A 57,097-nucleotide genomic window follows, 5' to 3' on the forward strand; every position below is an offset into this window, starting at 1 on the left:
CTCGGCCTTAAGGATCCCCGAGCCGGTCTTGTCCAGCCTGGCGGCCTTCGAATAGGCGGCCGCCGCCTCCTGGGAGCGTCCCGCATCGACGAGGATATCGCCGCGCAGCTCGTAGAAGAAGGCGTTGTTCGGCTGGGCCTTGAGCAGCGCATCGACCTTGGCGAGCGCCGAGGCCGGGGACCCGGCGAGGTGGGTGGCGATCGCGTCGCCGTAATAGGCCGCCAGACTGCGCGGATCGCGGGCGAACATCCGGCGGACCGCCCCGGCACCGTCATTGTAGGCGACGATCTTGGCCCGGGCGAGATTGTGGCGCACGGCCAGTTCCGGCTTGTCGGCCCGGTCGTAGAAACGGCTTTCCTGGGCCAGCCGCTGCAGGGCTGCAATGCGGTCGCGCGGCACCGGATGCGAGGAGGTGTAGTTCCCGCCGCTGCTGCGGGCGAAGAGATTGCCGCGATCGAGGATCTCGAAGGTCTCGACAAGACCCCGGGCGGACTGGCCGGTCGCTTCCAGATAGGTGAGGGCGGACCGGTCGGCGGTGGACTCTTCGCCGCGCTGGTAGCTGAGCAGGTTGCGCTGGGCGATGCCGCCGCCGCCCATCATCACTCCTGCCCCGGCGCTGACCGCGCTGCCGCCGCCAGCGGCGGCGCCCGCCGCTGCGATTCCGGCCCCGAGCAGGCTCGCGACCACGGCGATGGCCTGGGAGCGCTCCAGCTGTTCGCGCAGTCGCTGCTGGTGACCGCCGGCCAGATGGCCGATCTCGTGGGCGAGGATGCCGATCAGCTGGTTGGGCGTCTGCGTCGCGGTGATCGCGCCGGTGTTGATGTAGATGCGGCGACCGGAGACGAAGGCGTTGAAGGCGTCGGAATTGACCAGCACGATCTCGATGCCTGAACGCGACAGGCCCGCCGCCTTCAGCAGCGGACGCGCATAGTCGGCGACCAGCGCCTCGATCTCGGCGTCCCGCACGATCGGCAGGCTGGCCTTGTCCTTCCCGGCGGCCTGAACGCTAACCGGTGCCAGTGCCACGGATGCCGCCAGGATCATCGATGTGATGCGGGCGGAGATCGCGCCGAGCGACATGTTCATGCTAGTCCCCTCCGATGCTGGCCGATGACCGATCGCCAATTCCCGATCCGATCCCGGCACTGTCTGGCAATCCTCACCCCAATCCGGCGAAATCGAGGCGAAACATGCGGTCCGACCTGTCCGAAACCCTCACGATGATGGCATCAAAGCGGTCCGACATCGACCCGTTTCGCGCCATGGACGTTCTGGCCGAAGCCAACCGGATGATCGCACGGGGCGACCGGGTGCTGTCGCTGGCCGTTGGCCAGCCGGCCGCGCCGGCGCCGCAGATCGCGCGCGATGCCGCCCGCTGCATGCTCGACCATGGCCGCATCGCCTATACCGATGCGCTCGGGCGCCAGGATCTTCGCGAGCGCATCGCCCGCCACTACGCCGACGCCTACGGCCAGACGGTGGATGCCGCGCAGATCATGATCACCACCGGCTCGTCGGCGGGCTTCAACCTGACCTTTCTCGCCGCCTTCGATCCGGGTGACAGGATCGCGCTCGCCGCGCCCGGCTACCCGGCCTATCGCAACATCCTGCGCGCGCTCGGGCTGGTGCCGGTGGAGATTGAGGTCGACCGGACCACCGGCTACATCCTGACCGCCGAGCATCTGCGCGCCGCCCATGAGGAGCACCGGCTCGCCGGGGTCCTGATCGCCAGCCCGGCCAACCCCACCGGCACCGTCACGCCCCGCGACGAGCTGCGCCGGCTGGTCGAATATGCCGATGCCGAAAACATCCGCTTCGTCTCCGACGAGATCTATCACGGCCTTGCCTACGGCCGGGCCGAGGCGACGGCGCTGGAGTTCTCCGACCGGCCGATCATCGTCAACTCCTTCTCCAAATATTACTGCATGACCGGCTGGCGGATCGGCTGGCTGATTCTGCCGAAGGCGCTGCTGCGGGCCGCCGAGCGGATCGGCCAGAGCCTCTACATCTCCGCACCGGAGCTCTCGCAGGTCGCGGCCACGGCGGTGTTCGACGCGACGGCCGAACTCGACGTCGTGCGCGATGGCTATGTGAAGAATCGCGACCTCATCGCGAGCCGGCTGCCGGAGCTGGGCTTCCGCGATATCGCCCCCATCGATGGCGCGTTCTACGCCTATGCCGCGATCCCCGAGGGCGAATCAGGCGCCACGCAGTTCGCCGCGGACATCCTCCAGCGCTGCCATGTGGCGATCACCCCCGGCACCGACTTCGACACCCGCCGCGGCGAGAACTTCGTGCGGCTGTCCTACGCCTGCGATCACGCAACGCTCGCCGAGGCGCTGGACCGGATCGCCGACCGCCGCATCGGCTGACCGGCAGCGCCGGTCCCGGCCCCAACAACAGACCCGGAACGCAAAACGGGCGGCCCGATGGGCCGCCCGTTTTCATGTCTGCCGTGTCCCGCGGCGCGACGCGGGTGATGCGCTTCGCCTTAGAAGAAGCTCCGGCGCGCCCACCAGCCGGTGCGGCGCGGCTTCTCGGGCTTGGCCTCGGCATCGTTCGAGGTGCTCGACGTGACCACCGGGTCGGACGATTCCGGCGCGGCGGGCGTATCGTCGTTGGCTGCGGCCGCGGCGGTCTCTTCGGTTGCGGCAGGCTGTGCCTCGACCGGTGCCGGCTCGCTGGTGGCCACCGGCTCGGCGGCCAGAGCCGGCATTGCAGGCTCTGCCACGACCGCCGAGTCGGCGTTGTCGGCCGCTTCGCTCTGCGCGGCAACCGGCTCGGCGGGCGACGCCACCGGCGCATCCTCGGCCACGGGGGCCGGCGTTGCGGCGACCTGATCCGACATCACCGTCGTTGCGGTGGCGTGGATCGGCTGCGCGTCCGAAGCCTGATCGGCTGCGACGTCACCGGACGGCTGGCCGGATTCGCCCTCGCCATTCTGGTCCTCGCGATTGCGGCGACCACCCCGACGACCGCGGCGGCGGCGCTTGCGGCCCCGGTCGCTGTCGTCGTCGGTCCGGCTGGTGCTGCGATGTGCGCCGCCATCCGTCTCGTCGTCACCTTCGGCATCGCCGTCGCGATCATCGCCATTGTCCTGATCCGAACGGTCGTCGCGCGACTGGCCGTCGGCGACAGTCTCGTCCTCGTCACCCGACCGCTTGCGCCGACGCCGGCGGCGACGGCGACCGCCGCCTTCGGAATTGTCCGACCCGTTCCGGTCTTCCTCCGCACGGCCCTTGTCTTCGACCGCAGGCTTCTCTTCGGCGATCCGGTCGAGCTCGTCGGCCGAGCGGCGTGCCGCTTCCTCGTCCGCCGCGTCGTCGAGCGCATCGCTGACGGCGAGGGCATCCGGCTGGCCGGCATCGATCGTGATTTCCGGCTTCGTCGCTTCGGCACCATGCGCGATGGTGATCGCCTGGTGGCCGGCGCTGTCGTCGGCTTCCAGGATGATGCGCAGGCCGTGATGGTGCTCGAGTTCCTCGATCCGCTGGCGCTTCTCGTTGAGCACGTAGAGCGCCGTCGAGGTCGGAACCTTGACGATGAGATCGTGGTCGGCGTGCTTCTGCAGATGCTCCTCGATCGTGCGCAGCACGTGCAGCGCCGACGACGAGGACGAGCGGATATGACCGGTGCCTTCGCAGACCGGGCAGGTCTGCATGGTCGATTCCAGCACGCTGGCGCGAATCCGCTGGCGGCTCATTTCCAGCAGGCCGAAATGCGAGATGCTGCCGACCTGGATGCGGGCCCGGTCGCTCTTCAGGCACTCCTTGATCTTCTTCTCGACCGCGCGGTTGTTGCGCTTCTCGTCCATGTCGATGAAGTCGATGACGATCAGGCCGGCGAGGTCGCGCAGACGCAGCTGGCGCGCCACCTCTTCGGCGGCTTCCATGTTGGTCTGGTAGGCCGTGTCTTCGATCGAGTGTTCCTTGGTGGAACGCCCCGAATTGACGTCGATGGCGACCAGCGCCTCGGTCTGGTTGATGATGATGTAGCCGCCCGACTTCAGCGTGACGTGGGGCTGCACCATCTTGTCGAGCTGCGATTCGATGCCCTGCCGCACGAAGATCGGGGTCGGGTCACGATAGGGCTGCACGACCTTCGCCTGGCTCGGCATGAGCATCCGCATGAAGTCCTTGGCTTCGCGGTAGCCCGTCTCGCCGGCGACGAGAATCTGGTCGATGTCCTTGTTGTAGAGGTCGCGGATCGATCGCTTGATCAGGCTGCCTTCCTCGTAGACGAGGGCAGGGGCGATCGACGACAGCGTGACGGTGCGCACCGTCTCCCACAGCCGCATCAGATATTCGTAGTCGCGCTTGACCTCCGGCTTGGTGCGGTTGGCACCGGCCGTGCGCAGGATGATGCCCATGCCGCGCGGCACGTCCAGCTCGCGCACGACATCCTTCAGCCGCTTGCGGTCGGCCGCATTGGTGATCTTGCGCGAGATGCCGCCGCCACGCGCCGTGTTCGGCATCAGCACCGAATAGCGACCGGCCAGCGACAGATAGGTGGTCAGGGCCGCGCCCTTGTTGCCGCGCTCTTCCTTGACGACCTGCACCAGCAGGATCTGCCGACGCTTGATGACTTCCTGGATCTTGTACTGGCGGCGCTGGCGTGCCTGGCGGACCGGCACTTCCTCCATGGCGTCCTCGGAGCCGATCTGGTCGATCTCGTCGTCGCCGTCCTCGTCGCCATTGCTCTCGTCGTCGCCGGACGCGCGGGTGCGCCCGCGCCGACCGCGGCCGCCGCGCCGGCCCCGCGAAGACCGCTCGGACCCGTTCTCCTCGTCGTCACCGTCGCCGCCGGACGTCGTGATGCCATCGGCATCGGCGTCTGCGTCGTGATCGTCGTCGGACTCGGTGGCGCGGATTTCGGTCTCGTCGCCATGGGCCTCGCCCTGATCGGCGTCGCTCGACGCCGCGTCGGAGCCGGCCTCGTCACCGTTCTCGTCGATCTCGGCCTTTTCCGAGACGGTCTCGTCGCTGTTCGCGGCAGACTTGCTGCGCGATCCGCGACGCGAACGGGTCGGCTTTGGCTCGTCGGCCTCTTCCTCTTCCATCGCGCACTGGAGGTCTTCCTCGATCAGCGCCTGACGGTCGGCCTTGGGGATCTGGTAATAGTCGGGATGGATCTCGCTGAAGGCGAGGAAGCCGTGGCGGTTGCCACCATATTCGACGAAGGCGGCCTGGAGCGAGGGTTCGACCCGCGTCACCTTCGCCAGATAGATATTTCCCTTGAGCTGCTTCTTGTGTTCGGATTCGAAATCGAATTCCTCGACCCGGCTACCCCGGACGACGACGACGCGCGTCTCCTCCTGGTGGGACGCGTCGATCAGCATTTTGTTTGCCATGAAAGGACTCCCGGGCGCTCGCACCAGGTCGCGGCAAGGCGTCATGCGCCTGCCTGTCGACGGGAGGGCGCGAGCCCGTATCGGTGGAATCTGGCATTGCAGCGCGGCCGTGACTCGACGGCGCCAGACCCCTTGTTAAGGGATGCGGCGGGTATCGGAGAACGGGAGCTGGTGACAAGATTCGACCTGTAACAACTACATGGCCGCTGGGGCGGCCGACGAAACGGGCGAATTGGCGGCTTGCGAGCCGGGCACATTCGCGACGTTGGAAATCCGCCGGGAAGGAAATTCCTGCGGCGAAATGAAAATTCTGCTCGAGGCTCGGTGACTGGTCGCAGGATCGCAAACCTGCCGCGACGTTTTCGCCGCAGCCGTGCCGACGTCCGCGGGGCACTCGTGCCTCCGAATCGGCAGCTGCATGTGATTCCGCATCACTAAGCCTCGGTTCGATTTTATGACGGGAATGCCTAATAAACAAGTGCGGCGCGGCGATTGTGGTCGCAAGGTAAGAGATCGCGCGAGGCGTGGGTGCAAAGCGGCATACCGCCTGTCGCCGGAGCGCTGCCGGCCGCCGCAGCGGTTCGGCCGCGCGACTTTGAGCCGTCGCCCCAGTCTCATCAACATTGTCGCGTCAGCAGGGATGGCCTATCGCGCAGAGGACGCGACACGCTGTGACCGGGAAGGGGTGCAATGACAGGACGATGCCGGAACGTGGTGGCCGAGCTTGCCCGGACAGCCCTGGCGGCTGTGGTGGTGCTCCTGCTGTGGGGTGCCCAGTCTTCCGCGCTCGCCGAGGACCGGATCATCACCGCGGTGACCCAGGCCGCCGACGCGGACGCCTTCACCGTCGCGTTCGACGTTATCGGCAAGCCCGAGGCGCGGGTCCTGCATCTGCGCAATCCCGAGCGGATCGCCGTCGATTTCGAGGACACCCTCTCGGCTGCCGCGCTGGATGCGCCGCCTGACAATGCGCTCGTCTCGACGAGCCGGCACGGCCTTGTCGCGGCCGACCGGTATCGCTTCATCTTTACGCTCAAGGGTGCGGCCAGCGCCGAGCTCGACCGCGCCGCGACGGCGAACGGCGAGACGCTCTCCCTGACCATCCGCCCGGCGACGTCCGGCAAGGTTGCTGCGGCGTCATCGTCGACGCCGGCGCCGCGGCAGGATGCCCCTGACGCCGGACCCGATGTGCCGGCGGCCGTGCCGCAGGGGCGTGTCCTCAAGGTCGTGCTCGACGCCGGACATGGCGGCGTCGACAAGGGCGCCGTGTCGAAGTCGGGCACGCTGGAGAAGGAGATCAACCTCGCCATGGCGCTGGCTCTCCGCGATGCGTTGCAGGCCCGCGGCGATGTCGAGGTGACGCTGACCCGCGACGACGATACATTCATTCCGCTGGAGGAGCGCGCGGCGATCGGCCGCCGCGAACGCGCCGACCTGTTCATCTCCATCCATGCCGACTCGATCCGCTACGCCGATCTGCGGGGCGCGACCGTCTATACGCTCTCGGAGACCGCCTCGGACGAGCTCTCGCGCGAGATCGCCGCGTCGGAAAATGCGGCGGACCGCTTCGCCGGCGAGGAATGGCAGCGCGACGAGCCGACCGTCTTCGACATCCTTCTCGACCTGACCCGGCGCGAGACCGTCAGCTTCTCCGAGCATTTCGCCTCGTCGCTGGTCCGGGACCTGCGGCGCGAGGACATTCGCCTGATCAACCGGCCGAAACGCTCGGCCGGATTCAAGGTCCTGACCGCGCCGGACGTCCCCTCGGTGCTGGTGGAGCTCGGCTTCCTGTCGAATCGCGAGGACGAGAAGCTCCTGACGGACGCGGCCTGGCGCAAGGACACCGCCGCGGCGATCGCCCGGGCGGTGATGGATTTCTTCGGGGAAAAGGTCGCCGAACCGCGCAAGCCCGGCTAATCGGGCACGCGCATCCGGGCGGATGTGGTAAATCGACAACGCTTGCCTGCATTGCGGGGCCGTCATGCACCCATGTCCATGGCCTCGCCGCATTTGCGCAGCAGGAAAACGTTAAAAGGACGTTCGCTGCGGCCCATGCGCGGCGGATGTTGCAAATTCCCGGCCAAGGCTCCTGCGAGCCGATGCGGGGAGCATGAACCGGACCGGCGCGGCGGCGCAGGGCGGACGGAGTTTCGATGATCAGACTGCTCGGCTATTTCTTTGCCATCGGTGCCGTCTTCTTCCTCGTGGTGGCCGGCGGCTTCGCCTGGTACATCGAGAAGATGGGCAGTGACCTGCCGGACTATCAGGTCCTGGCGGCCTACGAGCCGCCCGTCACGACGCGGGTGCACGCCGCCGACGGCTCGCTGATGGCCGAATACGCGCGCCAGCGGCGCCTGTTCCTGCCGATCCAGGCGGTGCCGGATCTCGTCAAGAACGCCTTCCTCTCCGCCGAGGACAAGAACTTCTACCAGCATCCGGGCGTCGACATCGAAGGCGTGGCGCGCGCCGTCATGGTGCTGGCCAAGGGCGGCCGCATGCAGGGCGCCTCGACCATCACCCAGCAGGTCGCCAAGAACTTCCTTCTGACCAACGAGCGCACCTTCGACCGCAAGATCAAGGAAGCGATCCTGTCGCTGCGCATCGAGCAGGCCTATTCCAAGGACAAGATCCTCGAGCTCTATCTGAACGAGATCTATCTGGGCCTCGGCTCCTACGGCGTCGCCGCCGCGGCGCTGGCTTATTTCGACAAGTCGGTAAACGAACTGACCATCGAGGAAGCCGCCTATCTGGGCGCGCTGCCGAAGGCGCCGGAGAATTACAATCCGTTCCGCGACCCGGACCGGGCGATCGAGCGCCGCAACTGGGTCATCGACCAGATGGCCGCCAACGGCTTCATCACCGCCGAGGCCGCCAGCGAGGCGCAGGAAAAGCCGCTCGACGTCAATCCGCGGCCGACCGGCACCTATCTGGCGTCGTCCGAGTATTTCACCGAGGACGTGCGCCGCGAGATCATCCAGCGCTACGGCGTCGACGCGCTCTACGAGGGCGGTCTGTCGGTCCGCACGACCCTCGATCCGACGCTGCAGGCGGAGGCGCGCAAGGCGCTCCAGCACGGGCTGATCAAATATGACGAGGAGCGCGGCTGGCGCGGGCCGGTGACCCGGGTCGAGATCGGCAGCGACTGGGGCCAGTCGCTGGCCAAGATCGAGCCGCTCGCCGACGTCCCCGAATGGCGTCTGGCCGTCGTCCTGACCGCCGAAGCGGGTCGCGTGGAGATCGGCCTGCAGCCGCCGCGCGACATGTCCGGCGCCCGGGGCGCTGAGCGCGAGTTGGCGAGCATCGCCAGGGACGACATGAAATGGGCGCTGCGCCTGAACACCGAGGATCGGAAGGGCAATGTCAGCTCCGCCGCCGAGGTGCTGTCGCGCGGCGACGTCGTCTATGTGGAGAAGAAGGAAGAGGGCGCCGGCTACCGGCTGCGCCAGCCGCCGAAGGTGCAGGGCGCACTGGTGGCGATGGAGCCCAAGACCGGGCGTGTCGTCGCCATGGTCGGTGGCTTCTCCTTCGCCCAGTCCGAGTTCAACCGGGCCAGCCAGGCCTATCGCCAGCCCGGTTCGTCCTTCAAACCCTTCGTCTACGCCGCGGCGCTGGACAATGGCTACACGCCGTCCTCGGTCATCATGGACGCGCCGATCTCGCTGCCGGACGGCAATGGCGGCGTCTGGGAACCGTCCAATTACGGCGGCGGCTCGGCCGGTCCCTCGACCCTGCGCCTCGGCATCGAGAAGAGCCGCAATCTCATGACGATCCGGCTCGCCAAGGACATGGGCATGGACCTTGTCGCGGAATATGCCGAGCGTTTCGGCATCTACGACAATCTCGGCAAATATCTGCCGATGGCCCTCGGCGCCGGCGAGACCACGGTCCTGCGCATGGTGTCGGCCTATTCGGTCATCGCCAATGGCGGCCGCTCGCTGGAGCCGTCGCTGATCGACCGGGTCCAGGATCGCTACGGCAAGACGATCTACAAGCACGACCAGCGCATCTGCCAGACCTGCGACGCGCCGGCCTATGACGGCCAGAGCGAGCCGGAACTGGTCGACGAGCGCGATCAGGTGCTCGACCCGATGACCGCCTACCAGATCACGTCGATGATGGAGGGCGTCGTCCAGCGCGGCACCGCCACCCGTGTGGCCGCGCTCGGCGTTCCCATCGCCGGCAAGACCGGCACCACCAACGAGGAGAAGGACGTCTGGTTCGTCGGCTTTACCCCGGACCTCGTGACCGGCGTGTTCCTCGGCTACGACAACCCGACCCCGATGGGCCGCGGCGCCACCGGTGGCGGCATGGCGGCACCGGTCTTCATCGACTTCATGGAGGATGCGCTGGAAGGCGTGCCGCCGGTCGAGTTCAAGGTGCCCGAGGGCATGGACCTGATCGCCGTGAACCGGAAGACCGGCATGCGCTCCGGCGGTTCGGGCGGCGACGTCATCATGGAGGCGTTCAAGCCCGGCACCGGGCCGTCCGACACCTTCAACATCATCGGCGCCGACGAGATGGCCGGCGGCTTCGGCTCCGGGCAGGTCTCGCAGGAGGCCGAGCAGGCCATCGTCCAGGGCGGTGGTGGCGGCGGGCTGTTCTAGCCAAGCCGGCCACGGACCGTTATAGAGCCACCCCGACCGGCAATCCGGCTCCGACGTCGCCCCGCGCGACGGCGAGGCCTGCGTCGCCGGTGCGAGACCATACCCTCAGGATTTAGGAGATTGCGGCTTGCGCGCCGAGATCGAGAACCTTGTCGACGAAATCAAGCAGGCCATAAGCCTGCTGAGGAGGCATCTTTGACTGGGAGAAATCTCTCAAACGCCTCGACCTGCTGAACAACAAGGCGGAAGATCCGACCATCTGGGATGATCCGGCCGAAGCGCAGAAGCTCATGCGCGAACGCCAGTTCCTGGACACCGCCATCGGCGCGGTGAACCGCCTGAACCAGTCGCTGCAGGACAATATCGAACTCATCGCCATGGGCGAGGAGGAGAAGGACGCCGAGATCGTCAAGGAAGCCGAGGCTGCGATCCGCGAGATCAAGGCCGAGGCCGACAAGCGGCAGATCGAGACGCTCCTCTCCGGCGAGGCCGATTCCAACGACACCTATGTCGAGGTTCATTCGGGCGCCGGCGGCACCGAGAGCCAGGACTGGGCGGCGATGCTGCAGCGCATGTACATGCGCTGGGCCGAGCGGGCCAAGTTCAAGGTCGAGGTCCTGGAAGAGCATTCCGGCGAAGAGGCGGGTATCAAGTCCGCCACGCTGCTCATCAAGGGCCACAACGCCTATGGCTGGATGAAGACCGAATCCGGCGTCCACCGGCTGGTGCGGATCTCGCCCTATGACAGCCAGGCGCGGCGGCACACGTCCTTCGCCTCGGTCTGGGTCTATCCGGTGGTCGACGATTCGATCGACATCGACGTCAACGAATCCGATGTCCGCATCGACACCTACCGGGCGTCCGGCGCCGGTGGCCAGCACGTGAACACGACGGACTCGGCCGTGCGCATCACGCATCTGGAAACCGGTATCGTGGTCCAGTGTCAGGCCGAGCGTTCGCAGCACAAGAACCGGGCGACCGCCTGGAACATGCTGCGCGCCCGGCTCTACGAAGCCGAGCTCGAACGTCGCGAGAATGCGGCGAATGCCGAGGCGGCCTCGAAGACGGATATCGGCTGGGGCCACCAGATCCGGTCCTACGTCCTGCAGCCGTACCAGATGGTCAAGGATCTGCGGACCGGCATCGAGAGCACCTCGCCGCAGGAAGTCCTGGACGGCGGGCTGGACCCCTTCATGGAGGGTGCGCTGGCGCACCGGGTTCATGGCGGCGACGCCGCGGTCGACGACATCGACTGACGACGCCATCGTCGCATGAGCATTCAGCGGGCTGCCGGAAACGGTGGCCCGTTTTGCGTTGCGCCCGGTGCAGACCGTTCCCCGTGTCAGGACGGCAGGCGGATCCTGTCGCGGATGCGCAGGAAGCGCATCGGATCGACGGCCTTGCCGTCCCGTCGCACTTCGTAGTGGAGATGCGGCCCGGTGCTGCGGCCGGTACTGCCGACGGCGCCGATGCGCGTGCCGCGGCCGACCTCGTCGCCGACCGACACGTCGATCCGGGACATGTGGCCATAGCGGGTGGTGATGCCGTTGCCGTGGTCGATCTCGACAAGATTGCCGTAGCCGCCGGCCCGACCGGCGCGCACGACCTTGCCCGGCGCGACCGCCGAGACCGCCGAGCCGCTCGGGCGGGCATAGTCGATCCCCGCATGCAGGGCGCGCTTGCCGAGGAACGGGTCGGAACGAATGCCGAAGGTGCTCGAGCGGGTGCTCGCCGGCATGGGCTCGGTCAAAGGCAGGCGCTCGGCAACGTCATGCAGCTTCTTCAGCGCATCGAGCGCGGCATCGAGCTCGGCGTAGGATTCCTCGAAATCGAAATCGGCGGGTGCCGGCTCGTACGGGCCGCCGACGGCCGAACCGACGGTGTCCGGCGGCAGGTCGATACCGATCGCGGTCAGGGCCGATGCGATGCGCACGGTGCGGGTGCGCGCCTTGGCGGCGAGGCTCTGCAGGTCGCCGATCTGGCGAAGCTCGGCCATGTCGATGGAGCGTCCGATCTGCCGGATCGCAGCTTCCGAAATGTCGAAGCGGCGCGGCCCGACCTTCGCGGTCGCTGCGGCCGTCATCGGCGCAGCGCGCCAGTCGTCGCCGGGAATCGCGCTGGTGCGGATCGTGTCGAGCATCGGCTCGTCCTCGTCCAGCGAATCGCCATGGGCTTCGAGCGCCGGCTCGGTCTCCGAGGGCGTGTCTTCGACCGACGAGGTGCGCGGGTTCTGCGTGGGCAGCGGGACGGCCGTCGTGATGATCCCGGTGGCCTTGGCGCGTTCGAGGAGCGGCTGCAGCTTGTCGTAGCGGGCGGTCAGTTCCTCCTGCTGGTCGAGCAGCACTTCCACCTTGGTCTCGACCATCTTCTCGGACAGGAACTGCCGGCTCGTGGCGGTGTCGAGCTGCGCCCGCAGCGCCGCGATCCGCTGTTCGTAGTCGCGCGTCACCTTCCACTGGCGCTCGGCATAGCGCACGGTGAGGTCGTCCTGCAGGAGATAGTAGGAGGGAATCGCGACGCAGGTGGCCGCGACGAGGGCGGCGAGGGCCGAGCCGAGCATCAGGGCCTTGCGGCCGATGGTGAAGTAGCGAACCTGTTCGCCGCGCGCGATGATCACCGTATGCGGTTCGCGTCGATCGCCGAATGTTCGCCTGTGCTTCACCGCAGTCATTACCCATCCCCGGATACCGGGACGCGATGTCCCGTCGACCGCCTGATTACACTCGGGTAAGGTTAACATTCCTTTGATCGGCAGCGGATCGACCGCCTTCCGGCGGTGGCGACGGGCGTCCGGGCCCGCTTTGGCCGGGGTAATCGGCCGTCGACCTCAGCTCGAGAGCGGCGAGAGCGACCGGTAGAAGGTGGGCGTCAGGCCGGCCTCGGCGCGGGCGCGATCGTTGAAGGGCGCCTTCACGTCGCCGCGGAAGCTCGCCCGCACCAGCTCCTGGAACCGCTGCGCCGGGTTGCGGCCTTCGCGGGCGCACAGGAAGCGAAACCATTTGGCGCCGATCGCCACGTGCTTCTTCTCGTCCCGGTAAATGATCTCCAGGATCGCGGCGGTGTCTGCGTCGCCGACCTCCAGCAGCTTCTCCAAGAGGGACGGCGTGACGTCGAGCCCGCGGGCTTCGAGGATCAGCGGAACCACCGCCAGCCGTGCGCCCAGATCGTGGGCGGTCGCCTCCACCGCCTGCCAGAGCCCGTCATGGGCGGGCAGGGCGCCATAATGGCTGCCGAGTGATTCCAGTCGCCGCGACAGCAGCCGGAAATGCTTGGCCTCTTCCAGCGCCACGGTCATCCAGCCATCGAAGAAGGAGCGCGGCACGCGTTCGCTGGCAAAGCGCGCGACGATGTCGAGCGCCAGGTCGATGGCGTTGAGTTCGATATGGGCAAGCGCATGGATCAGTGCGATCCGGCCGGTTTCGGTGTGCACCGAGCGGCGCTTGACCGTGCGCGGCGAGACGAGCACCGGCTCGGCGGGGCGGCCCGGCCTGTCGGGTAGCGCCGGATCGTGCGGGGCGTGCAGACCGAGCCGGCGACCGAACCACAGCCGGCAGGCGAGGTTGGTGCGCTCGACCTTTTCGTCGAGATCGGCCGCCCTCAGCGCCTCGATCGCGGCCTGGCGCAGCGTCGCAGGGGAGCCGGCCTCGCGCGGTTCGCTGCTCATGTCGCGGCAGACAGCTGGCGCGCGGCCTCCAGAACCTCCTCGGCATGCCCCGGCACCTTCACCTTGGGCCAGAGCCGCGCCACCGTGCCGTCGGCCGCCACCAGCGCCGTCGTCCGCTCGACGCCCATGTATTTGCGGCCGTACATGCTCTTCTCGACCCAGATGCCGAAGGCCGACAGCAGCGTCTTCTCCTCGTCCGACAGAAGCCGGACCGTGAGCTCGTGCTTGTCGCGGAACTTGCCGTGCTTCTTCACCGGATCGGGCGAGACACCGAAAACCGGAACGCCGATCGCGTCGAAATCGCTCTTCAGCCGCGTGAACTCGATAGCTTCAAGCGTGCAACCGGAGGTATCGTCCTTGGGATAGAAATAGAGGACGAAGGGCTTGCCGAGGAGATCGTCGGACGCGACCACGGCGCCGTGATCGTCAGGCAGGCTGAATGTCGGACAGGGTTCACCGGCTGAAATCGGCATGGCGTGCCATCCTTTCGGGGAAATCGTGCGTCAGGAGAGGGTGACTGGACGAATCAGCCGGCGGCTGACGATCTGGTGGCGAAGATGCCGGATGAGATGCGCGGGCGAAAGCATGCTCCGCGCGACGTATTGTTCAACGCGCGGCGTCCGGTTCGAAACGGCGTCGGCAGGGGAGCGCCGAGACGCCATGTCTGCGCAGATTCCATTCCGTCCTGCGCACGAGGCTGGTCGCAGTCCGGAGGCGTTTCGCCGAAGATGAAGATTGTCGTCCGTATCCTGGCCGGCACGGCCAGCATCGCGATCTGCGCGGCCCTGCTGATCGGCGGGCTTGCCGCCGCCATCCTGTGGACCGATTCCGGCCAGGACCTGCTGCGGCGCAAGACCGAGGAACTCGCCTCGAACGCCCTTGGTCCCGGCTATGTCGTCGCGCTGGGCCAGCAGACGATCGGCATCGGCCCGAGCGGCCGGATCGGGCTCGGCTTTTCCGATGTCGCCCTGCGCGATCGCGAGTCCGGCGAAACGGTCGGCACGGTGGCGCTGGTGCGCGCCGGCATCGGCGTCTCCAGCCTGCTGTCCGGCAATCTCGCGCTGGAAACCCTCGCCGTGGAGCGGGTGCGACTGGACCCGGGCAGCCTGGATGGGGAAGGCGATGGCGAGCCCTTCGAACCGGACGAGATCTTCCAGACGGCCGATCGCATCTTCACGGCCCTCGATGACGCCGGCCTGCGCCTGCTGGAGGTGGCCGACGTCGCCAGCCTGAACGCCGATCCCGACACGCGGCTCGACCGCCTGACGGTCAGTCGCGTCGGCCAGGGGGAGACCGCCATCGACCTGACGGCGCACCTTGCAGGTCGCGACGTCGCGGTGACCGGGCGCGCCACCCTGGCCCCGAACGGCGACAGGCTGGCCGGGCTGTCGCTCGAGACCGCTCCACTGCCGCTGGCCTTCGGCGAACCGCCGCAGGACGCGGCGGACCGATCCGTCGCCTTCGAGGGCTCGGCTTCGCTGGCCGCCGAACTCGCCACCACCGAGGCCGGCCGGAACCTGCGCGTGCGGCTGGACGCCGGCGAAGGCCGCCTGATCGGCCGCATGCCCGTCGCGCTGCAGAGCGGCGTCCTGGAACTGACACTCGACGAGGGGCGCAGCTATGCGCGCGTCTCCGCCGCCCGTATCGAGACCGCGTCGGTCGAGGCTGAGTTTCGGGGCGGGCTGAACCTCGTCGCCGACGCCGCCGGCCATCACGGCTTCAGCCTTGCCAGTTCGCGTCTGATCTCGACCGCCGGGGGCGATGGCGCGGCGCGATCCGCCGAGCTGACGCTGGGCGGCTGGTTCGATCCGGCCGATGCGGCGGCCGACATCGAGCGTCTGGTCCTGGACACCGGCGATGGCGGGCTGGCCGGGGCCGCCGCACTGGGCGGGATGGAGCCCGAGGACCGCATCCGCGCCGATCTGACCTTCGACAATGTCGATGCGGCCACAGTGAAGGCCTTCTGGCCGATCATCATCTCGCCCGAGGCGCGATCCTGGGTGATCGACCATGCCGGCGATACGGGCCGGGTGGAAAACGGCAATTTCACGCTCGACGTGTCCGTCGACCGGCTGCCGAAGATCCTCGACCCCGAGATCAGCCCGAGCGCCGAGGAGATGCATCTCGCCCTCGCGATCGACGGCGCCGCCTTTGCCACGATCGGCGATCTGCCCGATCTCTCCGCCGTTACGGGCGATCTGGATTTTCGGGCCGGCAGGACGGTGATCTCGGTCGCTTCGGCGACGGTCGCGGCGGTTCCCGAGGTGACGATTCTGCCATCGTCGCTCGAGTTCGAACGCGAGGAGTCCGGCGTGATCGCGTCGCTCTCGCTGAACATCGGGGGGCCGGCCCCGGCGCTTCTGGAGATCGCCGACCGAGACCCGATCAATGCGCTCGACAAGATCGGCTGGAAGAGCGACGAGGTCTCGGGCGCGGCGACGGCCGGGGTCAATGCCCGCTTCCTGCTCGGGCGCCCGGGCGAGAAATCCGTTCTGCAGAACTGGACGGTGATCGCCGACCTCGACGATGTCGGGCTGAAACGCCGGCTGGAAGGGCGCCAGCTCGGCGCGATCACCGGCATGGCCAGCCTGTCCCCCGGCACGGTCTTCGGCGAGGTGGACGCGACGATCGACGGCGTCCCGGCCCGGATCGCCTTTGCCGAACCGCTGGAGCCGAACCCGGTCGGCGAGCGGTCCCTGACCATCACGACCGAACTGGAAAAGAGCCAGCTGCAGGCTATCCTGCCGACCTTGGACGACGTCGTGGACGGCGCCCTGTCGGCGACCCTGGTGCGGTCCGGCGACACTTACCGCGCCGCGATCGATCTGTCGGCCGCGCGCCTGCGGCTTCCGGCGGCCGGCTGGAGCAAGGGGCCCGGCGTGCCGGCCTCTTTGTCCTTCGACATGACGACGGACGACAACACGCTCAGCCTGACCAATGCCAAGCTCGAAGGCGAAGGCTTCCACGCCGAAGGCCGAGCCGAAGCCGATGGCGGTGGCCTGAAGTCGGTGACGATCGACAAGGCGGCCTTCAGTCGCTCGGACGACTTTTCCGGCAGCGTTCGGCGCGAGGATGGCGGCTTCAAGGTGGCGCTGACCGGACGCAGCCTCGATGCGCGGGCCGGCCTTGCGCGGCTGCGCGCCGGCGGCATGGCATCGGCGACCGATACCGGAACCCGCCAGGCGCCGCTCGACCTGTCGATCGCGGTGGATCGCCTGATCGGCTTCGGCGGCGAGGAACTGCGCAATGCCACCATCGCCTTTCGCCAGCAGGCGTCCGGCGCGCCGGTGGCCGACATCGCCGCCGTGGCCGCGGATGGCTCGCCGCTACGTCTGGCGATCCAGAAGCGCGGCGAAGGCCGCAGCGTCGAACTGAGCACCGACGACGCCGGCGCGCTGCTGCGCTTCACCGGGCTCTATTCCAACATGTATGGCGGCAGGGCGCGGCTCGCCATGGCGGGCAATCAGCCCGCCCAGTATGGCGGCAAGCTGGCGCTGCAGGACTTCACGCTGGTGAACGAATCGCGGCTGGCCCGGCTCGTCGGCACGACCCGCGACCGGGAGGCCAGTCTCGCCGGCGCCGTGGGTCAGGAACTGCAGACCTCTGATGCCTATTTCGACGCGGCCTCGGCTCAGCTCGCCTGGAACGGGTCGCGGCTGGTGGCCCGCGACGGCATCATTCGCGGGCCGATCTTCGGATCGAGCTTCGAGGGGGTGATCGTCGACGACGCCCAGCGCATCGCCATCGACGGGTCCTTCATGCCCGCCTATGGGGTGAACCGCCTGTTCGGCGCGATCCCCTTCTTTGGCGGCATTCTGGGTAATGGCCAAGAGGGCGGCCTGATCGGGATCACCTACCGTCTGGCCGGGCCGCTCGACGACCCGACCCTGTCGGTGAACCCGATCTCCGCCATCGCGCCGGGCATCTTCCGGCGCATCTTCGAGTACTGACGCCCCCGCAGCGCGGGCGCGTCCGGCCGCTCAGTCGGCGGGCCGGACCAGCACGTGCTTCTTGCGCCCGACAGACAGCTTGACGACGCCCTGGACGAGGGCGTCCGTGCCGACCGTCAGCCGCTCGTCGGTGACCTGCGCGTCGTTGACCCGCACGGCGCCGCCCTTGATGTGGCGGCGCGCTTCGCCGTTCGAGCCGGCGAGGCCCGCGGAGACCAGCAGCGACAGGAGGCCGACGCCTTCGGCCAGCGACGCCGCCGGAACCTCGATGGTCGGCAGGCTGTCGGCCAGCGCACCTTCCTCGAAGGTCTTGCGCGCCGTCTCGGCGGAGGCTTCGGCCGCGGCGCGGCCGTGCAGCATGGCCGTGACCTCGTTCGCCAGCACCTTCTTGGCGTCGTTGATCTCCGAGCCGCCCAGCGCTTCGAGCCGCGCGATCTCGTCCATCGGCAAGGTGGTGTAGAGCTTCAGGAAGCGACCGACATCGGCGTCCTCGGTGTTGCGCCAGTACTGCCAGAAATCATAGGCGCTGAGCATGTCGTCATTGAGCCAGATCGCGCCCGAGGCGGTCTTGCCCATCTTGGCGCCCGACGAGGTGGTCAGCAGCGGCGAGGTGAGGGCGTAGAGATCCGCACCCTCCATGCGCCGGCCGAGATCGATGCCGTTGACGATGTTGCCCCACTGGTCCGAGCCGCCCATCTGCAGCTTGCAGCCGGTGCGCTTGTAGAGCTCGACGAAGTCGTAGGCCTGCAGGATCATGTAGTTGAATTCGAGGAAGGACAGCGACTGCTCGCGGTCCAGCCGCAGCTTGACCGAATCGAAGGAGAGCATGCGGTTGACCGAGAAGTGCCGGCCGACATCGCGCAGAAAGGCGACGTAGTTCAGCTCCAGCAGCCATTCGGCGTTGTCGACCATGACCGCATCGGTCGGCCCGTCGCCGAAACGGATGTATGGCTGGAACGACCGCTTGATGCCGGCGAGATTGGACGCGATCGTGTCCTCGGTCTGCAGCTTGCGCGCCTCGTCCTTGAAAGACGGATCGCCGATCATGCCGGTGCCGCCGCCCATCAGCGCGATCGGCCGGTGACCGGTCTGCTGCATCCAGTGCAGCATCATGATCTGCATCAGCGAGCCGACATGCAGGCTGGCGGCCGTCGGGTCGAAGCCGATATAGCCGGTGACCGTTTCGGTGCGGAACAGCTCGTCGAGGCCGTTGTCGTCGGATGTCTGGTGGATGAAGCCGCGCTCGGCGAGTGTCGCCAGGAACTCGGACTTGAAGCGGGTCATGGAATGGTGATCCTGTTCTTTCGCCGGAGCGGCAGGCGCTCCGCAAGATGTGGGGTGCGGTTTATCAGCCCTGCGCCAGAATTCCAGTTGTGGAGCCGAAATTGCGCCAACCGAAGCTGCGCCGCGCCATCGGCCTGATGAGCGGCACGTCGCTCGACGGAATCGACGTGGCGCTGGTCGACACGGATGGCGATACCGTCGTCGAACGCGGACCGGCCCGGGTCTACGCCTATGACGCGGTATTCCGGGACCAGCTCGCGGCGGCGCTGGAGACCGCCAAGACGATCCGGCAGCGCGACGCACGTCCCGGGGATCTGGCGGCGCTGGAAGTCGCGCTCACCCAACGCCACGGTGAAGCGGTCACGCGCTTCCTAAAGGAATGCGGCATCGACAGGGCCTCGGTCGATGTCGTCGGCTTTCACGGCCAGACGGTGCTGCACCGCCCGGCCGAGGCGCTGACGGTCCAGATCGGCCGGGGCGATTTCCTCGCCCGGCAACTGGGCCTGCCGGTGGTTCATGACATGCGTGCGGCCGACATGGTGGCCGGCGGGCAGGGCGCGCCGCTCGTGCCCGCCTATCACGCGGCGCTGGCCGGCAGCCTGCCCGCGGACCGTGGGACCTATCCGGTCGTATTCGTGAATATCGGCGGCATCTCGAACGTCACCTGGCTCGATGGTGAAACCGATCCGGTCGCCTTCGACTCGGGGCCGGGCAATGCGCTTCTCGACCAGTGGCTGCAGCGCGAGGCGGGCATTCCCTACGACCAGAATGGCGCCATCGCCAGCGAGGGCGGTCTGATCGAAGGCATGGCCGAACGCTATCTGGCGTCGGACTTCTTTGCCCGACCCGCACCGAAATCGCTGGACCGTTTCGATTTTCCGGTTCCGCCGCCGGGCAGCGGCACGCTCGAGGATGTCGCCCGCACGCTGTGCTTCGTCAGCGCCGCGGCCATCCTGATGTCGGCCGAGCATTTTCCGGCCAAACCGAAGCTCTGGATCATCTGCGGCGGCGGGCGCCACCATCCGGCGATCATGGCCGATCTGAAAGCCGGCGCCGGGCCGGATGCGGTGGTCGTCTCGGCCGAGGAGGCCGGTTTCGACGGCGATGCCATGGAGGCGGAAGCCTGGGGCTATCTCGCCGTCCGGTCGCTGGATCGCCGTCCGCTGACCTGGCCGACGACCACCGGCTGCCGCGAGGCGGTGACCGGCGGTGTCCTGTCGCTGCCGGATGATGCCCGACAGGCGGAAGCCGGCACCGATCGCTGAGAGGCGTCTCGGTGCCGGGTTCTGAGGCCTAGCGCAGGCGCTTCGGCCGCGGGTCGCTGAGTTCGCCGGCCAGACGCCGGTCGAGATATTCGGAGCATTCGCCGAGCAGCTCGTCGGTGTGCTCGCTGTAGAAGTGGTTGGCCCCTTCCATGGTCTTCTGGGTGATGACGATGCCCTTCTGGGTCTTCAGCTTGTCGACGAGGGTCTGGACGTCCTTCGGCGGTGCCACCCGGTCCTTGTCGCCATGGATGATCAGGCCCGAGGACGGGCAGGGGGCAAGGAAGGAGAAGTCGTAGGAATTGGGCTGCGGCGAGATCGAGAAGAAGCCTTCGATCTCGGGACGGCGCATCAGGAGCTGCATGCCGATCCAGGCGCCGAAGGAATAGCCGGCGACCCAGCACTGCTTGGAATCGGGATGCAGGCTCTGCACCCAGTCGAGCGCCGAGGCGGCGTCCGACAATTCGCCCGAACCATGGTCGAACTCGCCCTGGCTGCGGCCGATGCCGCGGAAATTGAAGCGCAGGGTGGTGAAGCCGCGCTCCACGAACATGTAGAAGAGCTTGTAGACGATCTGGTTGTTCATCGTGCCGCCGAAGCGCGGATGCGGGTGCAGGACGATGGCGATCGGGGCGTTCTTCTCCTTGGCGGCCTGGTAACGGCCCTCCAGGCGGCCGGCAGGGCCATTGAAGATCACTTCGGGCATAATAATGTTCCTTGGCGAGCGGGATGGCTCGGCTGGCCTGACTTGACGAAGCCGAAGTGGCCTCGTAGGGTCCAGTTTAGAATGATTCAAAACTACGGGCGTCTATCAGGCGTCTTGTAGTCCGGGCGTCGTCGAAAATTCAAGATTTTTGCGCATCGCGCCCCGGACCGAACCGTTGCGAGAGGCAATGAGCAGAGACGAGCGTCTCTATCTGGATCACAATGCGAGTGCGCCGCTTCTGGCCGAAGCGCGCGCCGCGCTGATCGACTCGCTCGATGCCGCCAACGCTTCGTCTGTTCACAGCGAAGGACGTGCCGCCAGGAAGCTGGTGGAGAGCGCCCGTGACGAACTGGCGCGGCTGGTCGGCTGCGACGCCGAACAGATCGCCTTCACAAGTGGCGCCAGTGAGGCGGCCACTACCTGCCTGTCGCCGCGCTGGCTCGTGGACGGGCAGGAGACGCAGGTTTTACATCTCGCCGTCATCGACACCGATCACCCTTGCGTGCGTGACGGCGGTGCCTTCGCCCCCGCCGACGTGACGCGCCTGCCGGTCGATGCTGACGGCATCGTCGATTGCGCCGCCCTGGCCGCATGGGCCGAGACCCTCGAAGACGGCATCACCGGCCTTCTGGCGCTGACGCTGGCCAATTCCGAGACCGGTGTCCTGCAGCCCTTGGACGACATCCGGACGGCAATTGCCGATCGTCCGGTCCGGCTTATCCTCGATGTGGTCCAGATGATCGGCCGAATCGGTTTCGATTTTGCGGCGAGCGGCGCCGATGCGGCTTTCGTCTCCGGGCACAAATTCGGTGCGGCCAAGGGCGTCGGCGCCATGATGTTTCGCGATCCCGCGACGCGGCCTTTCGCGCTCGTGCGCGGCGGCGGCCAGGAAAAGGGGCGCCGCGCCGGAACGGAAGCCGTGCCGGCCATCGCAAGCCTCGGCGCGGCGGCCCGTATCGCGCGGCAACGGCTCGAGCATGCGCCCGACGATCTGATGGCGCTGCGCCGGTATCTGGAAACCGCGCTTCTGGCGCAAGTGCCGCAGGCGACCCTTCTCGGCGGCCATGCGCCGCGCCTGCCCAACACGGTGGCGATCGCAGCATCGGGTCTGCGCGCCGAAACCGCTCAGATCGGTCTCGATCTCGCCGGGCTCGCCGTGTCGGCCGGATCGGCCTGTTCGTCGGGCAAGGTCGGTCGCAGCCATGTGGTCGATGCGATGGTCCGTGGAGGCCTTCAGATTTCTGCCGATGACGGTGCCATCCGCATCAGCTTCGGCTATGACACCGCGACGCACGATCTCGATCGTTTCGTTCGCGAATATGCCGCCCTGGCTGGGCGCGCCGCACCGGCGGCGAGGGCCCACCGCGCGGCGTGACGATAAGAGTTCGCAGGACATCGGCTACGCCCTAAAAATCGGGGCGCTTCGTTGCTATCTACACCGCGCGGCCGGGCGCTTCGGCGGCGCGCCGACCACCGGACCTTGAATCCGGCGAGTATGGAGAATTGGAATGCCAGCAGTTCAGGAAACCATCGATCAGGTCCGCAAGATCGATGTCGATCAGTACAAATACGGCTTCGAGACGCTCATCGAGATGGATGTGGCGCCCAAGGGCCTCAACGAAGACATCATCCGGCTGATCTCCGCCAAGAAGGGAGAGCCCCAGTGGATGCTGGACTGGCGTCTGGAGGCGTTCGAGCGCTGGAAGACGATGGAGAGCCCGTCCTGGGCGCGTCTCGACTATCCCGAGATCGACTTCCAGGACATCCATTATTACGCAGCGCCGAAATCCATGTCCGGCCCGGCCTCGCTGGACGAGGTCGATCCCGAGATCCTGCGCACCTACGAGAAGCTCGGCATTCCGCTTCGCGAGCAGGAGATGCTGGCCGGCGTCGTCAAGCCGGCGGCCGAGCCGACCTATGACGAGGACGGCAACGAGATCGCGCCGCGCGAAAGCCGCGTCGCCGTCGACGCCGTGTTCGATTCGGTCTCCGTCGCCACCACCTTCAAGAAGGAACTCGAGAAGGCCGGCGTCATCTTTATGCCGATCTCCGAGGCGATCCGCGAGCATCCCGAGCTGGTGAAGAAATATCTCGGCTCGGTCGTGCCGGTGTCGGACAATTTCTTCGCCACGATGAACTCCGCGGTCTTCACCGATGGCTCCTTCGTCTACGTGCCGAAGGGCGTTCGCTGCCCGATGGAGCTGTCGACCTATTTCCGGATCAACGAGAAGAACACCGGCCAGTTCGAGCGCACGCTGATCATCGCCGATGAGGGCTCCTACGTCTCCTATCTGGAAGGCTGCACGGCGCCCCAGCGCGACGAGAACCAGCTGCATGCGGCCGTGGTCGAGCTGATCGCCCTGGACGATGCCGAGATCAAGTACTCCACCGTCCAGAACTGGTATCCGGGCGACAAGGACGGCAAGGGCGGCATCTACAACTTTGTCACCAAGCGGGGCGACTGCCGCGGCAAGAACTCGCGCATCTCCTGGACCCAGGTCGAGACCGGCTCGGCGATCACCTGGAAATACCCGTCCTGCATCCTGCGCGGCGACAATTCCCGGGGCGAGTTCTATTCCATCGCCGTGTCCAACGGTCGCCAGCAGATCGACAGCGGCACCAAGATGCTGCATCTCGGCAAGAACACGTCGAGTCGCATCATCTCCAAGGGCATCTCGGCGGGCAATTCGAACAACACCTATCGCGGCCAGGTCTCGGCCAACCGCAAGGCGACCAATGCCCGCAACTTCACCCAGTGCGACTCGCTGCTGATCGGCAACGACTGCGGCGCCCATACCGTGCCCTATATCGAGGTGAAGAACGCCACCGCGCAGTTCGAGCACGAGGCGACCACCTCGAAGATCTCGGACGACCAGCTGTTCTACTGCATGCAGCGCGGCATCCCCGAGGAAGAGGCCGTGGCGCTGATCGTCAACGGCTTCGTCAAGGACGTGATCCAGCAGCTCCCGATGGAGTTCGCCGTCGAGGCCCAGAAGCTGATCGGCATCAGCCTCGAAGGCTCGGTGGGATGATCAAACGGATCTGGCATGGATACACGACGCCGGAAAACGCCGACACGTACGAGGCGATCCTTCGCTCGGAGGTGATCAAGGGCATCGAAGGCAAGGCCATTCCCGGGTTCCGCCGCATAGAGGTGCTGCGACGCCCGCTTGCCGACGAGGTCGAGTTCATCACCATCATGGAATTCGATTCCATCGACAACGTGAAGGCTTTTGTCGGCGATGACCACGAGCGCAGCTACGTCCCCGACGAGGCGCGGCAAGTCCTGAAGCGGTTCGACGAACGCTCGCAACACTATGAATTGCGCGACACGCGCAGCTACTGATCGCAGGAACTGACATGCTTGAAATCAAGAACCTTCATGCCCGCGTGGCGGACGACGAAACCGAGATCCTGCGCGGCGTCAATCTGACCGTCCAGGACGGTGAGGTCGCGGCGATCATGGGGCCGAACGGCTCCGGCAAGTCGACCCTGTCCTACATCCTCGCCGGTCGCGACGACTACGAGGTCACCGAGGGCGATATCCTCTACAACGGCGAGTCGATCCTCGAGATGGACCCGGCCGAGCGCGCCGCATCGGGCGTCTTCCTGGCCTTCCAGTATCCGCTGGAGATCCCGGGCGTCGCCACGATGACCTTCCTGAAGACCGCGCTCAACTCGCAGCGGAAGGCGCGCGGCGAGGGCGAGCTGACCACGCCCGACTTCATGCGCCGGGTAAAGGCCGCGGCAGCCGATCTGAAGATCGACGCCGCCATGCTGAAGCGGCCGCTGAATGTCGGCTTCTCGGGCGGTGAGAAGAAGCGCGCCGAGATCCTGCAGATGGCGCTGCTCGAGCCCAAGCTCTGCGTCATGGACGAGACCGATTCCGGCCTCGACATCGACGCGCTGAAGATCGTCGCCGACGGCGTCAACGCGCTGCGTTCACCGGAGCGCTCGTTCCTGGTCATCACCCATTACCAGCGCCTGCTCGACTACATCGTGCCGGACACGGTGCACGTCCTCTACAAGGGCCGCATCATCAAGACCGGCGACAAGAATCTGGCCCTGCAGCTCGAGAACGAGGGTTACGGCCAGCTGATCGACGAGGCAGCCTGATCATGACGGTGCATCTGCTCAAGACCCGAAGCCCGGCCGAGGCGGCGCTGATCGACAGCGCCGAGCGGGCCGGCAGCGTCGCGACGGCGGCCTCCGCCATCGACGCCCTGCGCCGTGAAGGCCTGCCCAACCGGCGCACCGAAGCCTGGCACTACACCGATCTCCGCGCCCTGATGGGGCGCCTGCCGGCGGCCGAGGCGACGGCGAGCGAAGATTCGGCGCTGCTGGCGCCGCTCCTGCACAACAGCCATGTGGTCGAGATGAGCGATCCGGCTGCGACCAGTGCGCCCGAGGGCGTGCAGATCGCGGCGGTGAGCGAAGCGGCGGACTGGAACAAGTCGCCGAACCATCTCGATCGGCCGATTGATACGGTCCGCCTGGTCAATGCCGCCTTTGGCGCACCGGCCGTCGTGGTCAACGTCGCCGCCGGTACGGCGCTGGCGTCCGCGATCGAGCTGCGCGCCGGCACCGGTGAGCGTGGCCACGGCTTTGCCCGCTGCACGGTCGGCGAGGGCGCCCGCGCGACCTTCGTCGAGCGTATCGAGGGCAACGCCACCGGCGCGCCCTCGACCGGCGTGTCGCACCTGACCATCGCCGACGGGGCCGAAGTGCTCTGGATCATCGATCAGGCGAAGGGCATGTCGGCCGCCCATCTCGGGCAGCTGAACGTGACCGTCGGCGCTAATGCCGTGTTCAAGCTGTTCGTCCTGAACAGCGGCGGCGCGCTGGTACGCAACGAGGTTCACGTCGAATCCGTTGGCGAGAACAGCGAGATTCGAATCCGCGGCGTGAACCTTCTGACCGAGGGCCAGCATGTCGACGTGACGACGACCCTGCGCCACCAGGTGCCCCACACCACCGCGACGGAGACCTTCCGGAACGTGGTCACGGGTGGCCACGGCGTCTTCCAGGGCATGATCAAGGTTGCCAAGGACGCGCAGAAGACCGACGCGAAGATGGCCTGCAACACGCTGCTCCTGTCGGACCAGGGTGACTTCTCGGCCAAGCCCGAGCTGGAGATCTTCGCCGACGACGTGCAGTGCGGACACGGCGCGACGGCGGGCGAGATCAACGCCGATCACCTGTTCTACCTGATGTCGCGCGGCATTCCGGAGAAGCCGGCACGGGCGCTGCTCGTGAAGGCCTTCGTCGCCGAGGTCGTGGAAGAACTGGAAGACGAAGCAGCCGGAGACGCGCTGATGGAGCGCATCGACGCCTGGCTCGCACACGAGCGATAATGCGGTCCTGACGGGCGCGCCGACATTTCGGCCGCGCCCGTCTCGCCCCTCGGCCATGCCGAGGCGACCCGCGCGCAAACCGGAGTTCCCGTGCCATGAAGGCTGACGTGATGGCTGCGGCCAGTCCCGCCTACGACATCGACGCCATCCGGCGCGACTTCCCGATCCTGTCGAAGGAAGTCTACGGCAAGCCGCTGGTCTATCTCGACAATGGCGCCTCGGCCCAGAAGCCGCGGGCCATGCTCGACGCGATCCAGAAGGCCTATAGCGAGGACTACGCCAACGTCCATCGCGGCCTGCACTTCCTGTCCAACAAGGCGACGGAAGAATTCGAGGCGGCCCGCGGCAAGGTCTCGGACTTCCTCAACGCACCGAGCGCCGAGGAGATCGTCTTCACCCGGTCCGCCACCGAGGCGATCAACCTCGTCGCCTATGGCTACGGCATGAACGAGATCGGCGAGGGCGACGAGATCGTCCTGACGATCATGGAGCACCACTCCAACATCGTGCCCTGGCACTTCATCCGCGAGAAGAAGGGCGCCAAGCTGGTCTTCGTGCCGGTCGAGGAAGACGGCTCCATCGACGTCGCGGCCTTCGAACGGGCGATCACGCCGCGCACGAAGATGATCGCCACCACCCACATGTCGAATGTGCTGGGCACCGTCGTCGACGTGAAGGCGGTCTGCGCGATGGCTCATGCCAAGGGCATTCCGGTGCTCGTCGACGGGAGCCAGGCCGCCGTGCATCTGCCGGTCGACGTGCAGGATCTCGATTGCGATTTCTACGTCTTCACCGGGCACAAGGTCTACGGCCCGACCGGCATCGGCATTCTCTACGGCAAGCGCGAGATGCTGGAGCGCACGCGGCCCTTCAATGGCGGCGGCGAGATGATCGTCGAGGTGACCGAGGACGCGGTGACCTACAACGCGCCGCCGCACCGCTTCGAGGCGGGCACGCCGCCAATCGTCCAGGCCATCGGCCTTGGTGCGTCGCTGGATTACATGCGCCACATCGGCCGCGAGGCGATCGCCGCCCACGAGGAAACCCTGCGCGACTACGCCCATGAGCGCTTGCGCGCAGTGAACTCGTTGCGCATCTATGGCGAAGCGCCGGGGAAGGGGGCCATCGTCTCCTTCGACCTGGAGGGCATTCACGCCCACGACATTTCCATGGTCATCGACCGTGAGGGCGTCGCCGTGCGCGCCGGCACCCACTGCGCCCAGCCGCTCTTGAAGCGATACGGCGCGACTTCCACATGCCGGGCATCGTTTGGTATGTATAATACCACCGACGAGATCGATCGCCTGGCCGAGGCGCTCGAAAAGGCGCGGCGCTTCTTCGCCTGATCAGGCGCCCGCCAGAGAAGATTTTGAAGGCATGGCCCCGCAGCATCGCGATCACGCGAAACCGGGGCAGGCCGCAAGGATGATCGCATGACCGACCAAGCCGAACAAAAGCCCGCAGCGGACGACACCGCCGCCGCCAACGTCGCCATGGCGTCCGGCGACAACGGCACGCAATCGGCGATCCCGGCCGAGGAGCTCACGCGCCTCACCGACGACATCGTCGGCGCGCTGAAGACCGTCTACGATCCGGAGATTCCGGCCGACATCTACGAGCTCGGCCTGATCTACAAGATCGACATCGACGACGAGCGCAATGTCGATGTCGAGATGACCCTGACCGCACCGGGCTGCCCGGTGGCCGGCGAAATGCCGATCTGGGTCGAGAATGCCGTGAGCTCGGTCGACGGCGTCGGCCAGGTCCGCGTCGACCTCGTCTTCGATCCTCCGTGGACGCCCGAGCGGATGAGCGAAGAGGCGCAGGTCGCCGTCGGCTGGTTCTGACGCTGACGCCATGACACCGCCGCTGTCGGGATTGCTGGAGACCTGCCTCTATGTCGATGACATGGCGCGGTCGAAGGCGTTCTACGCGGCGCTGCTCGGCATCGAGCCGCTGTTCGAGGAAGAGCGCATCTGCGTCTTCCGCCTGCCCGACGGCACGGTCCTGATCCTGTTCGCCCGCGGCTCCACGCTGGAACCGGTGGCGACACCGGACGGGACGATCCCGCCGCATGACGGCCAGGGCCCGATCCACTTCGCGCTCGGCATTCCGTCGGGCTCGGTGGATGAATGGCGCCGCCATCTCGAAGCCTGCGGTGTCGCGGTGGAGAGCGAGGTGCAATGGTCGCGGGGACGGGGCCACAGCCTGTATTTCCGCGATCCCGACGGCCATGCGGCCGAACTTGCCACACGCGAACTCTGGTCGCGGTCCTGAGCAATGCTGCATCGCGCGCAGCCCGCATGCCGACGCAGCGTTCGCCTTGTGGCGCCTCGCGAAACGCCCCATCTTTCTGATAGTGTTCGCGTGACAGAATTTCTCGAAAGGAGGCCGCCATGGGCCGCTTCACCGTGATGAGCATGACCGACGCCGCCGCCGAGCGGGTCAAGGCGATCACGTCGAGCAAGGGCGAGGGTGCGCTCGGCCTGCGGGTCGGTATCAAGAAGGGTGGTTGCGCAGGGATGGAATACACCATCGACCTCGCAACCGAGGCCAATCCCAACGAGGACATGATCGAGAAGGACGGCGCCAGGGTGCTGGTCGCGCCGGAAGCGGTCCTGTTCCTGCTCGGCACCGAGATGGACTACGAGGAGACCGTCCTGCGGTCCGGCTTCACCTTCCGCAATCCCAACCAGACCTCGGCCTGCGGCTGCGGCGAATCCGTCGAGCTGAAGCAGGCCGATCTGGCGACGCTCGCCGGCCAGCCGGGATGACCGCCCGCCATCGCACCTGAGCGGTCCGATGGACGAGGACATTCTCCGCGAGCTTTTCGCCTCGGTTCCCGGATTTCGCATTCGCCGGATGTTCGGCGGGCAGGGGATCTATGCGGGGGATCGCATCCTCGCCCTGGTCGTCGACGGCGAACTCTATCTCAAGAGCAATGCCGAGACCGATGCCATCTACGAGGCCGAAGGTCTGCAAAACTGGCATTACGCCCGCACCGGTCGAAGCCCCGTGCGGATGCCCTATTACCGGATTCCGGATGCCGCCTTCGACGACCCGGACGAAGCGCAACGCTGGATCGCGCTAGCGGACGGAGCCTCCCGGCGCGCGGCCGAGGCGAAGGGCGCCGCGAAGCCCAAAGGCGAGCCGAAACGGCCGAGATCGGGCACCCGAACCCCGAAGGCCTGAGCGCGGCAGCCTTGACCTGCGGTATCCGACCAGACCCTCAGGACCGGCCCGGCCCCGTCAGGACGCCGCCGGCTGCTTGCGCGTCTTGGCTGCGATCCAGAGCGCTTCCATTTCATCGAGGCTGGCCGTTTCCAGCGCGCGGCCCGTCGCGGCAAGCTCTTGCTCTATATGGCGAAACCGGCCACGGAACTTGCGGACGCAACGCCGCAACGCGGCTTCGGGATCGATCTCGTGATAGCGCGCGAGATTGACCGCACTGAACAGGAGATCGCCGATCTCGCCCTCAAGCGCGTCGCGATCGCCGCTCTCCGCAGCCTCGGCGACTTCGTCGATTTCCTCGATGATCTTGCCGACGATCGGCTCCGGCCGGTCCCAGTCGAAGCCGACTTTCGCGGCTTTCTGCTGGATTTTCAGTGCCAGCGTCAGCGCCGGAAAGCCTGACGGAACCCCGTCGAGAAACCCCGATGCGGCCTGGTCCGCTGCCTCCGGGACGCGCGTGTCGGCCGTCAGCGCGACCGTGGCCGCTGTCGCGCGCAGAGCCGCGCGCTCGGCCTTTTCCTCGGCCTTGATGCGCTCCCACTGGCCCTTGGCCGAGCCCGCCGAACGCGCTTCGGCATCGCCAAAGACATGCGGATGCCGGCGGATCATCTTGCGGGTGATGCCGTCCACCACGTCGCCGAAATCGAACAGGCCGGCCTCGGACGCGAGTTGTGCGTGGTATACGACCTGCAGCAGGAGGTCGCCCAGCTCCTCGCGCAGGTCGACCGCGTCGTTGCGTTCGATGGCATCGGCGACCTCGTAGGCTTCCTCGATCGTGTAGGGCGCGATCGTAGCGAAGTCCTGCTCGACATCCCAGGGACAGCCGGAAACCGGATCGCGCAGCGCCGCCATGATCTCGACGAGGCGTGCAACGTCCTTGGATGGCGTCATGGCGAAACTCCGGAACAGTCCTGCGGATCGATCCCGCATAGCGACGCGCGGACCCGAGGGGAAGGGCCAGCCGATGACCGGCACGCATCGCGGCGTCTCACACGGCCTACAGTCGAGCCCGTATCCATCCACCCATGCACCTAAGTTGCATAAGATAGATTATGGAACCGAACGGATGGCGGCTGATGGGCAGCAGATATGCCGGACGTTGGGCGGCCTCGGTCGGGCCTGCGATCCGGTCGCAGCCGGCGCGGCTCCGGCTCAGGCGTCGAGCGGCCATTCCAGCGTCAGGCCGTCGAAGCCCGGACGCACATGGCCCGGCAGCTCGCGACAGAGTGTGGCGTAGTCCAGCGGAATATGCATGTGGGTCAGCGTCGCTTCGGGCACGCCGAAACGCGCGATCCAGTCGAGCGCCTGCTCGACCGACAGATGGCTCGGATGCGTCCGGTACTGGAGCGCGTCGATGACGATGTGCTGCGCGCCGGCAATGGCCGCGATGGCGGCGTCCGGAAAGTCGCTGACGTCGCTGCAATAGGCCAGCGGCCCGATCCGGTAGCCCAGCGAATGGATCGAGCCGTGTTCCTGGCGAAATGGCGCAAAGCTCAGCTTGCCGCCGGCGCCATCGACCGAGAATGTCTGGCCGGCGCTGATCTCGACATGCCGCGCCACCGGCGGATAGGCGCTGCCCGCCGGTGTCTCGAAGCAATAGCGGAAGGCTTCCAGCACACGGGCATGGGTCGAATGGTCGGAATGCACCGGAATGCGGGACTTCTGGGTCAGCATGTAGCCGCGCAGATCGTCCATGCCGTGAATGTGGTCGGCATGCGGATGGGTCAGCACCACGGCGTCGAGATGTGCGACCCTGGCCATCAGCATCTGCTCGCGAAAATCCGGGCCGCAATCGATGGCGACGACCGTCCGGCCGTTCGGTCCGATCCGCTCGACCAGCGCCGAAGACCGCAGACGGCGGTTCTTCGGGTTCGTCGGGTCGCATGCGCCCCAGTCGCCGTTGATCCGCGGCACTCCCGGCGACGAAGCGCAGCCCAGAATGGTCAGCCGTAGCGTGTCGCTCACCCTCAGCGTCTCCGCCTAAGCCGTTCTCGGATCGGGAACTTTCGAGAACAGCGCGAAGAAATTGTCCGAGGTCTGGCGCGCGATGGTCGCCAGATCGACTCCCTTCGTTTCTGCAAGGACCTCGGCGGTATGGCGAACGTAAGCCGGCTCATTGCGTTTGCCGCGATACGGCGGCGGCGCGAGATACGGCGCGTCGGTCTCAACCAGCAGGCGCTCCATCGGCACGTCGGCGGCGATGGCGCGGATCTCCTCGGACTTCTTGAAGGCCAGGATGCCGGAGAACGACACATGGCCGCCAAGCGCCACGCCGACCTCGGCGAGCCGCGGTCCGGCGGAGAAGCAGTGCAGGATGAAGGGGAAGGTCCCCTTCCCGCTTTCGTCCTCGAGGATCCGGATCATGTCGTCGTCGGCGTCGCGCGAATGGATCACCAGCGGCAGCCCGGTCTCGCGCGCCGCCGCGATATGCCGGCGAAACACCGTCTCCTGGATGTCGCGCGGCGCCTTGTCGTAGAAATAGTCGAGCCCGGCTTCGCCGATGGCGACGATCCGCGGGTCCTGCGACAGACGCACGAGTTCTTCGGTGCTGACATCCGGCTCGGCGGCGGCGTTGTGCGGATGGGTGCCGACCGAGGCATAGACCTCCGGGTGGTCCCGCGTGATCGCCTTTAAGTTCTCGATCTTCGAGACGAAGGTCGAGATCGTCACGAACAGGCCGACGCCTTCGGCCTTGGCGCGGACGATCAGGTCCGCGCGATCCTCGGCGAAGTCCGGGAAGTCCAGATGGCAATGGCTGTCGACGAGGAACGGCATCATGATGCGGCGTCTTCCGCCTCGACGAAGCGCGGGAAGATCGGCTGCGGCGCCGGCAGGTCGGCCCCCGGGACGAGGCGGACATCGGGTGTCAGTTCATTGAATGTCCGGCCGTCCGGGCCGACCCCGAGAATGTCGAGCAGCTTGCCGGCGCTCTCCGGCACGAAGGGCTGCAGCAGGATCGCCACGCGGCGCAGGATCTCGGCGGTGACGAACAGCACCGTCTCCATGCGCGCCGGATCGCTCTTGCGCAGCGCCCAGGGCTCCTGGCCTGCGAAATAGCGGTTGGCCTCGCTGACCACGGCGATGATCGCGGCGAGAACGCCGTGCAGTTCCTGCCGGTCGATCATCGTGCGGACCTTGGGCAACAGGTCGTTCGCCGCGGTCAGGATCGCCGTATCGGCCTCGGTGAACGCGCCCGGCGCTGGCACCTTCGCGCCGCAATGCTTGCCGACCATCGACAGCGACCGCTGCGCCAGATTGCCGAGATCGTTGGCGAGCTCGGAATTGGTTCGGTTGACGATCGCCTCGTGGGAATAATTGCCGTCCTGGCCGAACGGCACCTCCCGAAGCAGGAAATAGCGCAGCCGATCGAGGCCGTAGACCTCGACCAGGGCGGCCGGGTCGATGACGTTGCCGACCGACTTCGACATCTTCTCCCCGCGGTTGAACAGGAAGCCGTGGGCATAGACGCGGCGCGGCAGCGGCAGGCCGGCAGACATCAGGAAGGCCGGCCAGTAGACCGTATGGAAGCGCACGATGTCCTTGCCGATGACGTGCAGGTCGGCGGGCCAGTAGGCCGAGCGCTCGCCCTCCTCCGGAAAGCCGGTGGCGGTCAGGTAGTTGGTGAGCGCGTCGACCCACACATACATGACGTGCTTCTCGTCGCCGGGCACGGGAATGCCCCAGTCGAAGGTGGTCCGCGAGATCGACAGGTCGCGCAGGCCCGAGCGTACGAAGGACATCACCTCGTTGCGCCGCTCGGCCGGGCCGATGAAGTCGGGATTGTCCTCGTAAAGCGCCAGCAGCCGGTCCTGGAACTCCGACAGCTTGAAGAAATAGCTTTCCTCGGCCACCCATTCGACGGGCGAGCCCTGCGGGCCGTAGCGCTTGCCATCCTCGCGCAGTTCGGTCTCGTCCTCGCCGTAATAGGCTTCGTCGCGGACCGAGTACCAGCCCGAATAGGCGTCCTTGTAGACGTCTCCGGCGGCGGCCATCTTGGTCCAGATCGCCTGGCTGGCGGCCACGTGCCGCTCTTCGCTGGTGCGGATGAAATCGTCGTTGGTGCCGCCCAGAAGGGTCGCCATCGCCTCGAACTCGGCCGAGTTCCGCCGGGCGAGCTCGGCCGGGCTGATGCCCTGCTCGCGCGCGCTCTGCAGCATCTTGATGCCGTGCTCGTCGGTGCCCGTCAGGAAGAACACGTCGTAGCCGTCCAGCCGCTTGAAGCGCGCCAGGGCATCGGTCGCGATGAACTCGTAGGCGTGGCCGATATGCGGACGACCGTTCGGATAGGAGATCGCGGTGGTCAGATAGAAGCGTTCGGCCATGGGGCTGTCGTCAAACTCCGGTACGATAGGCGACGTGATCCCTGCGACATAGTGCATTGGCGCAGGCGGCTCAATCGATCGGCGCCCGAAACCTGCCGCAATGGCGTTCAGGCGGCGCTTGCGGCCCCGCGGCAGCGGTAGAACCGGTCGAAAAGCGTCAGCAGCGCCTGCTTGCGGTCGAGATTGTAGGCCGCGGCCTCGCGCAGCCTTGCGGTCTCGTCCTGCCAGAGCGCCGCGAGCGACGCGGCCCCGGCGCTGTCGCCGCGCGAAAGGCACGCCTCGCTCGCCTCGGCTGTTGCCGACAGAAGCGCCGTGATCAGAAACTCGTAGGCCTGCTCGCGCCCCTTCTGGGTCAGGGCGTCGGCCATGGAATGGATGCTGTTCCAGTCGGGCCGGTCTGCTGCAATGAGCGTCTGGAGCGACTGCCGGATCTCGATCCCGCCATAGGCGATCAGGGAGATCGCCTGCCGTGCGCTGCCTTCGCTGAGCGGTACGGCGGCGGCAATCTCATCCTGGCCGGCGCTGGGCAGCGCGGCGGCGGTCGCTGCGGCGAGGTCAGCGTCCTCCAGCGGTTCGAAGCGCAGGGTGCGGCAGCGCGACCGGATGGTCGGCAACAACCGGCCCGGCGTGTGGTTCATGATCAGGAAGACCGAGCGCGCGGGCGGCTCCTCGAGAATCTTCAACAGCGCGTTGGCGGCGCTGCGGTTCATGTCGTCGGCCGGATCGATGATCGCGATCCGCCAGCTGGTGCGCGAACCGGTGGCCTGGAAGAACCGGTTGAGCTTGCGCACGCCCTCGACGGTGATCTGGGTGCGAAAACCCGTGCCCTTCTCGACCGGCGGGCGGGTCACATGAACGAGGCCGGGATAGGTGCCGAGCGCGATCTGGCGCATGGCGGGGTCGGCCGGATCGAACACCGGCGCCTCGGTGCCCCTGGCATGGCCGGGCGAAAGCAGGTGCCGCGCGAAGGCGAAGGCGGTCGTCGCCTTGCCGACCCCGCGCGGGCCCTGAAACAGCCAGGCATGGTGCAGCCGCCCGGCCGCTTCGGCCGACGCCAGCTCGGCAAATTCGCTGCGGTGCCCGAAGAGCGTGGGTGTCGCCGCGGGCGGCGGCACGCCATCGAGATCGTCGTGGCTCGCCGGGATGTCCAGCGCCGCGTCGCTCATCGGGCGGCCTGCCCTGCCCCCAGCGACTGGCCGATCGCCTCGAACCGGGCCGCCCCGAGGCGGTCGTCGACGATGTCCCGGATCTCCGCCGCGACCTTGTCTTCGGCCTGCGTGCCGTCGACGATCACGCAGCGCTCCGGTTCGTCCTCGGCGAGCTTGCGGAAGGCCTGCCGGCGGAGCTCGTGCAGCGCTTCGTCCTCCTTCTCGAAACGGTCGGGCGAATGGTCGGCCCGGCGCTGGCGCGCCCGCTCGACCCCGACGCTCGCCGGCACGTCGAGGATGATGGTCAGGTTCGGCAGGAGATCGCCGAGCGCGGCCCGCTCCATCGCGTCGCGATAATCCTGGTCGAGATCGGAATCGAGGAATTGATAGACCCGGGTGGAATCATGGAACCGGTCGCACAGGACGATCTTGCCGGCATCCAGTGCCGGCCGGATCAGCGTGTCCACATGATCGGCGCGGGCAGCGGCGAAGAGCATCGCCTCGACCTCGACGCCCAGCCCCTCGGCGGCGCCGGACAGGATGACGTGCCGCAGTGCGTCGGCGCCGGGCGAGCCGCCCGGCTCGCGGGTGGTGACGACGTCGTGGCCCTCGCTGCGCAGATGGTCGGAAAGCCGGGCGATCTGGGTCGTCTTGCCACTCCCCTCGCCGCCCTCGAATGTCATGAAAAATCGGGTCAATTCGCGTCCGCGTGGATGATCAGAGCGTCCGGAGCCAGCCGACGGCGAGCTCCCTGACCGCGCCGAGTGCGCGGTCGGTGAAGCTTCCGGCAGCCACCGCGCTGGCAGCGTGGAGGTCGCGCGAAAGCACCGGCTCTCCTTCTACCAGAATATCCAGCGAGGCAACGGTCTGGCCTTCGGCGATCGGCGCGATCAGGGGTTCCAGATAACGGATCTGGAGGCTGACGAGCTCGGGCGCATCGGCGGGGACGAGCGCCTCGACGGGCTCCGTCGCGGCCAGCGCGACACTGCCGGATTCGCCCCCGAAGACATTGGCCGAACCGACGATCTGGCCGGCCGGAAACAGCGTCTCCGATTCGAACGATTCCCGTGCCCACAGCAGCAACTTGCGGGCTTCGCTGGCGCGGTCGCGGGCGGTTTCGAGCCCGCTCACCGCCAGAAGCGTATCGCGGCCGCCATTCGAGGTGGCTCCGACCAGGCTGAACCCCGAGGCCTCGGTGTAGCCCGTCTCGATCCCGTCCGCGCCGATCTCCATCGACAGCAGCGGATTGCGATTGCGCTGAAAGATCTTGTTCCACTCGAAGGCCGGCTCGGCATAGATCGCGTAGAGCTCGGGATAGGTGGACCGGAGATGACGCGCCAGCGTGATCAGGTCGCGGGCGGTGACATACTGGTCGTCCGCCGGCAGGCCGGTCGGATTGGCGAAGCGCGAATTGATCATGCCGAGCTCCCGGGCCCGGGCGTTCATGCGCTCGGCGAAGGCCGCCTCGGAGCCTTCCATGCCCTCGGCGATGACGATCGCCGCGTCGTTGGCCGACTGGATGATCGCCCCGCGGATCAGCGCCGAGACCGGCACCTGGGACTTCAGCTCGGCGAACATCGTCGAGGTCCGCGACGGTGCGCCGCCGGTGCGCCAGGCATGCTCGCTGACGGGAAATTCCGTGTCGAGGGTGAGCGTCCCGTCCTTGATCGCCGCGAAGACGATTTCCATCGTCATCATCTTGGCGAGCGACGCCGGCGGGAACGGCGCGTCGGCATTCTTGGCAAACAGCACCGTGCCGGTTTCGCCATCGACGAGCAACGCTTCGCGGGCCGTCGTCTCGATCCGCGGCACGTCCTCCTCCTGGGCCAGGGTGGGGCCGACGGGCCCTGCCAGCGGCAGCATGAGAGAGACGGTGACGACGAAGGCCTTGAACGGAAATGCGTTTGTCATCGGTATCCGCGTGCACGTGCCGGCGGCTTGGAGCCGCGGGCACTGGAAGATGAGCGGACTTTAGGCCGCTGCCGGACGCCGCCGCAACATGCGCGTCGTCACTTTCCGTCGGACTGGTTTCCGCTCTCTCGGGAGAGGATGCGCTGAGAGGCTGAACAAGCCCGTGGGCCGGCTCGGCGGCCGCCTGCCGGGCCTGTCGCGCAACCGATCAGTCGCGGATGACGAAAGCGTTTTCCGCACCGACCTGCCAGAGCCGACGCAGCACGGCATCGGTGTCGGCAACGGGGGCGACGACCAACGTCGCGACGCGGCCATTCTCGCCGGGAACTGCGTCCTCGACCAGTTCGCCATGACCGAATGCGACGCTGCGCACCCGCTCTGCCAGATCGCCGGCGATCGTGCCGATGGCAATCCGTTCCGGCTCCGCGGCGACCGCCGCCGACAGTGCATCGCCTGCACCGCCAGTGCTGTGTTCCGGCGCGTAGGAGCTGGCAAAAGCGGCGATCCCGTCCAGCGGCAGCAAGCTGCGCAGATCGAAGCCTTCACCCGATCCGGCGCCCCTGCCCTCACCCGCCCGGACGGCGTCCGGACGCACACCCGGCAATTCGCGGGTCTCGCCATAAGCGATGGCGCTCGGCTGGACGCCGCGCTGCGGGATCGGCCGATCGTCGGCCGAGGCCACCATGACGGCGTCGCCATACGGATCGGCGCCCTGGGCCGGCACGTAGCTCGCCATCAGCATCTGCGTGTCGTCGCCTTCCAGCGGCGCCCGGCCGATATAGTCGACCTGCACCTCGGCAGTGCCGGCATGCTGGAAGTCCAGCAGCTTCGCCGCCACGGCCGACAGGTCGATCTCGCGGCCATGGGCGAAGGGCCCGCGGTCGTTGACCCGCACCATGACGCGGCTGCCATTCTCGAGATTGGTGACCATCGCATAGGAGGGCAGCGGAAACGTCTTATGGGCCGCCGACAGGCCATGCATGTCGTAGACTTCGCCATTCGCGGTCAGGCGGCCGTGGAAGTTCGGGCCGTACCACGAGGCCGTGCCGGACTTGGAATAGCCCGGATCGTCCTTGGGATAGTACCACTTGCCGCGTACCTTGTAGGGCTTGCCGACCTGCGAACGGCCGCCGCCCTTGGGCACGCGCTTGGCAGTGGTGATGCGCGGACTGGCCGGAACGCCGAAGGTCCGGGAGTCGAATTTCACGGTAGTGCTGATGTCGGCCAGTTCCTCGACCGGGGACTGCGCCCCCGTGCAGCCGGCCAGAAACATTCCGGACGAAACGATCAGGCCGGTCATCAGCCCGTGTCGCTTCCGTCTCGCAGCGGCAATGCCCATGCTGCGCCCCTTCCATCACTCAATACACAGCCGGAAGATCCGCGAACGGCACTTCCGGCACCTGCGCCCCCATGCAGGCTGGAGCTTACCAAAGACTGAACCCGCCGGGCAAACCTTTGGCCGCAACGCGCCCGATCCGCCGGCCCTTTCGGCGCTTGACTTGGCCGCCGGCCGCGCGCAGCCGACACGCTCTTCACAACCGCCCGGCTCCGCGTTGCCACGCCCCCCAAACGCGGCGCGGCCCCTGCCGCGCCCGGCGATAAGGCGTTGAGTCCGAACAGCCTCTGCCACGCGAACACAGCACAATGCGCCGGCATGCCGACGGCTGCACGGCCCCGCCAATCAACGCCGGGCGCCACATTGCCGCCACGGTTGGACCGGTGGCCGCTATGCGGATAACGTCCGTTCACGAATTATTACAACGCTATCTCCCAACCCGGCCGCGCGTCGCGAACTGCTTGAACCACCGCGGCCGACACCGACGCGAAGGCCACGCCCACGATCGCGGCCAAGACACCACGCCCGCTTGCGCCGGACCGCCGTCGGCTTTAATCGGACGCTGTCGGATGGGTGGCCGAGCGGTTGAAGGCACCGGTCTTGAAAACCGGCGTGCGGGAGACCGTACCGTGGGTTCGAATCCCACCCCATCCGCCAACCCAGCTATCGATCACTTGGTATCGCGAATTCCTATGGTCCCGGGGTGCAGTGCGGTTCGCGTCAATGACCGAGTATCGGTTCACGCTTCTGCCCCGTCCGTTCGTCCTCGGAGGAAACGCCCCTCAGTCAAGGTGGAGGACGAACTTGCTGGCGGGTCGTGCGGAGCCGGGCTGGGCGAGCCGCGCGTCGAGAGCCTGCGGGTGAGGTGATCGCCAAGTCTCTGCGCAAGCGCGACTGCGGCGAGGGTCGGGTTGGCTTGTCCGGAGGTCGGGAAAACCGAGCTTCCGGCGATGGAGAGGTTGGCGACCCCGTGTACGGTGCAGTTTGTGTCGACGACCCCATCTCCCTGCCTATCCGACATGCGGGTCAGGCCGATTTGGTGGTAGCCGTCCCGGGCATGGCGGCGGATGCCCTCAAGGCGATCCCCGCTATCGTCCAGATATCGCAATCGGCCATATCCTTGAGACCTCAGCCACTCATCCAGCAGTTCATGGGCGCGTACGACGGACTGGAAATCCTGGTGGCCATAGCGGAAGCTCACCGATAGCCTGTGAAGCCCGAAATCGTCCTTGTCGGACGAAAGCGCGATCCGGCTAGCGTCGTTCGGCGCGTGTTCGGAGTGATAGTGGAGTAGATAGATATTATCGGGTGTCCGAAGAAAATAATGCGGATATAGGCTCCGCGGCGTCGCTTGCCGATAGGCATAGCTGGCTGCCCCGATCATCGCAGCGCCCGGTTTGCGGAGAATATTGAGGATGTGCGCGCTGGCGACTGTCGGGTCGGCTGGGCGCCCCGGTCGATGTCGCGCTCGTACGCGCAGCCGGCTCATTATGTGCAGCGCCGAAGCAACGCCGTCGCGATGGGACGCATCCTCCGGCGGCGGACTTTTTGGCCAGAAGGCGATATTAAGAAGCTCGTGGCGACGCTGGGTCTCGTCGGTCGGTCGAAACCGGTGCCGTATGAAGGTCCGCTGCCCGGCCCGCCGAAAGAAGAACGCTTCGGCCAGACTCGGGTCCGCGAATTCGATACAGGCGATTTCGCCGGCCAGATGGCCCATGTAACGGCGCCCCAGTGGGCCCCCTTCCCCGCCGAACATTGCGGAGAACCGCCTCTGCAGGTTGAGGAGCAAACGGGCGTTCTCGCGCCCCCCACAGGCGAGAACGAAGGCGCAGCCCCGGACGACAACCTCCTGCCCGCGAGACCGTATGACGAACGCTTCGACGGCGCCGCCCCCATTGCGCATCCGCACGTCGACCAATGTGCTGTCGGTGCAGACGAGTATGCTTTTCGACGATTTCAGGACCTCGCGGTGGTAATGCGCCGTGTTTCTGTCGCGGGTCCAGCTTTCCAGCGACGTGGTCTGGAAGATACTCTGCTCCGGCACCGGGTCAATTGCGCCGAAGTCGCTGCTGAGGAAACGGCGCGCGGCGTCGTAGTACGGTCTCAGCGTATGATGGGCGATAGGCCAGCCCGATCCTCCCACATGGTCGCGCCTGACAAAGTCGATATCGTCGTACTCGACGCAGCGCCCGCCCCACATGGTTGATGTGCCACCCAGAACCCTGCGCACGGTCAGATGCGCCGGAGCATGAATGATGTCGTCGTCGCTGGTGAAATTCGACAGCAGCTGGTGCGTCTTGCTTGCGCGCTGCGTACCGGACTCCAGAAGGATCACCTTGAGGCCGGCCTGGGCGCATTGCAGTGCAACTGCGAGACCGACCGGGCCCGCTCCCGCCACACAGATATCCGCGGTTCCGAAATGCGAAGGAACACCATGCGAGATCATGATCAAGCCCCGATGCTGCATTGCACTTTGACCAAGCTGGCACGTTTCGCAACGGAAGGGGAGCGCGTCTGCGTTGTACCGGGACATATTACTCGCGCAAGGAAGCGAGAAAGCGCATTCAGGTGCCGCTCAGCTTGGCTGAGCCCAATCCGTTATTCGCCTCCGCCAGCCCGTAGAACCGGCGGGCATTGCCCCCAAGGATCGCCGCGCGCTCGCTCGCTGACAGAGGCGCGAGAAAGGCGTCGGTGATCTCGACCCAGCTGGAGTGAGATGCCGCCAGGGTCAGCACAGGCCAGTCCGAGCCCCAGACGAGGCGCCCGGGCCCGAACCAGTCCAACAGCTGCTCGAACACCGGCTGCAGGACGGCCAGCGCCGCCTCCGGCGTGTCGCGCTGGTCGGGACGCATTTCGGTCAGGAGACCGGACAGCTTGCAGGCGCAGGCCGTCTCGCTGGCCAGCTGGGCCATCCCCTCGGCCCACAGGGCATGGCGCGGATCATCCGACGGCGCGCCGAGCGCCGGCTTGGCGGCGTGGTCGATGATGACCGGCAGATCGGGATGGGCAGCACAGAAGCTCGCGAGCCGCGACAGATGCACCGGCAGCACCAGCGCGTCGAAGCGCAGGCCCGAGCGGTCCAGCGCGGCGAGTGCCGCGGGCGACGGCGCCGTCAGCAGCCAGTCGGGATCGGCAATATCCTGCAGCATTGGCCGCAGCGATTTCAGCGCCGGCTCCGCCGCAAACGCTGCGATCCGGTCCGCGGCCCCGGCCGAGGCCAGATCGACCCAACCGACGACGCCTGCGATCTCATCGTTCTGCCGGGCCAGCGCCAGCATGAAATCGGTCTCGGCGTCGCTTTCGGCCGCCTGCACCAGGACCACCTGCCCGATCCCGGCCGCTGCCGAAAGCGGGCGCAGATCGGCGGGACCGAAATCGCGCCGGATCGGCGCCAGCGCCGGATCGTCATTGTCCTGCAGCCAGTGATAGTCGCCTCGCGACAGCTGCCAGAAATGGCAATGGGCGTCGATCCGCTCCGACATCGCTCGCCTCAGCTGCTGGAACCCGGCGGGATCACGCCCTTGCGGATGATGAAATTGCCGTAGAAACGCCGCTCGGTCGTCTGGACGATCGCATAGGCCTCGCGCGCCTGATCGTAGAAATCGAACCGGTCGACGCCGGTGAGGTCTGCGCCTTCGGCCCGAAACAGCGCCTCGCCCTCCTGGATCACCTCGGGCCGGGCCTTGGGATCGCCCACGACATTCATGAAGCGCACGGCGTCCGGCTCGAAATCGTCGACCGGCAGCAGCGACAGGATCGCTTCGACCGCGCGCGGGGCCGAGCAGTCCATGCGCAGCGCGGTGCCGTGCACGGTGTCGCGTGCCACCGATTCGGACGGGAAGTTCGCGTCGGTGATGACGATCTCGTCACCATGTCCCATGGCGGCGAGGACGCCCAGCAATTCGGCGTTCAGGAGCGGGTCGATCCCCTTCAGCATGGGCGATGGTCCTTCTGGTGAGCGGCCCCGTTCCGGCGCCGGAAGTTCGTGACGAAGGTGCGGGCGGTGACCGTCACGGCCGCTGCGCCCCGCGGCGCGTGGTGTCGATGGCGTAGATCGAGCTCGTTCCGCAGATGAAGAGCCGCGAGCGATCCGGCCCGCCGAAGGTGAGATTGGCCACGACCTCCGGCACCCGCACGCGGCCGAGCCGTTCGCCGGCCGGCGTGAAGCAATGGACGCCGTCGGCCGCCGAGACCCAGAGGAGATCTTCCGTGTCGACCCGCAGGCCGTCGGGCACGCGGTCGACCTCGCAGACGACCCGGCTCGTCCCCAGCCGCCGGCCATCCACCACGGTCAGCGCCCGCACGTGATGCGGCCGGCTGTCGTCGGTGCCGAAGCCGTGGCCGCGGGCGCGGCCGGAATCGGCGACGTAGAGAACGGATTCGTCGACGGAGAAGGCCAGGCCGTTGGGCCGGTCGAAATCGTCGGCGACGAGGTCGACCGCGCCGGTGTCGGGATCGATCCGGTAGACATTGTTCGACCCGATCTCGCTCTCGGCGCGAATGCCCTCATGGTCCGAGATGATTCCGTAGGGCGGATCGGTGAACCAGATCGAGCCGTCGGACTTGACCACCACGTCGTTGGGCGAGTTCAGCCGCTTGCCCTGCCAGTGGGTCGCCAGCACCTCGTAGGTGCCGTCCATCCGGGTCCGGCTGACGCAGCGCCCGGTATGCTCGCAGGAGATCATCGCGCCGTCGCGGTCGCGGGTATGGCCGTTGGTGCTTTGCGCCGGCTGGCGGAAGACGCGCAGTCCGCCCTCCTGCGTCCAAGCCATCATGCGGTTGTTGGGAATGTCGGAGAAGCGCAATTCGCCGATCTCGTCGAACCAGACCGGCCCCTCGGCCCAGATGAACCCCTCCGCAATGCGCTCCAGCTTCGCGTCTGGCGGGAAGAATGCCGCAAAGCGCGGATCCTCCACGGCCACAGCCGACCCTGTTTCCCCCATATTCGGCCCTCCCGCCGGCAGTTCGTCCCGGGCGTTTGCAGCAGGAATGCCGCCGGCCCTCGCCTTGAGTGTCACCCGAAGGCGACGCAGATCAACCCGTTACTGTCAGATTTCGCATCGCAACATGGCTATACATGCAGCGCAAAGTTGAAATCCGCCGGCGGCAGCTCGGCCATTGACCGATCGCAGCACCGAAGCTAGCGTAGCATCGTTGCACACGTGTGCAAAGGGCGGTTTTACTTGGGGCGGTTGGCGCTTCTAATTGATTCCGCGACGATAAATACGGGCGTTCGACGCTGGGAGGCCGCGAACGCGCCGGATCTCGGGAGGATGGAATGAAGCCGTTTTCGAAATTGCTGGCGCCGGGCGTCGTCGCCGCGTCGCTGCTGGGCGCCATGGTGCCGGGGCATGCCCAGGACGTCACGCTGGCGACCTCCATGCCGGCGCTGGAGTTCCCGTTCTTCGTCCACATGCAGGACGCGCTGACCAAGAAGGCCGAGGAGGTCGGCGGCATCAGCCTGATCGCCACCGACGGCCAGAACCAGACGACCAAGCAGACCGGTGACGTCGAAGCGGCGATCATCCAGGGCGTCGACGGCATCATCATCAGCCCGATCGACGCGGTCGCGATGGCCCCGGCCCTCAAGCAGGCCGTCGATGCCGAGATCCCGGTGATCACGATCGACCGCCGCGTCGACGGTGTCGAGGGCATCCTGTCCCATGTCGGCGCCGACAACGTCGTCGGCGGCGAGGCCCAGGGCAACCTCATCATGGAACTGTTCCCGGACGGCGCCCGCGTCGTCAATCTGCAAGGCCAGCCCGGCGCGAGCCCGGCGATCGATCGCAACAAGGGCCTGCACAACGTCCTCGACGGCAAGGACAATTACGAGTTCGTTGCCGAGCAGACGGCGAATTTCGCCCGCGAGGAAGGCGCGTCGGTCACCGAGGCGATCCTCGGCGGCCTCGCCACCCCGCCCGATGTCATCGTCGCCGCTAATGACGACATGGCGCTCGGCGCCTTGCAGGTGGCGCAGGAGCGCGGCCTCGACATCCCGATCATCGGCTTCGACGCCCTGCCCGAGGCGCTGGCCTCGGTGCGCGACGGCGGCCTCGCCGCGACCATCGAGCAGTTTCCGGGCGGCCAGAGCGCCACGGCGCTGGAGGCGATGATAGCGCATCTGCGCGACGGCAAGGCACCCGAGCCGCTGGTCCTCTTGAACCCGATCGCGATCACCAAGGACAATCTCGACAAGGCCGAGCGCCTCGGCGAGATCCAGTAGCGCCGGGCGTTACCGCGCTGCCAGAAGAGCCGGCGTCGCCGCCGGCTCTTTCCCGTCCCTGTCTTCGGATGAGATCATGACCCCTGCGCCCCCGTCTGCGGTGCCGCACTCGCGAGCGCATCCCTTCGATGCGATCCAGTTCCTGGCCCGCTATGCCGCCCCGCTGTTCCTGCTGCTGCTCGTCGCGATCTTCGCCATCCTCGAGCCGCGTTTCCTGCACCCGCTCAACATCTTCAATGTCCTGCGGCAGGTCTCCATCGCCGGGCTGATCGCCATCGGCATGACCTTCGTCATCCTGACCGCGGGCATCGACCTGTCGGTCGGCTCGCTCCTGGCGCTCGCCGGCCTTGTCGGCGCCTATGTCGCCAAGGGCGGGCTGGACGATCGCTTCGCCATCGCCGCGGGCGATGCCGCCGGCAACCCGGTGATCTTCGCCGTCCTCGCCGCGCTCGCCGTCGGCATGGCGGGCGGTGCGCTGCAGGGGCTGGCGATCACCCGCCTCAAGGTGCCGCCCTTCGTCGTCACGCTCGGCGGGCTCACCGCCTTTCGCGGCGCGGCCCTGCTGTTTTCCGGTGGCGGGCCGATCTCCGGCTTCACCGCAGACTACGCCTGGTGGGGCCAGGGCCGCATCTCGATGGTGCCCGTCCCGGTCATCATCTTCGTCCTCGCGGCGCTCGTCGCCCATCTGGTGCTGCGCTACACCGCCTTCGGCAAGCACGTCTACGCCACCGGCGGCAATGCCCGGGCCGCCGCGCTGAATGGCGTGCCGATCCGCCGGATCGTGATGCTGGTCTATGTCATCAGCGGCTTCTTCTGCGGCCTCGCCGCCTTCCTGCTCTCGGCCCGCCTGAACTCCGCCGAAGCGGTCGCTGGCCTCAGCCTGGAACTCACCGTCATCGCCTCTGTCGTCATTGGCGGCACCAGCCTCTTCGGCGGCGTCGGCAGCATCTTCGGCACCGTCGTCGGCGCGCTGCTGATCGGCGTTCTCACCAACGGCCTGGTGCTGCTCAATGTCTCCTCCTTCATCCAGCAGATCCTGATCGGCGTGATCCTCGTGGCGGCCGTCGCCCTCGACCAGTTCGCCGCCACGCGGAGGCTTGCCGAATGACCGGACCGCTGTTCGAACTGCGCAACGTCTCCAAGCGCTTCGGCGCGATCCACGCGATCGACGACATCGACCTGACGCTAGGCCATGGCGAGGTCGTCGGCCTGATGGGCGACAACGGCGCCGGCAAGTCGACGCTGGTGCGCATCATCGCCGGCAATTTCCAGCCGTCCGAGGGCGAGATCGCGCTGGAGGGACAGCCGGTGCGCTTTGCCGACAGTGCCGATGCGCGCAATCACGGCATCGAGGTGGTGCATCAGGACCTGGCGCTCTGCGACAACCTGACCGCGGCAGACAACGTCTTCCTCGGCCGCGAACTCAAGCGCCGCATCGGTCCTTTCCAGGTGCTCGACTACCGCGCCATGTCGCGCCGCGCGGCCGAGCTCTTCGCCGAGCTCCAGTCCGAGACCTGCCCCGGCGACAAGGTGCGGATGATGTCCGGCGGCCAGCGCCAGGCCGTCGCCATCGCCCGGACCCGGCTGGCGCAATCGAAGATCGTCCTGATGGACGAGCCGACCGCCGCCATCAGCGTGCGGCAGGTCGCGCAGGTGCTGGATCTCATCAAGCGGCTGCGCGACAGCGGCGTCACCGTCGTCCTGATCAGCCACCGCATGCCCGACGTCTTCGCCGTCGCCGAGCGGCTGGTCGTCCTGCGCCGCGGGCGCAAGGTCGCCGACAAGCCCATCTCCGCCAGCTCTCCGGAAGAGGCGACCGGCCTGATCACGGGGGCGCTCGAAACGGCATGACGTCAGCCAAACGACCCTCGCGCCCGTCCCGCCGCCGCGTGACCGCGCTCGACGTCGCGGAACTGGCCGGCGTGTCGCGTTCGGCGGTGTCGCGCACCCTCACCGAGGGAGCCAGCGTCTCGGACGAGACCCGCCGCAAGGTGCTCGCCGCCGCCAAGGAGCTCGGCTATCACCGCAACGCTCTGGTCCGCGCGATGGTAAGCCGGCGCTCCGGCATCATCGGCATCGTCACCGGCCGGCTCGACAACCCCTTCATCGCCGTCGCGCTGGAGCGGCTGGCGCGGCGCCTGCAGGACGACGGCCTGAAAACGCTGATCTTTTCCGGCGACGCGGAAAGCGACCTGCAGATCGCCATGCCCTCCATGCTGGAATACCGCGTCGATGGCTGTTTCTTCCTGTCCAACGACATCTCGCCCCAGTCCGCCGCCCGCTATACCGAATTCGATATTCCGCTGGTCGTCGTGTTCAACTCCGATATCGAGGGCATTTCCGACCACGCCGACGAGGTGCCGGTGGGCGCGGTCACGGTCGACAATGTCGAGATCGCGGCGGCGGTCGCCGACCTGCTTCTCGATGCCGGTTGCCGGCGACCGGCCTATCTTGCCGGACTGCCCTGTGCGGCGACCAGCGGTGAGCGAAGGCGCGGCTTCACGGACCGGCTCGCGGCCCGCGGCGTCGCGCTGCTTGCCGAGGAGACGGGCAATTTCAATTATGCCGACGGTCTTGCCGCCAGCCGGCGGCTGCTGTCGGGAGCCGAACAGCCGGACGCAATCTTCGCTGCCAACGACGTCATGGCGCTGGCGGTGATCGACGTGGCGCGCAGCGAGTTCGGCCTGCAGATTCCCGGTGATCTGGCGGTCGTCGGCTTCGACGACATCGGCGTTGCCGCCCATGCGGCCTACGACCTGACGACGGTCCATCAGCCGGTCGCCGCGATGATCGACGCGGCCGCCGACATGATGCAGGAGCTTCTGGCCGATCCGAGCCGGCGCCCTTCGGACAGGCGGCTGGCGTCGCGTCTGGTGATCCGCGGATCGGCCAGACCGCCCCGGTCGCAAACGAACATGGAGAACGTCGCGTGAGCCTGCCGGCTGCCCCATCCGCAATTGTCGACGACCGGCCGCTGGTGATCAGCGTGCCGCATCCGCGCTCGCTCGCGCTGATCCTGACCGATGCGCGGCGCAGGCAGCTCTTCGACACCTATCAGGTCGTGGAATGCGAACCGGACGGTCTGGCCGCCCTGCCCGATCCGGTCCTGGCGGCGGCCCGCTACATCATCGGCCAGCCCCCGGTCGACGCGGACACGCTGGAGCGGCTGCAATCGCTGCGCTGCGTCTTCAATGTCGAGAGCAACCTCATCGACAACATGCCCTATCCGACGCTGTTCGAGCGCGGCATTCACGTGGTGACGACCGGCGCCGTCTTTGCCCAGCCGGTCGCCGAACTGGGCCTCGCCATGGCACTCGATCTTGCCCGCGGCGTCAGCACCGCGGCGCGCGCCTTCCGCGAGGGCCGCGAAGCCTGGGGCGGCGACGGCAACCACAGCGCCCGCCTGATCGGCGGATCTGAAATCGGCCTGATCGGCTTTGGCGATCTCGGCCGGGCGCTGCACCGGCTGCTGACGGGGTTCGGCGTCACCATCCGGGTCTTCGACCCCTGGCTTCCCGACGCGATCCTGCGCGGCCACGGCGTTGTCCCCGCCACGCTCGAAGAAGTCATGGCCGAGAGCGACACGGTCTTCACCGTCGCCGCAGTCACCTCCGAGAACCAGGGCTTCATCGGCGCCGCCCAGTTTGCGGCTATGCGCGCGGGCGCGTCCTTCATCCTGCTCAGCCGCGCCGACGTCGTCGATTTCGACGCCCTGATGGCGGCGGTGGGCTCCGGTCGCATCCAGGCCGCCAGCGACGTCTTCCCCGAGGAGCCCCTGGCGCAGGATCATCCGGTGCGCACCCTCGACGGCTTCCTCTGCTCGGCGCATCGCGCCGGCGCGCTCGATGTCGCGTTCAAGCGGATGGGCGACATGGTGCTGGACGATATGGATCTGATGGACCGCGGCCTGCCGCCGATGCTGTGCAAGCGGGCCGAGCGCGAGACCGTCGCCAGGATGCGCTCGCGCCCGGTGACGACAAACTAGATCGGCGGCTGCGGCGAGGCTCCGCCTGAACCAACAGGGAGGATCACCCATGCAGTTCGGCAAACGCGAGATCGGGCGCAGCGGCGTCCAGGTCACCGAATACGGCTTCGGCGGTGCGCCGCTGGGCAATCTCTACGCCCCGATCGCGGAGGACGAGGCGCGCGGCCTCCTGACCGACGCATGGGAGGCGGGCTTTCGCTATTTCGATACGGCCCCCTATTACGGCTTCGGCCTGTCGGAGCGCCGTTTCGGCGACGCCCTGCGCGGGTTGCCTTGGCAGGAGGCCGTCGTCTCCACCAAGGTGGGGCGGCTGATCCGACCGGATCGCGGGCCCAATCCGGACCGGGAGAAGTTCGTCGATGCGGCGCCCTTCCGCTCCGACTACGACTATTCCTATGACGGCGTCATGCGCTCCCACGAGGACAGCCTGCAGCGGCTGGGCATCGACCGGGTCGACATCCTCTTCCTGCATGACATCGGTCCGGTCACCCATGGCGCCGCGGCGCATCCGGCGCTGTTCAGGCAGGCCATGGAAGGCGGCTACCGGGCGCTCGACGAATTGCGCCGCAATGGCGACGTCAAGGCGATCGGGCTCGGCGTCAACGAGTGGCAGGTCTGCGAGGAGGCGATGGACCACGGACGCTGGGACGTGTTCCTCTTGGCCGGCCGCTACACGCTTCTCGAACAGACCGCACTCGACAGCTTCCTGCCGCGCTGTCAGCGTGAGAACGCCTCGATCGTCATCGGCGGGCCGTTCAATTCCGGCATTCTGGCGACGGGGCCTGTGGCGGGTGCCACCTACGACTACGAGCCTGCGCCGGCGGCAATCCTGGAGCGGGTGCGGCGGATCGAGAGCGTCTGCAAGGCCCATGACGTGCCGCTGGCCGCCGCCGCCCTGCGCTTTCCCCTCACCCATCCGAGCGTCGCCGCGGTGATCCCCGGCATGTCGTCCCGCAACCATCTGCAGCGCAATCTGCAACTGATCGGGCAGACGATCCCCGCCGGCCTGTGGTCGGACCTGAAGTCCGAAGGCCTGCTGCGCACTGAGGCGCCGGTCCCGCAGGACTGACAACGCGACCGCCGCTGGCCGGAGCCGCGGCGGTCGTGATCACGCGGATCGCTGGCGGATCAGATCAGGAGATCGGCGAGGATATTGTTGTCGGTGATGTCCTGGTAGCTGACGCCATTCTCGGCGAAGCGGGCCAGCAGCCCCTCGAAATTCGCCGGGTCCTTGGTCTCGATGCCGATCAGGATCGAGGCGAAGTCGCGGGCCGATTTCTTCAGATATTCGAAGCGGGCGATGTCGTCGTCCGGGCCGAGATAATCGAGGAAATCCTTCAGCGCGCCGGGGCGCTGGGCCAGCCGAAGGATGAAGTATTTCTTCAAGCCTTCGAAGCGGAGCGCCCGCTCCTTCACGTCCGGCAGGCGCTCGAAATCGAAATTGCCCCCCGAGACCACCAGAACGACGGTCTTGCCGCGGATCTCGTCCTTCAGGTCGCGCAGCGCGTCGATGGCCAGCGCGCCGGCTGGTTCCAGGACGATGCCCTCCAGATTGAGCATCTCCAGCATGGTCTGGCAGAGCCGGCCTTCCGGCGACAGCAGCACGTCGTCCGGCGCAAAGCGCGACAGCGTCTCGTAGGGCAGCGCGCCGATCTCGGCGACGGCTGCACCGTCGACGAATCCGTCGAGCTGCGGCAAACGCGTGCGCTCGCCCTTGGTCAGGCTTGTGCGCAGGCTGGGCGCCCCGAGCGGCTCGACGAAGCGGAAGTCGGGGCTGGCTTCGCCGGCGTAGTAGCGGGCCAGACCGGAGGCCAGTCCGCCGCCGCCGACCGGCAGCACCAGCATGTCGGGGCGCTCCCCGTCGAGCTGCGCAGCGATTTCCTGGCCAACCGTCGCCTGGCCTTCGACGATGTCCTCATGGTCGAAGGGCGGCACCATCGCCGCGCCGGTCTCGGCGGAATAGGCCTTGGCCGCCGCATAGCAATCGTCGAAGAAGTCGCCGATCAGCTCGATCTCGACGGCATCGCCACCGAAGACACGGGTCTTGTCGATCTTCTGCTGCGGCGTGGTCACCGGCATGTAGACCCGGCCCTCGAGACCGAAATGCCGGCAGGCGAAGGCGAAGCCCTGGGCGTGGTTGCCGGCCGAAGCGCAACAGAACCGCCCGGTGGCGGAGCCGTTGGCGATCCGCTTGCGCATGAAGTTGAAGGCGCCGCGGATCTTGTAGGAGCGCACCGGCGTCAGGTCTTCGCGCTTCAGGAAGATGCGCGCATCGTATCTGGCCGAAAGATGCTCGTTGAGCTGCAGGGGCGTCGCCGGAAACAGGGCACGCAGGGCCTCTTCCGCGACAGCGACGCGGCGGGAAAACTCGTTATCGGACATGGATCACAGACTTAGCTCTTGTGGAACCGGCTCCGGCTCCGAAGGAATGCGCGGCCGTCACATGCGGCGGCCGGATAGGCGGAAGCTGTCTAGACGACGCCGCCGCGGGCCGGACATGTCGGAGCACCGGATGGCTGCTGTGCAGCACGGGCGCCAGACAGGCCGGCGCCAATAATCAGGGACGTGGCTCCGCCGATCGTGATGTTCCATGCCATCGCGCGCCCCTTTCTCTGCTCGATTACCGTTGCGCCAGCCATCGGCCATCCGCGCGAATTTGTAAAGCCGCGCGGCCGATCCGCGTCACCCGCGTCGCTGTCGTTGCACGGGTTGAAGGCAGGAACGATAATCACCTCTCTTAAGCCTGCGCGGGAGAATGCCCGATGGACCTCGTCATGACAGTCGGCAGCGTGCTCGCGGTTTTCATCCCGGCACTGATGCTGCCGGGGCCCGATTTCGTCGCGGTCGTGCGCTCTGCGATGACGCGGGGATCGCGGGCCGGCCTGGCGACGGCGCTGGGCGTTTCGCTCGGTCTCGGCTTCTACGCAGGCCTGAGCCTGATCGGCCTGTCGGCGATCCTGACCCAGTATCAATGGCTGACCTGGTTCGTCCGCATCCTGGGCGGCGCCTATCTCGTCTTTCTCGGGCTGCGGCTGATCATCAAGCGCCCCGATCCCGTGGAGATCGCCGGCGGAGCGCCGCGCGAGCGCAGTGCGCTCCTGTTCGGCTTCTTTGTCACCCTGACCAATCCCAAGGCGATCGTCCTGTTCGCCAGCGTGTTTGCGACGGCGGCGTCCGGCGCCATGCCGTCGTGGGTCATGGTGCTGATGATCGGCCTGGTCGTTGCGAGCTCACTCGCCTGGTATTCCGCCGTCAGCCTCTTCATGGCTTCGCCACCGATCATGGCCCGGTTCCGCGATGTCCGTCACCGTATCGAGCGGCTGGCCGGCGCCTGCTTCGTCGCGATCGGGCTGAAGATCATGTCGGATGCGCGGAGCCCGGTCGCCGCCTGATGGAAAGGGCGCGACCGGGCCGATTGGCGGTCCAAGGCGTCAGACGAAGAGGTCGACCAGTTCGAAGCGCTCCACGTCGACGATGCCCTTGTCGGAGATGCGCAGGCTCGGAATGACCACCAGCGCCAGCAGCGAATGCTGCATATAGGCGTTGTTGAGCGTGCAGCCGGCCGCGCGCATGGCCGCGATCAGCCGGTCGGCCTTTTCCGCGACGATCTCGGCCCGTTCGCTCGACATCAGGCCGGCGATCGGCATTTCGACCAGCGCCTGCTCCTTGCCATCGGCGAAGAAGACCACGCCGCCGCCGACCTCGCCCAGCCGGTTGGCGGCCAGCGCCATGTCGTCCTCGGACGTGCCGACGACGATCATGTGGTGGCTGTCATGGGCGACGGTGGAGGCCATGGCGCAGCGCCCCGTGTAGCCGAAGCCGGACACGAAGCCGTTGACCAAGTCGCCGCTCGCCCGGTGCCGCTCGACCAGCGCGATGCGGCAGACGTCGTTGTCCGGATCGGGCATGGCGATGCCGCCCTGCACCGGCACCTTTGCGGTCAGCGCCCGGGTCGGCGCCTGGTTCTCGACCACCCCGATGACCCGCGCCTCGACCGTCGCGCCCGCGCCCTTCGGCGCGGCGACGCGGAAGTCGTCCGCCGTCAGCGCCCGGCCGAGCTTCACCGTGTCGATGGCGCTGTCCGGATAGGCATGGGCCGGCATGTCGGCTTCCAGCTTGCCGCCCGACGCCAGCCGCACGCCGCGGCCATAGACGGCGTCGATGGTCAGATCGCTCAGATCCGAGACGATCAGGAAGTCCGCACGGCGCCCCGGCGTGACCGACCCGATTTCGCGCTCCAGCTTGAAATGCTCGGCGGTGTTGATCGTCGCCATCTGGATCGCGGTCATCGGCTTCAGCCCGCGCGAGATGGCATGCCGCACGACGCGGTCCATGTGCCCCTCGCGGACCAGCGTGCCGGAATGGCAGTCGTCGGTACACAGGATAAAATGCCGCGAATCGAGACCCATCTCGGTGATCGCCCGCACCTGTTCGGCGACGTCGTACCAAGCCGAGCCCAGCCGCAGCATCGCCTTCATGCCCTGGCGTACCCGCGCGGCGGCATCTTCCATGCGGGTGCCCTCGTGGTCGTCCTCGGGACCGCCGGCGACATAGGCGTGGAACGCGCGGCCGAGATCGGGCGAGGCATAGTGTCCGCCGACCGTGCGTCCGGCCTTCCGGGTTGCCGCGATCTCGCCGACCATCGTCGGGTCGTTGGCCGCCACGCCGGGAAAGTTCATGACCTCGCCGAGGCCGATGATCGCCGGCCAGCCCATCGCCTCGGCGACATCCTGCGGGCCGAGGATCGCGCCGCCTTCCTCGAGCCCCGGCGCCGACGGCACGCAGGACGGCATCTGCACCCAGACATTGACCGGCTGGGCCAGCGCCTCGTCATGCATCAGCCGGACGCCCGGCAGGCCCAGCACATTGGCGATCTCGTGCGGGTCGATGAACATCGAGGTCGTGCCGTGCGGAATCACCGCGCGGCAGAACTCGGTGACGGTCACCATGCCGCTCTCGACATGCATGTGCGCGTCGCAGAGCCCCGGCATGATGAAGCGCCCGGCGGCCTCCACCACCTCGGTATCCGGCCCGATCATGTAGCCGGCGTCGGGCCCGCAATAGGCAAAGCGCCCGGCGGCGACCGCGACGTCGGTCTGCGGGATGATCTCGCCGGAATGGACATTGACCCAGCGCGCGTTGCGCACGACCAGATCCGCATGGGTCCGCCCCATCGCCACATCGACGAGTTGCGGTGCCACGGCCTCGAACGGGGGCACGCTGGTGGGTAGATCGGTCATGGAATGTCCCCGTGGAGAGAGCCCGGCCGCCGCTGCCAGTCCGTGATCGGCGGTCACACATTGTGGTGATCAGTGCCACTGATGGCCCGCATGAGGAGCCATCGTTCGCAAATTGCAGCAAGAACCGGCACTAAGTCGTTCTGTCTGCTGGTGCGGGCGGCGGGACTCGAACCCGCACGGGACGAAGCCCGAGGGATTTTAAGTCCCTTGCGTCTACCATTCCGCCACGCCCGCGCCGCCGCGACCTCAACCAAACGGGGTATCCGTGTCAAGATTCGTGGACCGAATGTCACACTGAAACAAAAAGCCATCGCGAATTGCGGCAAAAATGAGTAACGTTGCGTAACCGGCGGGCCAGAAGCCGGACCACACGAGCATGGGAGACCGACGCATGACGGAGCACTCCAGCCGTTTCGGAGACACCGCCCGATCCGCGCGCATTGCCCGCGTGGAAAGTGTCGACAGCGCCAGTACCGATGCTCACGAAGCGCAGGGTTTCCTCGTCCGGTTGAAGAAGCAGAACGCGGCCCTGACGCGCCTGCTCGATGCGCTGAATTTCGAGGGCAGCGGCTCGCTTCAGGAGACGCCGAACAACTGAGACGCGCGCGTTTCGGCACGTTTGGCTGCGATCCTGCGGGGGCAATCAGCCCGCAATCATGACGCAGGCAAGCGTCATCATGTCTTTGCGCCGTCTATCGGAGTAGCGGTCGCCCGAGCCATATCGGACGACCACCCTCGAGGGGCATCTCGTGTCCCTCGCCGTCCCCAAAAATCCGGCCTCGTTCAGGCCGCGACCTTCGCGGCAATCTCGGCGATGTGCCGTCCCTGGAAACGGGCGCCGTCGAGCTCGATCTGGCTGGGCATGCGCGAACCGTCACCCCTGGCCATGGTGGACGCGCCATAGGGCGTGCCGCCGACGATCTCGTTCATGTCCATCTGTCCGGCGAAGGCATAGGGCAGACCGACGGCCATAAGCCCGTGATGCAGCAGCGTCTTGATCACCGAGATCAGCGTTGTCTCGTTGCCGCCATGCTGGGACGCGGACGAGGTGAAGGCACCGCCCACTTTGCCGACGAGCGCGCCCTTCGCCCACAGCGGGCCGGTGCGATCCCAGAACGCCTGCATCTGCGAGGCCATGTTGCCGAAGCGGGTCGGCACGCCGACGATGATGGCGTCGTAGCTGGGCAGGTCCATCGGGTCGCATTCCGGATGGGCGTAATCCGTCTTGAAATGTGCCGCCGCCACAACTTCCTGCGGGGCCGTCTCGGGGACGCGCTTGATGTCTACCGTGGCGCCGGCGCTGGTCGCGCCCTCGGCTACGGCCTCTGCCATCGCCTCGATATGTCCGTAGCTGGAGTAGTAGAGTACGAGGACTTTCGCCATCGGTTCGCTTCCTTTCAGAAAATGTCGTGGAGTCTGGAGGCCGGATGGGCTCTGGCCCTTACCTAGTCGGATTGCCGGCATCCGAGAGGTGGAAATGTTGCAACGCACCGTCACCCCGCAGAAGCAAAGCGGCGCATTGCTGTTTCGCGCCGGGCCTTGCCTTGCGGCGCCGAACGCCCTCATTAGCGGTGCTGCAGCGCCGTCCGGACCGGGTGGTGCCGCTGAGAATCGATCGAGCTGTGGAGGGCGCGGACGCAGTCCGTGCCGTGGTCCCAGCGCAGTGCCGGAGCTTCGCCATGAGTGCCCAACCCGCCGCGACTGCCGCGATGCTCGCCATCGGCGACGAGCTCCTGTCCGGGCGCACCAAGGACAAGAATATCGGCCATCTGGCGGAATTCCTGACGCTCGCCGGCATCGATCTCAAGGAGGTCCGCATTATCGGCGACGAGCCGCATTTCATCGCGGACACGCTCAATACCCTCAGGCGCAGCTACGACTACGTCTTCACCTCCGGCGGGATCGGCCCAACCCATGACGACCTGACCGCCGATGCGGTCGCCGCCGCCTTCGGGCTGCCCATCGGCGAGCATCCCGAGGCGGTCGAACTCCTGGCGGACTATTATGCCGGCCGCGGCCTCGACTTCACCGACGCTCGCCGCCGCATGACCCGCACCCCGGAGGGCGCGACGCTGATCGACAATCCGGTGTCCAAGGCCCCGGGCTTTCGCATCGACAATGTCTTCGTCATGGCCGGTGTCCCGCAGATCTTCCAGGCCATGCTGGGCAATGTCCTGTCGACGCTGCCGGCCGGCCAGGCCATCGCCAGCCTCGCCATCCCCTGCCCGTATGGCGAGGGCGACATCGGCGACCCGCTGCGCACCCTGTCGAAGGCGCACCCGGCGGTGACGATCGGCTCCTATCCGAAATTCGACGGGGACCGCTATTCCACCGAGATCGTCGTGCGCTCGCGCGACGATGCGGCGCTGAAGAGCGCCGCAGCCGCGGTGACGGCGATGCTCGAGGATCTCGGTCGGGCGCGCTCCAAGGAGTAGGACCGAGCCCGGGGGACCGGCGATCTCCTCCCGATCCGACGGCGGCAACGTGTCCGTTTTGCCGCAGTGCTGCGGCCCTCGGCGGTTTTATGCGTGGAAACCGGCGTCCGTGACGCGTCCGCGGGCAACGCGGCTTGCATCGGCGGGATGATTCGATCTATCGCAACCGCTCCCTCCAGCAGCCCGGAAGCGCGTCATGTCCACGGTCGAGAAATCCTTCCCCGTCTCCTGGGACCAGTTTCACCGCGATGCACGGGCGCTGGCCTGGCGGCTGGCGAGCCAGCGCGACGACTGGCGCGCCATCGTCTGCATCACCCGTGGCGGCCTCGTGCCGGCGGCCATCATCGCCCGCGAGATCGGCACCCGCCTGATCGAGACGGTCTGCATCGCCTCCTACCACGAGTACAGCGAGCAGGGAGAGCTCAGGGTTCTCAAGGAGATCTCGCCGGAACTCCTGAAGGACGAGGGCGACGGCATCCTGATCGTCGACGACCTGACGGACACCGGCAAGACCGCCGGCCTGGTGCGCACCATGCTCCCCAAGGCGCATTTCGCCACCGTCTACGCCAAGCCGAAGGGCCGGCCGCTGGTCGACACCTTCATCACCGAAGTGTCTCAGGACACCTGGATCTTCTTCCCCTGGGATCTCGGCCTGACCTTCCAGGCGCCGATCAGCAAGAGCACCCTCGGCTGACAAACGCCACCCAGCGATAGAGCACCCTGGCCGGTCCGTTTCGGTGTCCGGCTGAAGGGGCGAGACGCGTCCGGGCGCCGATCTTCGTAGCCAGACACCGATTCGGCCGCCGCGCCCGGCAGATATGGCTTGGGCTTCCTATGCCCGCCTTCGCACCGTTGCCGGACCGCACCGGTGCGACATCAAGCGTCCGACGAAACAACCGGGCTCCGGCGCCTTCGCGGACTTGTCCCCGCTTTCAACCGCCGTCCACACTTGCGCTCGCCAGCCTCCCCCTGCGAGGTTGGCCGCGAAGCTGCGGACCCGCCCGAGTGCGATCCGGCGCGGGCTGGAGCGCCGGCCGGCAGGGCAGAACCGGCCGCGTGGCGCCAAGGCGTTAACCGCTGTCCACAGGCCCG

Annotated in this window: 48 protein-coding genes and 2 tRNA genes (1 of these 50 cut by a window edge); 27 read left to right on the forward strand and 23 right to left on the reverse strand. The window is 67.1% G+C overall.

The window, feature by feature from the left end; genetic code table 11:
- A protein-coding gene (locus H536_RS0117800) for a M48 family metalloprotease (RefSeq protein WP_024351734.1) crosses the window boundary here: on the reverse strand, positions 1-1,086 show its 5' portion. The gene continues 297 nt to the left of window position 1, outside the view; 1,086 of the gene's 1,383 nt are visible here — the first part of the coding sequence; the start codon lies at positions 1,084-1,086; its stop codon lies beyond the left edge, outside the window.
- Between the two features lie 104 nt (positions 1,087-1,190).
- Here H536_RS0117800 and H536_RS0117805 point away from each other — a divergent pair, with 104 nt between their 5' ends.
- Complete coding sequence (locus H536_RS0117805) at positions 1,191-2,372, forward strand: pyridoxal phosphate-dependent aminotransferase (protein WP_244495472.1); 1,182 nt, start codon at positions 1,191-1,193, stop codon at positions 2,370-2,372.
- 119 nt (positions 2,373-2,491) lie between these two features.
- Here the strand turns inward: H536_RS0117805 and H536_RS0117810 are convergent, their stop codons facing one another.
- The gene (locus H536_RS0117810) at positions 2,492-5,350 is read right to left on the reverse strand and encodes an Rne/Rng family ribonuclease (RefSeq protein ID WP_024351736.1); all 2,859 of its coding nucleotides are present in this window, start codon (positions 5,348-5,350) and stop codon (positions 2,492-2,494) included.
- Positions 5,351-6,040: 690 nt separating this feature from the next.
- On the opposite strand from H536_RS0117810, the gene H536_RS0117815 reads away from it, so the two are divergent.
- From H536_RS0117815 to prfB, 3 genes are all read left to right on the forward strand, one after another.
- Positions 6,041-7,267 (forward strand): N-acetylmuramoyl-L-alanine amidase, encoded by a 1,227-nt coding sequence (locus H536_RS0117815; RefSeq protein ID WP_024351737.1) that lies wholly within the window; start codon positions 6,041-6,043, stop codon positions 7,265-7,267.
- 236 nt (positions 7,268-7,503) lie between these two features.
- Complete coding sequence (locus H536_RS0117820; RefSeq protein WP_024351738.1) at positions 7,504-9,954, forward strand: penicillin-binding protein 1A; 2,451 nt, start codon at positions 7,504-7,506, stop codon at positions 9,952-9,954.
- Between the two features lie 127 nt (positions 9,955-10,081).
- Positions 10,082-11,210 (forward strand): peptide chain release factor 2 gene (gene prfB / locus H536_RS0117830; protein WP_155898541.1). Its coding sequence is split into 2 segments (ribosomal slippage): positions 10,082-10,150 and positions 10,152-11,210, totalling 1,128 coding nucleotides; the frame shifts between segments, so codons are not numbered across the junction.
- An 86-nt stretch (positions 11,211-11,296) separates the two neighbouring features.
- Here prfB and H536_RS0117835 read toward each other — a convergent pair.
- From H536_RS0117835 to H536_RS0117845, 3 genes are all read right to left on the reverse strand, one after another.
- The gene (locus tag H536_RS0117835) at positions 11,297-12,625 is read right to left on the reverse strand and encodes a M23 family metallopeptidase (protein ID WP_024351741.1); all 1,329 of its coding nucleotides are present in this window, start codon (positions 12,623-12,625) and stop codon (positions 11,297-11,299) included.
- Positions 12,626-12,781: 156 nt separating this feature from the next.
- Positions 12,782-13,618 carry a ferritin-like domain-containing protein gene (locus H536_RS0117840; RefSeq protein ID WP_024351742.1) on the reverse strand — a complete coding sequence of 279 codons (837 nt, stop codon included), beginning with the start codon at positions 13,616-13,618 and terminating at the stop codon, positions 12,782-12,784.
- Positions 13,615-14,091, reverse strand: coding sequence for a peroxiredoxin (locus H536_RS0117845; protein ID WP_024351743.1), 477 nt, complete (start codon positions 14,089-14,091; stop codon positions 13,615-13,617). Before H536_RS0117845 ends, H536_RS0117840 begins: the two co-directional genes overlap by 4 nt.
- A 255-nt stretch (positions 14,092-14,346) precedes the next feature.
- Between H536_RS0117845 and H536_RS22770 the strand changes: the two genes are divergently transcribed.
- Positions 14,347-17,568: a hypothetical protein gene (locus tag H536_RS22770; protein ID WP_024351744.1), complete on the forward strand. Its 3,222-nt coding sequence runs from the start codon at positions 14,347-14,349 to the stop codon at positions 17,566-17,568.
- A 30-nt stretch (positions 17,569-17,598) separates the two neighbouring features.
- Here the strand turns inward: H536_RS22770 and tyrS are convergent, their stop codons facing one another.
- On the reverse strand, positions 17,599-18,852 hold the full coding sequence (gene tyrS / locus H536_RS0117855; protein ID WP_024351745.1) for a tyrosine--tRNA ligase: 1,254 nt from the start codon (positions 18,850-18,852) through the stop codon (positions 17,599-17,601).
- An 89-nt stretch (positions 18,853-18,941) separates the two neighbouring features.
- On the opposite strand from tyrS, the gene H536_RS0117860 reads away from it, so the two are divergent.
- Positions 18,942-20,117 (forward strand): anhydro-N-acetylmuramic acid kinase, encoded by a 1,176-nt coding sequence (locus H536_RS0117860; RefSeq protein WP_024351746.1) that lies wholly within the window; start codon positions 18,942-18,944, stop codon positions 20,115-20,117.
- A 28-nt stretch (positions 20,118-20,145) separates the two neighbouring features.
- Here H536_RS0117860 and H536_RS0117865 read toward each other — a convergent pair whose 3' ends face one another.
- Positions 20,146-20,820, reverse strand: a complete 675-nt coding sequence (locus tag H536_RS0117865) for an alpha/beta hydrolase (protein WP_024351747.1) — start codon at positions 20,818-20,820, stop codon at positions 20,146-20,148.
- 187 nt (positions 20,821-21,007) lie between these two features.
- Between H536_RS0117865 and H536_RS0117870 the strand changes: the two genes are divergently transcribed.
- The 10 genes from H536_RS0117870 (at position 21,008) to H536_RS0117915 (ending at position 29,366) form a co-directional block, all read left to right on the forward strand.
- The gene (locus tag H536_RS0117870) at positions 21,008-22,195 is read left to right on the forward strand and encodes a cysteine desulfurase family protein (protein WP_024351748.1); all 1,188 of its coding nucleotides are present in this window, start codon (positions 21,008-21,010) and stop codon (positions 22,193-22,195) included.
- Positions 22,196-22,328: 133 nt separating this feature from the next.
- The gene (gene sufB / locus H536_RS0117875) at positions 22,329-23,852 is read left to right on the forward strand and encodes a Fe-S cluster assembly protein SufB (RefSeq protein WP_024351749.1); all 1,524 of its coding nucleotides are present in this window, start codon (positions 22,329-22,331) and stop codon (positions 23,850-23,852) included.
- The gene (locus H536_RS25200; RefSeq protein ID WP_024351750.1) at positions 23,849-24,166 is read left to right on the forward strand and encodes an antibiotic biosynthesis monooxygenase family protein; all 318 of its coding nucleotides are present in this window, start codon (positions 23,849-23,851) and stop codon (positions 24,164-24,166) included. Before sufB ends, H536_RS25200 begins: the two co-directional genes overlap by 4 nt.
- Positions 24,167-24,180: 14 nt before the next feature.
- Entirely contained in the window at positions 24,181-24,936 is a 756-nt protein-coding gene (gene sufC / locus H536_RS0117885) for a Fe-S cluster assembly ATPase SufC (protein ID WP_024351751.1), read from the forward strand.
- A 2-nt stretch (positions 24,937-24,938) separates the two neighbouring features.
- Positions 24,939-26,174, forward strand: a complete 1,236-nt coding sequence (gene sufD, locus H536_RS0117890; protein WP_024351752.1) for a Fe-S cluster assembly protein SufD — start codon at positions 24,939-24,941, stop codon at positions 26,172-26,174.
- Positions 26,175-26,269: 95 nt separating this feature from the next.
- Entirely contained in the window at positions 26,270-27,520 is a 1,251-nt protein-coding gene (locus H536_RS0117895; protein ID WP_024351753.1) for a cysteine desulfurase, read from the forward strand.
- An 87-nt stretch (positions 27,521-27,607) separates the two neighbouring features.
- Complete coding sequence (locus H536_RS0117900) at positions 27,608-28,021, forward strand: SUF system Fe-S cluster assembly protein (RefSeq protein ID WP_024351754.1); 414 nt, start codon at positions 27,608-27,610, stop codon at positions 28,019-28,021.
- Positions 28,022-28,031: 10 nt separating this feature from the next.
- Positions 28,032-28,451, forward strand: coding sequence for a VOC family protein (locus tag H536_RS0117905; protein WP_029703574.1), 420 nt, complete (start codon positions 28,032-28,034; stop codon positions 28,449-28,451).
- Positions 28,452-28,570: 119 nt separating this feature from the next.
- Positions 28,571-28,948, forward strand: coding sequence for a Fe-S cluster assembly scaffold SufA (gene sufA / locus H536_RS0117910; protein WP_024351756.1), 378 nt, complete (start codon positions 28,571-28,573; stop codon positions 28,946-28,948).
- A gap of 28 nt (positions 28,949-28,976) precedes the next feature.
- Positions 28,977-29,366: a TfoX/Sxy family protein gene (locus H536_RS0117915; RefSeq protein WP_024351757.1), complete on the forward strand. Its 390-nt coding sequence runs from the start codon at positions 28,977-28,979 to the stop codon at positions 29,364-29,366.
- Between the two features lie 57 nt (positions 29,367-29,423).
- Here the strand turns inward: H536_RS0117915 and mazG are convergent, their stop codons facing one another.
- From mazG to H536_RS25375, 8 genes are all read right to left on the reverse strand, one after another.
- The gene (mazG, locus tag H536_RS0117920) at positions 29,424-30,296 is read right to left on the reverse strand and encodes a nucleoside triphosphate pyrophosphohydrolase (protein ID WP_024351758.1); all 873 of its coding nucleotides are present in this window, start codon (positions 30,294-30,296) and stop codon (positions 29,424-29,426) included.
- A 261-nt stretch (positions 30,297-30,557) separates the two neighbouring features.
- Positions 30,558-31,370 (reverse strand): MBL fold metallo-hydrolase, encoded by an 813-nt coding sequence (locus tag H536_RS0117925; protein ID WP_024351759.1) that lies wholly within the window; start codon positions 31,368-31,370, stop codon positions 30,558-30,560.
- 15 nt (positions 31,371-31,385) lie between these two features.
- Positions 31,386-32,180 carry a TatD family hydrolase gene (locus tag H536_RS0117930; RefSeq protein WP_024351760.1) on the reverse strand — a complete coding sequence of 265 codons (795 nt, stop codon included), beginning with the start codon at positions 32,178-32,180 and terminating at the stop codon, positions 31,386-31,388.
- The gene (metG, locus tag H536_RS0117935; RefSeq protein WP_024351761.1) at positions 32,180-33,727 is read right to left on the reverse strand and encodes a methionine--tRNA ligase; all 1,548 of its coding nucleotides are present in this window, start codon (positions 33,725-33,727) and stop codon (positions 32,180-32,182) included. The genes H536_RS0117930 and metG overlap by 1 nt, the downstream gene beginning before the upstream one ends.
- 107 nt (positions 33,728-33,834) lie before the next feature.
- Positions 33,835-34,893, reverse strand: coding sequence for a DNA polymerase III subunit delta' (locus H536_RS0117940; protein WP_024351762.1), 1,059 nt, complete (start codon positions 34,891-34,893; stop codon positions 33,835-33,837).
- Positions 34,890-35,558 carry a dTMP kinase gene (gene tmk / locus H536_RS0117945; RefSeq protein ID WP_029703578.1) on the reverse strand — a complete coding sequence of 223 codons (669 nt, stop codon included), beginning with the start codon at positions 35,556-35,558 and terminating at the stop codon, positions 34,890-34,892. The genes H536_RS0117940 and tmk overlap by 4 nt, the downstream gene beginning before the upstream one ends.
- Positions 35,559-35,592: 34 nt before the next feature.
- Complete coding sequence (locus H536_RS0117950; RefSeq protein ID WP_024351764.1) at positions 35,593-36,786, reverse strand: D-alanyl-D-alanine carboxypeptidase family protein; 1,194 nt, start codon at positions 36,784-36,786, stop codon at positions 35,593-35,595.
- Positions 36,787-36,994: 208 nt separating this feature from the next.
- Positions 36,995-38,086 (reverse strand): septal ring lytic transglycosylase RlpA family protein, encoded by a 1,092-nt coding sequence (locus tag H536_RS25375; RefSeq protein ID WP_024351765.1) that lies wholly within the window; start codon positions 38,084-38,086, stop codon positions 36,995-36,997.
- A gap of 603 nt (positions 38,087-38,689) precedes the next feature.
- Between H536_RS25375 and H536_RS0117960 the strand changes: the two genes are divergently transcribed.
- A tRNA-Ser gene (locus tag H536_RS0117960) sits at positions 38,690-38,779 on the forward strand.
- Positions 38,780-38,861: 82 nt separating this feature from the next.
- Here H536_RS0117960 and H536_RS0117965 read toward each other — a convergent pair.
- The 4 genes from H536_RS0117965 to H536_RS0117980 form a co-directional block, all read right to left on the reverse strand.
- Entirely contained in the window at positions 38,862-40,568 is a 1,707-nt protein-coding gene (locus H536_RS0117965) for a GMC oxidoreductase (protein ID WP_205620016.1), read from the reverse strand.
- Between the two features lie 118 nt (positions 40,569-40,686).
- On the reverse strand, positions 40,687-41,604 hold the full coding sequence (locus tag H536_RS0117970; protein ID WP_024351767.1) for an amidohydrolase family protein: 918 nt from the start codon (positions 41,602-41,604) through the stop codon (positions 40,687-40,689).
- Positions 41,605-41,612: 8 nt separating this feature from the next.
- Complete coding sequence (locus H536_RS0117975) at positions 41,613-42,059, reverse strand: RbsD/FucU family protein (RefSeq protein ID WP_024351768.1); 447 nt, start codon at positions 42,057-42,059, stop codon at positions 41,613-41,615.
- Positions 42,060-42,132: 73 nt separating this feature from the next.
- Positions 42,133-43,065 carry an SMP-30/gluconolactonase/LRE family protein gene (locus H536_RS0117980; protein WP_024351769.1) on the reverse strand — a complete coding sequence of 311 codons (933 nt, stop codon included), beginning with the start codon at positions 43,063-43,065 and terminating at the stop codon, positions 42,133-42,135.
- 335 nt (positions 43,066-43,400) lie between these two features.
- On the opposite strand from H536_RS0117980, the gene H536_RS0117985 reads away from it, so the two are divergent.
- The 6 genes from H536_RS0117985 to H536_RS0118010 all read left to right on the forward strand — a co-directional run bounded on the left by H536_RS0117985 (position 43,401) and on the right by H536_RS0118010 (position 49,399).
- Entirely contained in the window at positions 43,401-44,345 is a 945-nt protein-coding gene (locus tag H536_RS0117985) for a substrate-binding domain-containing protein (RefSeq protein WP_244495471.1), read from the forward strand.
- A gap of 76 nt (positions 44,346-44,421) precedes the next feature.
- Complete coding sequence (locus H536_RS0117990; protein ID WP_210310380.1) at positions 44,422-45,453, forward strand: ABC transporter permease; 1,032 nt, start codon at positions 44,422-44,424, stop codon at positions 45,451-45,453.
- Positions 45,450-46,196, forward strand: a complete 747-nt coding sequence (locus H536_RS0117995) for an ATP-binding cassette domain-containing protein (RefSeq protein ID WP_024351772.1) — start codon at positions 45,450-45,452, stop codon at positions 46,194-46,196. The genes H536_RS0117990 and H536_RS0117995 overlap by 4 nt, the downstream gene beginning before the upstream one ends.
- Positions 46,193-47,278, forward strand: a complete 1,086-nt coding sequence (locus H536_RS0118000; protein WP_024351773.1) for a LacI family DNA-binding transcriptional regulator — start codon at positions 46,193-46,195, stop codon at positions 47,276-47,278. The genes H536_RS0117995 and H536_RS0118000 overlap by 4 nt, the downstream gene beginning before the upstream one ends.
- Complete coding sequence (locus tag H536_RS0118005) at positions 47,275-48,330, forward strand: hydroxyacid dehydrogenase (protein WP_051141643.1); 1,056 nt, start codon at positions 47,275-47,277, stop codon at positions 48,328-48,330. Before H536_RS0118000 ends, H536_RS0118005 begins: the two co-directional genes overlap by 4 nt.
- A gap of 49 nt (positions 48,331-48,379) precedes the next feature.
- Positions 48,380-49,399, forward strand: coding sequence for an aldo/keto reductase (locus H536_RS0118010; RefSeq protein ID WP_024351775.1), 1,020 nt, complete (start codon positions 48,380-48,382; stop codon positions 49,397-49,399).
- 59 nt (positions 49,400-49,458) lie between these two features.
- Here the strand turns inward: H536_RS0118010 and ilvA are convergent, their stop codons facing one another.
- Entirely contained in the window at positions 49,459-50,712 is a 1,254-nt protein-coding gene (gene ilvA, locus H536_RS0118015) for a threonine ammonia-lyase IlvA (protein WP_024351776.1), read from the reverse strand.
- A 392-nt stretch (positions 50,713-51,104) separates the two neighbouring features.
- On the opposite strand from ilvA, the gene H536_RS0118020 reads away from it, so the two are divergent.
- Positions 51,105-51,722: a LysE family translocator gene (locus H536_RS0118020; RefSeq protein WP_244877519.1), complete on the forward strand. Its 618-nt coding sequence runs from the start codon at positions 51,105-51,107 to the stop codon at positions 51,720-51,722.
- 39 nt (positions 51,723-51,761) lie between these two features.
- On the opposite strand, the gene ade is transcribed toward H536_RS0118020, so the two are convergent.
- Both ade and H536_RS0118030 read right to left on the reverse strand, forming a co-directional pair.
- On the reverse strand, positions 51,762-53,570 hold the full coding sequence (gene ade, locus H536_RS0118025) for an adenine deaminase (RefSeq protein ID WP_024351778.1): 1,809 nt from the start codon (positions 53,568-53,570) through the stop codon (positions 51,762-51,764).
- A 148-nt stretch (positions 53,571-53,718) separates the two neighbouring features.
- Positions 53,719-53,804, reverse strand: a tRNA-Leu gene (locus H536_RS0118030).
- A 157-nt stretch (positions 53,805-53,961) separates the two neighbouring features.
- On the opposite strand from H536_RS0118030, the gene H536_RS0118035 reads away from it, so the two are divergent.
- Positions 53,962-54,168, forward strand: coding sequence for a hypothetical protein (locus H536_RS0118035; RefSeq protein ID WP_024351779.1), 207 nt, complete (start codon positions 53,962-53,964; stop codon positions 54,166-54,168).
- Between the two features lie 185 nt (positions 54,169-54,353).
- Here H536_RS0118035 and wrbA read toward each other — a convergent pair whose 3' ends face one another.
- A complete protein-coding gene (gene wrbA / locus H536_RS0118040) occupies positions 54,354-54,953 on the reverse strand; it encodes an NAD(P)H:quinone oxidoreductase (RefSeq protein ID WP_024351780.1) in 600 nt (199 codons plus the stop codon).
- Positions 54,954-55,249: 296 nt separating this feature from the next.
- On the opposite strand from wrbA, the gene H536_RS0118045 reads away from it, so the two are divergent.
- Positions 55,250-56,005, forward strand: a complete 756-nt coding sequence (locus H536_RS0118045; RefSeq protein ID WP_024351781.1) for a competence/damage-inducible protein A — start codon at positions 55,250-55,252, stop codon at positions 56,003-56,005.
- Positions 56,006-56,201: 196 nt separating this feature from the next.
- A complete protein-coding gene (gene gpt, locus H536_RS0118050; protein WP_009209626.1) occupies positions 56,202-56,699 on the forward strand; it encodes a xanthine phosphoribosyltransferase in 498 nt (165 codons plus the stop codon).
- Positions 56,700-57,097 lie beyond the last annotated feature (398 nt).

Source organism: Aurantimonas coralicida DSM 14790 (assembly GCF_000421645.1).
In the GTDB taxonomy this organism is placed as follows: Bacteria; Pseudomonadota; Alphaproteobacteria; order Rhizobiales; family Rhizobiaceae; genus Aurantimonas; species Aurantimonas coralicida.

What these genes read in the sequence shown, in the direction of transcription:
- H536_RS0117895 (WP_024351753.1), top strand. Translation starts at nt 26,270, where the DNA reads ATGAAGGCTGACGTGATGGCTGCGGCCAGTCCCGCCTACGACATCGAC.
- H536_RS0118020 (WP_244877519.1), top strand. Translation starts at nt 51,105, where the DNA reads ATGACAGTCGGCAGCGTGCTCGCGGTTTTCATCCCGGCACTGATGCTG.
- H536_RS0117970 (WP_024351767.1), bottom strand. Translation starts at nt 41,604, where the DNA reads ATGTCGGAGCGGATCGACGCCCATTGCCATTTCTGGCAGCTGTCGCGA.
- tyrS (WP_024351745.1), bottom strand. Translation starts at nt 18,852, where the DNA reads ATGACCCGCTTCAAGTCCGAGTTCCTGGCGACACTCGCCGAGCGCGGC.
- H536_RS0117805 (WP_244495472.1), top strand. Translation starts at nt 1,191, where the DNA reads ATGCGGTCCGACCTGTCCGAAACCCTCACGATGATGGCATCAAAGCGG.
- wrbA (WP_024351780.1), bottom strand. Translation starts at nt 54,953, where the DNA reads ATGGCGAAAGTCCTCGTACTCTACTACTCCAGCTACGGACATATCGAG.
- H536_RS0117835 (WP_024351741.1), bottom strand. Translation starts at nt 12,625, where the DNA reads ATGACTGCGGTGAAGCACAGGCGAACATTCGGCGATCGACGCGAACCG.
- sufD (WP_024351752.1), top strand. Translation starts at nt 24,939, where the DNA reads ATGACGGTGCATCTGCTCAAGACCCGAAGCCCGGCCGAGGCGGCGCTG.
- H536_RS0117990 (WP_210310380.1), top strand. Translation starts at nt 44,422, where the DNA reads ATGACCCCTGCGCCCCCGTCTGCGGTGCCGCACTCGCGAGCGCATCCC.
- H536_RS22770 (WP_024351744.1), top strand. Translation starts at nt 14,347, where the DNA reads ATGAAGATTGTCGTCCGTATCCTGGCCGGCACGGCCAGCATCGCGATC.
- H536_RS25200 (WP_024351750.1), top strand. Translation starts at nt 23,849, where the DNA reads ATGATCAAACGGATCTGGCATGGATACACGACGCCGGAAAACGCCGAC.
- H536_RS0117975 (WP_024351768.1), bottom strand. Translation starts at nt 42,059, where the DNA reads ATGCTGAAGGGGATCGACCCGCTCCTGAACGCCGAATTGCTGGGCGTC.
- H536_RS0117840 (WP_024351742.1), bottom strand. Translation starts at nt 13,618, where the DNA reads ATGAGCAGCGAACCGCGCGAGGCCGGCTCCCCTGCGACGCTGCGCCAG.
- gpt (WP_009209626.1), top strand. Translation starts at nt 56,202, where the DNA reads ATGTCCACGGTCGAGAAATCCTTCCCCGTCTCCTGGGACCAGTTTCAC.
- H536_RS0117820 (WP_024351738.1), top strand. Translation starts at nt 7,504, where the DNA reads ATGATCAGACTGCTCGGCTATTTCTTTGCCATCGGTGCCGTCTTCTTC.
- H536_RS0117940 (WP_024351762.1), bottom strand. Translation starts at nt 34,893, where the DNA reads ATGAGCGACGCGGCGCTGGACATCCCGGCGAGCCACGACGATCTCGAT.
- H536_RS0118035 (WP_024351779.1), top strand. Translation starts at nt 53,962, where the DNA reads ATGACGGAGCACTCCAGCCGTTTCGGAGACACCGCCCGATCCGCGCGC.
- H536_RS0118045 (WP_024351781.1), top strand. Translation starts at nt 55,250, where the DNA reads ATGAGTGCCCAACCCGCCGCGACTGCCGCGATGCTCGCCATCGGCGAC.
- ilvA (WP_024351776.1), bottom strand. Translation starts at nt 50,712, where the DNA reads ATGTCCGATAACGAGTTTTCCCGCCGCGTCGCTGTCGCGGAAGAGGCC.
- H536_RS0118010 (WP_024351775.1), top strand. Translation starts at nt 48,380, where the DNA reads ATGCAGTTCGGCAAACGCGAGATCGGGCGCAGCGGCGTCCAGGTCACC.
- metG (WP_024351761.1), bottom strand. Translation starts at nt 33,727, where the DNA reads ATGGCCGAACGCTTCTATCTGACCACCGCGATCTCCTATCCGAACGGT.
- H536_RS0117845 (WP_024351743.1), bottom strand. Translation starts at nt 14,091, where the DNA reads ATGCCGATTTCAGCCGGTGAACCCTGTCCGACATTCAGCCTGCCTGAC.
- H536_RS0117905 (WP_029703574.1), top strand. Translation starts at nt 28,032, where the DNA reads ATGACACCGCCGCTGTCGGGATTGCTGGAGACCTGCCTCTATGTCGAT.
- H536_RS0117950 (WP_024351764.1), bottom strand. Translation starts at nt 36,786, where the DNA reads ATGACAAACGCATTTCCGTTCAAGGCCTTCGTCGTCACCGTCTCTCTC.
- H536_RS0117980 (WP_024351769.1), bottom strand. Translation starts at nt 43,065, where the DNA reads ATGGGGGAAACAGGGTCGGCTGTGGCCGTGGAGGATCCGCGCTTTGCG.
- H536_RS0117815 (WP_024351737.1), top strand. Translation starts at nt 6,041, where the DNA reads ATGACAGGACGATGCCGGAACGTGGTGGCCGAGCTTGCCCGGACAGCC.
- mazG (WP_024351758.1), bottom strand. Translation starts at nt 30,296, where the DNA reads ATGACGCCATCCAAGGACGTTGCACGCCTCGTCGAGATCATGGCGGCG.
- sufC (WP_024351751.1), top strand. Translation starts at nt 24,181, where the DNA reads ATGCTTGAAATCAAGAACCTTCATGCCCGCGTGGCGGACGACGAAACC.
- H536_RS0117915 (WP_024351757.1), top strand. Translation starts at nt 28,977, where the DNA reads ATGGACGAGGACATTCTCCGCGAGCTTTTCGCCTCGGTTCCCGGATTT.
- H536_RS25375 (WP_024351765.1), bottom strand. Translation starts at nt 38,086, where the DNA reads ATGACCGGCCTGATCGTTTCGTCCGGAATGTTTCTGGCCGGCTGCACG.
- H536_RS0118000 (WP_024351773.1), top strand. Translation starts at nt 46,193, where the DNA reads ATGACGTCAGCCAAACGACCCTCGCGCCCGTCCCGCCGCCGCGTGACC.
- H536_RS0117870 (WP_024351748.1), top strand. Translation starts at nt 21,008, where the DNA reads ATGAGCAGAGACGAGCGTCTCTATCTGGATCACAATGCGAGTGCGCCG.
- H536_RS0117810 (WP_024351736.1), bottom strand. Translation starts at nt 5,350, where the DNA reads ATGGCAAACAAAATGCTGATCGACGCGTCCCACCAGGAGGAGACGCGC.
- sufB (WP_024351749.1), top strand. Translation starts at nt 22,329, where the DNA reads ATGCCAGCAGTTCAGGAAACCATCGATCAGGTCCGCAAGATCGATGTC.
- H536_RS0117865 (WP_024351747.1), bottom strand. Translation starts at nt 20,820, where the DNA reads ATGCCCGAAGTGATCTTCAATGGCCCTGCCGGCCGCCTGGAGGGCCGT.
- ade (WP_024351778.1), bottom strand. Translation starts at nt 53,570, where the DNA reads ATGACCGATCTACCCACCAGCGTGCCCCCGTTCGAGGCCGTGGCACCG.
- H536_RS0117900 (WP_024351754.1), top strand. Translation starts at nt 27,608, where the DNA reads ATGACCGACCAAGCCGAACAAAAGCCCGCAGCGGACGACACCGCCGCC.
- H536_RS0117965 (WP_205620016.1), bottom strand. Translation starts at nt 40,568, where the DNA reads ATGATCTCGCATGGTGTTCCTTCGCATTTCGGAACCGCGGATATCTGT.
- H536_RS0117995 (WP_024351772.1), top strand. Translation starts at nt 45,450, where the DNA reads ATGACCGGACCGCTGTTCGAACTGCGCAACGTCTCCAAGCGCTTCGGC.
- tmk (WP_029703578.1), bottom strand. Translation starts at nt 35,558, where the DNA reads ATGACATTCGAGGGCGGCGAGGGGAGTGGCAAGACGACCCAGATCGCC.
- sufA (WP_024351756.1), top strand. Translation starts at nt 28,571, where the DNA reads ATGGGCCGCTTCACCGTGATGAGCATGACCGACGCCGCCGCCGAGCGG.
- H536_RS0117930 (WP_024351760.1), bottom strand. Translation starts at nt 32,180, where the DNA reads ATGCCGTTCCTCGTCGACAGCCATTGCCATCTGGACTTCCCGGACTTC.
- H536_RS0117985 (WP_244495471.1), top strand. Translation starts at nt 43,401, where the DNA reads ATGAAGCCGTTTTCGAAATTGCTGGCGCCGGGCGTCGTCGCCGCGTCG.